Source organism: Gardnerella coleohominis, from assembly GCF_002896555.1.
GTDB classification, from domain to species: domain Bacteria; phylum Actinomycetota; class Actinomycetes; order Actinomycetales; family Bifidobacteriaceae; genus Bifidobacterium; species Bifidobacterium vaginale_F.
Genome location: NZ_MNLH01000004.1, coordinates 1 through 57671, shown reverse-complemented (window position 1 = coordinate 57671; position 57671 = coordinate 1). Strand labels below are relative to the sequence as shown.

Genomic DNA, 57671 nt, shown 5'->3' with positions numbered 1-57671 from the left:
TGCTATTGGCTTACGATTACCTGTTAAACCAACTTTTTCAGCAACAGCGGCCACAGTAGTAGGATTATCTCCAGAAATAACACGACAACGTACGCCTTGTTCACGGAACCACGAAAGAGTTTTATAAGCATCTTCACGCACTCGCTCACAACAGCGAATTATTGCAACTGGCTTAGCTTCTTTGCAAATAATAGGATTATCTGCAAAACTTTCAGAACCAAGACCCTTAAAATCAAGGCCCTCAGAAGCAGAAACCTCAGAAGCAGAAACCTCAGATTTATTGCAAATATGTGCTAATAGAAGCACACGCTCACCTTGTTGCGCATAGGAATTAACTCTTTGCAAAATTGACGAATAATCTTCGCTTGAATTATCGGATTTTTTAAACGCGCTTATTAAAACTTCCGGAGCACCCATATACCATGTGTCTAATTCGCCATTTGAACGCGAATAGCAAATCGCACTCCACTTTCGAGAAGACGAAAATGGCAGCCTTTTTACAATATTTTCGCGCGGCTTAATGCCACTTTCTTTCAAGCCTTCAATAATTGCTTTACCGGTAGCATTTGGATTTTCTTCATTCGACAAATCATAAAGAGCCTGATTAATATCCGCTTTAATCTCAGATTCAGTATTAGATTCAGAATCTGCTTGACTATTCAAATTAGATTCAAAACTACCAATACTTTCAACTCCAACAAACGCAATACCGCCATCTGTAATAGTTCCAGTCTTATCAAGATTTAAACAATCAACTCTGGCTAAGGTTTCTACAGATTCAAGCTCCTGAACTAAAGTTTTCTTACGCGCAAGACGCATTGCGGCAACAGCAAAATTAAGAGATGTAAGAAGCACTAATCCCTCAGGAATCATTCCAACAACTCCAGCTACAGCAGAAACAATTGCCCCACGCCACGCTCCAGTATGCCAAGCCTCAACAAATCCTCCAACCTTATACATCTGCGAGCACACTAGCAAAACACATAACGGCACAACTACGATAGTCATATATTTCAAAATCGTATTAATTCCACGACTTAAATCTGAAATTGTTTTCGTATAAACCTTAGCTTGAGCGGCTAATTTAGACGCATAACTATGCTCTCCTACAGCTGTTACTTTCGTTAAAGCAACACCCGAAACAGCAGTAGATCCAGAATATACAGAATCTCCAATAGCTTTACGAACAGTAGCAGATTCGCCAGTAAGCATAGATTCATCCATTTCAAGACCCCAAGAATCCAATACTTCAACATCTGCTGGCACCTGCTCACCTGCACGCACCCAAAGAATATCGCCTAAAACTATATCTTTGTGATCAATCTGTTTATTTTCACCATCTCGTCTAACTATTGCGCGAGCAGCAATAAGAATAGAAAGTTTATCTAAAGTATGTTTTGCTTTAAGCTCTGTGATAATTCCTATGCCGGTATTAACTAAAATAACACCGCCAAAAACAGCGTCTTTCCATGATCCGGTTATTAATACAACAACCATTGCAGTAAAAATAATCGCATTAAATAAAGTGAAAACATTAGCTCGTATAATATCTGCAACCGAACGAGAAGTTCTTTTAGCTGTAACATTCACATTGCCTTTAGATACAGCTTCTTCAACTTGTTCGCTTAACAATCCGCATTCTTTTACATACGGAAGATCTATATTAGACATTGAAGCTTCAGATTTATCACAATTTGTTTTTGAATGTTTGCGAATACTATCTACCATCTATAATCACTTCCCTTGAATGCGGAGTATCGTTAATTAACGCTTTTACTATATTTTGCAACGATTCGTATTTTGCTGATTTAGTTTTTAAAATAGATTTTTTATCTAAATAAGTTTTCGAATACGCTTTAGCAGCGTAAAGCGTGCTATCTTCAGGAGCTTTAATAGGATTTACAAGCAGTACTGGAATTCCTGCTCTACGAACATCTTGCAAAGCTTCTTCAAACGATTTTTCAGTCGTTTTTTTATCTGCTTCTTCAGTTTTGGATCCAGCTGATTTAGCTGATTCACTCGAATCAACAGAATCTTGCGAATCAACGTCAATTTCATCAATAATTATTAATGACATTTGACGATAAGTAGCTTCCTTAAGCGCATCATAAGCAGAACTAGAGGAATTCTTAATACCAAAAAGTGCAACATATGAAGCTTTCATACCATACTTTTTGCACTCATCTAAAATGTAATTATCAAGAGAAAAACGCGAAGATCCCAAAACGAAAATATTTATATCATTCAAATCGACGCCATCATGGACTATATCGTTAATACTTCCCGAATCCCCAACAGCTTTACCTTCAGGCTCACATGCCCCAAGAGATATAACCATAAAACTTACGATAAGTACAATAAAAAATTTATAAAAATCGCGCAGATTTATATTTAATAAACGCCTATTTAATAAACGCCTATTTAATAAACGCATATCAAACGTAGACTTATCTAGCGTAGACTTATCTAACATAGTTTTATCTAACGCATGCTTATTAAAAGAAAGCTTATTAAACGCAATCTTATCTATCGCATGCTTATCTAGCGCAAAAAGATTACGAAATAGAAGCTGAAGCTCTTTGAGAATCATTAGTGGATTCACCGCGATCTTCTGGAGGTATTTGGCATAACCATTCCCCCACAATTCCAACAATCATATCTAAAAAGCAAACAAAAGCAGCTATAGCACATTCGCGAACAACATTGCCGTATACAACAATATCAATATGCGAAATAGACATAAAAATCTGCCCAAGATACCAGCCCATTAGAATCGCAGAAGCCATACCAAGAGATTTTGAAAGCATAAGCGCAATAACAGAACGAGCGTGATTAGGCATTTTACGATCTTTAGGTTTAGCTGTTGCATATTGATGAGTTTGCAATGCTAGCACAAGCGTCACAATACCAATGAAAACAAGCACAACAAGAGCTATCCAAGGAGCGCCTGCAATTACAAGCGAACTTGACTCGGTTACAGAAACAGACATAGCTCCAAGAGCTAGTCCTGCAATGCAACCAAGTACGAAATACCACCAAGGCGTGCGATAAGCTTTCATCAGCAATTCCCCATAATCCAATGCTCTGAGTAAATACCAACGTTAGCAGAATCTTCAGTAAATGCAATTAGATATCCTAAAGGATTACCGTCAAGGAAAGCATCTTCTTCAATCTGCAACCACGGGCGCAAATCTGCTGCAGAAGGATGCAGTAATGCGATTGAAGCATCATTTGGATCTAAAATACTGGTATCAACAGATTGGGTGACCTTTGGCGGAGTGCTATACAATCTCATTCCAACAATAGTTGTTTTCAACTCTGGCTCATGAGCTTTAGCAACTTCTATAACTCGCTGAATAGTTTCATACTCATCAACATTAGAGCTAACAACGCATGCAGCAGTATATTCATCATTGCTACCTATAGTTGAAAGATACAAAGCAGAAATACCATCAATGCGCATGATAATTTTCTTACTTTGCTCAAAAGCAACCATAGTGTCATACATAGCTAATCGAGTTTTATTCTTAGCAAGACCCCTCATTACAACAATAGTTACTGTGCGCATAGGGAAATAATCAGAAACCCTAGGCTTATATTCCTTATCAGTACCATCGTCATCTATATCATCGTAATTTGTATTGCTATATCTAGGGAAGATTTCTTCAAAGCGCTCATCATTAATAGCATCATAAGATAAGAAGGATCCGTGCTGCACAAATCCCAGATTCTTCATTGAAGGCATATGATTGCGAATATCTCGATAGTCGATTTCATTTAATCCATTTTTACTATCGGAATCGTTGTTGTTTGCGTTGTTCTTGGCGCTATTTTCACTTTTGTTTTCGCTATTAATTTCGTCTTTATTACCAAAATTATTTCTAATATTTTGTGGAACATTGTGTGAAACGCCTTGCGAAACAGATGAATCTGCATTTTCATTAAATTCAAAATCAGACTTTAAATCAGAATCAGACTCTATTTCGCTACTGCCAAACTTGTAAGGCTTATAAGAATCAGACTTATATAATTCAGGCCAATATTTTTCGTCGTCGTCGTTATCGCCGTTATCGCCGTTATCGTCGTTATCGTTAGCGTCATTACTGTCTGCATAATCGGCGCTGTCTTTAGCTTTATCAGCATTATCAGCATTATCTGCATTATCATTTCTATTTTCAGAAACAGCGCTATTTTCAACTACATCGCCAGCGTCAGCTTCATCTTCGTAGTCAAAATCATCGTAATCCAAATCATAATCAGGATAAGCCGGATTAACCATCGACGTCATCTGCGGCTCAAGCGGATCGCCAAGATTATCTGCTTGCTTGCAAATAGTTACAGCAATATCGTCTAATTCAAAGCCCAAACCATTCGAAGCATTATTTTCATTGCCAGTACCATTTTCATTATCAGCACAGCAATCATTAGCTTGATTAAAAGATGCATGAACAGTTATTTCAGCTTCATTAACCTGCCAAGATCTCAAAGCTGACTCAACTAATTTACCGGCAATAAGTTCAAGAGTTATAGAAGGATTCTCAAGAATATGCGAATCCTTCTCACAAGACTTCAAATCGCGAGCAAGACGTTGAGTAACTTGCACTATATCAACTGTTTGAGCAACTTCACCTTTAACAGCCGCGTTAAGGAAAAGACGTAATACTACGTCAACTCCAGTAATACGATAGGGGCCAACAAGAGCTTTACCGCCTATAGGGCGAATTCCAGTAAATTTAATAGCATCCATGTTGACCCCCTCATATCAGCGTGAGAATCTATCAATCGATATCTTATGTTTATATTTTATACAACTAAAACAACTGAACGACAATATTAAGCAAAATACATTGCAAAATATTTACTAATCGCTCAAATTATTATTTGTATATTCTACACCTAAAACATCATTGATTATCAACATTGCTGGAATCAGAATCAGACCTAGAATCCGACTCCGACTCCGACTTAGTATCCTCTTCAGAATCAGAATTAGATTTACCAGCAACGTTACGCTTCAAAGATTCAGGAATTTCCACAGGTGGAATATCAGAATCTGGACGAAGATCGTTAGAAAGCCACAAATTACGTTCAGGAGCTTTTCGAATATTAGCGAAGATTTCCTTCAACTCTTTTTCGTTCAAAGTTTCCTTAACAAGTAATTGACGAACCAACTCATCCAATACGTCGCGATTATTATTAATAATCTCCCAAGCTTCAGTATGAGCAGTTTCAATAAGCTTATGAACTTCCTCATCGATTACTTCAGCAGTACGATTCGAGAACTTGCGAGGTTGCAAGGAATCAATAGAGCCAGAAGAATCATCATCTGAATCCATCCACTTCACAGCGCCAAGCTTAGATGAGAAGCCATATTCAACAACCATCTTACGGGCAATAGCCGTAGCCTTCTCAATATCGTTAGAAGCACCAGTTGTTGGATCATGGAATACAACTTCTTCAGCTGTACGACCACCCATAGCATAAGCCATTTGATCAAGCAATTCATTTCGTGATTCAGAATAGCGATCCGCAGTAGGCATAACAGCTGTGTAGCCAAGAGCACGACCACGAGGCAATATAGTTACCTTAGTAACAGGATCCGTATGATGCAAAGCAGCCGCAACAAGTGCGTGACCACCCTCATGATATGCAGTATTACGCAACTCATCCAAAGCCATACCCTTTGACCTTCTACGAGGTCCAGCCTGAACTCGATCAATAGCTTCATCTATAGCGCGATTATCAATAAGCTGAGCGCCTGAACGAGCACACAAAAGTGCAGCTTCATTAAGCACATTAGCCAAATCAGCACCAGTGAAACCAGGAGTACGAACAGCTACCATATGCAAATCGACATCTGGAACAAAAGGCTTACCTTGAGCGTGAACCTTCAAAATTGCTTCACGGCCTTCCAAATCAGGAGCTTCAACAGCAACTTGACGATCAAAACGGCCAGGGCGCAATAATGCAGGATCCAAAACATCAGGACGATTAGTTGCAGCGATGATAATCAAATTCGTATCGTTATCAAAACCATCCATCTCAACAAGCAACTGATTAAGAGTCTGCTCACGCTCATCATGGCCACCATTCATTCCACTACCACGGCGACGACCAACTGCATCAATCTCATCAATAAAGATAATTGCAGGAGCATTCTTCTTAGCTTCGTCAAAAAGCTCACGAACACGCGAAGCACCAAGGCCTACGAACATTTCCACGAAGTCAGAGCCAGCCATAGCATAGAACGGCACACCGGCTTCACCAGCAATAGCACGAGCCAATAAGGTCTTACCAGTTCCTGGAGGGCCATAAAGCAACACGCCTCTAGGGATTCGCGCACCCAAAGCCTTGTATCGGGAAGGATCTTTCAAGAAGTCTTTAATCTCTTCCACTTCTTCAACAGCAGATTGCTCGCCAGCAACATCAGTAAACTTAGTATTCGGAGTTTTACCTTCAATAAGCTTTCCGCGACCACGAGCGCCGCCCATTCCAAGAAGACTACCGCCACTACCCATGCGGCTAAACAGCAGCCAAATCATTCCAAGGAAAATAATTATTGGAAGCATAGAAGTGAACAAGTAAGAAAGAATACCCGACTGCTGAATGCTTACATTCCAACCGTTTACAGGAGCAACTTCCTTAACTTGCTTAACAATATCTTTAGATTGAGCAAAAACGTAATAGAACTGTACTTCTTTGCCATAATCACGATTCTGCTTATTGCGCTTATCAAACTTCTTGAAGTTATCATTCAAAGTAAGCTTAACTAATTGCTTATTATCAATAATCTCTACGTAATTTGCCTTATGAGACTTCAACAGCGCAATACCATCATTAGTATCAATATTCTGCGGACCTGTATGCACAAATATTTGGAATGCAGCAACAGCAAGAAGAACTAAAACGATAATCCAAGTCCAAGGCGACTTCCAGAACGGTCTACGACCTTCATCATTGCCGTTGTCGTTACGATTATTTTGATTTTCACCATTCTTATTACTTTTATTACCATTATCCTTACGTGGAGATCGTGGATTCACAAACGGATTTCCGTTATTACCCCCACCAAGAGGATTACCCATTGGACCACGTGGTGCCATAGGAGAAGCGCCCATAAATAAGGCTCCTTTCAGACTCCCTGATTGATACACATAAATTCAGACAAATAAATACTGATATAAAGCATAAATCACTAGCACAATAACATCAATCAAATTATTGGCAGTATTTTATAAAAGTAGCGTTGCAAAACAACCATAACAAGTATATTTACAACACTACTTTTAATCTCAAGACTCGTATACAGATGGCTTCAAAACTGCTATAGAATCTAAATTCCTGTAGTGCTCGTCATAATCCATTCCAAATCCGACTACGAAAGCATCTGGAATTTCAAAGCCAGTATAAGCGATATCAACTTCAACTTCGCGACGAGCTGGCTTAGTGAGTAAAGCAAACACTTTAACACTTTCAGCACCGCGTCTTTTAAGCTCTTTAATTAACCAATCCAAAGTACGGCCAGAATCTACAATATCTTCCACAATCAGAATATTTCTTCCACGAACATCAGTAGTTAAATCTTCGCGAACAGTAATCTGACCACTTGTTTTAGTACCAGAACCGTAGCTGGAAAGACTCATGAAATCCATTGGAGCATCAAGGCCTAATTCCTGCGAGAATACTGCAAGAGTATTAACAGCACCTTTAAGTACTGAAACAAGCAAAATATCGCGGTTCTTATAATCTTCAGTAACCTGAGCAGCAACCTCACGGATGCGCTTCATAAGGTCTTCATGACTAATTAATTCATAGTCAATATCATCTCGTATATCTGCAATCTGCATGTTAACTATAATTACATAAACGAATGACGGGCGTGTTTTTAACACTCGTACGACACGCCTGAACATGTTTAGGCAAAGAAATAGCTTTCTGACCATGCCAATTATTTATAAGATCGTCGATTGCGCTTACATGAGTCGAAGAAAATCGCAAATTCATAGTATTAAGCGCGCGTGCTATTACACGACGTCGAATAGAAATATGGCAATTTTTTAATTTTTTAACGTCTAAAATAACTTCTACATTTTTAGAAGAACAGTTGTCTGCAAAATCCACGCTCATAGTTTTAGAAGCGACATCATCCACTTGTGAATTAATATAATCTAAATCATCCTGAGCAATTTCAGCGCCACGCGTTAAAAGATTCACCATATCAGCATTGAAAAATCTGGAAATATACGGCATAAGCGTGTGTCGTATTCGCGAGCGCAAAGGATACTTTTTATTCAACTCTTGATCTGAAGGAACTAAATCACCATTAGTGGGATCATCCCACCATTTTATTGAGCAATCTTCACAAATACCTGTAGTATCATCGCGAGTGATTCGTAAAAGAGGGCGCGCGAATTTCACGCCATCTCGTACAATAAACGCACTCATACCTGCTATCGCTTCTAATCCTGCAGAATCACGAAGACCCATAATAACAGTTTCAGCTTGATCATGAGCTGTATGAGCTAATAGCACAACAGCAGCGTTAAGTGATTTTGCACGCGAAATAATAGCGGAATATCTTGCATCACGCGCAGAAGCTTCAACACCTGTTCCGCAATCTTTCACAGTAATTGATTCAATATAAATTAAATCTTTCGAAATACCTAATTTTTCACACTCTAAAGCAGCATTATTTGCGACTATATGTGAAGAGCTTTGCAGATTATGATCGACAATAACTACTGCACATCTCAATCCTCTACTAGCGCATACTTTTGATGCTAAAGCCACTAAAGCTAAGGAGTCTCTACCTCCTGAGCAAGCTATAAGCACTAAAGGGGCATCGAATAAAGGCTCATGAGTACCATGCTGGAGGAATTGATTTCCTTGCACATTTAAATGCAATTCGTCAAAACAACGGCTTAATTCGCCTATACCTGCACGCCAACGAGATGAATACACCATGTTTTTATTATAATTCAGGAAGATTTTTTATAAATTGACTTATTGAATTAAAAGCCAACCAATAATCTGTAGGATTATTAATAATAACAGCAAATGTAAGAGTCCCGCCTTTTTTGCGAGTTACATTACCCGACATTGATGTTACTTGTTCTAAAGCTCCTGTTTTAACTCTTAACATTCCAACAATAGAATCATCTTGTAAACGTTTGCGAGCAGAACCTATAAAACCTGGGATAGATAAACCTTGAGCAGCCGCAGGGCTTGAGCCTGAACGCAAATTATCTGCTTGAGCTTGCACAAGAGTAGTAACTAGCACAGTCGACTTAGGCGAAAGACCGGAACAATCAGACATATGCAATCCGTTTGTGCTTATTCCAAGTTCTCGCAACGATTCTTTAACTGCAATAGTTCCTCCCTCTGGAGAATTACTTTTCCCTCGAGCTAAAGCAATTAAACGCCCAAATTCTTCAGCAAGAGTATTGTCTGATCTTCTAAGCATATATCCTAGAATTTCACCTAAAGTTGCAGATGAAATATGAGCAATCGGACTGTATCCATTAGTAATCAAAGATTTTTCTTTACTTATATCTCCAGAAAAGTTTACTTGAACGCCTTGTTTAGATAGCAAGTTTGAAAAAGTTTTACCGACTTTTTCTGCAGGATTTTTATCTAAAATAGGATAATCATCTAAATCATCAGCATCAAAACCAGCTTTAACCCATTGAGCAAAATCACGCTGGCGAGCGCAATCTATAGCCATGGATGAAGTTGGCGCATAAAAACGACCTTCTGAATCATTTTCACTTACAAGACTTGGGAATCTCTTAGACCCAAAAAGCGAATCGTCAACAGAAAGAGATACTTCTGATATTCCGCGAGACTTTAAAACTTTGGCAGTTTTTTCTGCTAAAGTTTTTAGCCCAGCTCTACCATTTACATGCTTAATATCGTTTTCTTCAACGCCTAATAACATATCTCCATTGCCTTTTAAAACAATATGAGAATTATTGTTATTAGATAAATAAACAGTCGTATCTAAAGTAGAACCCATGTCTAACACATGCGTTGCAACATCTGCTGTTAAAGTTTTCATTGTAGAAGCTGGCTCTCTAGGAATATCAGGAGCATGAGAAGCAACAACTTTCCCTCTAGCATCCGCTATTACTACAGAAACGTCGTTACCAACGCCAGCAGTTTCTACAAGTTCTTTAATAAGTTTTTTAGCTTCATTTTGATTTATCGGACTACCGTCACTCGCGCCATTGGCGAAATAAGGAACAGACCTAACGCCCTGTGGGTTTTGAATAACAGTAGCATGTTTTTGCGCTGATACAGTAAGAGGACCTGGAAGAACATCGTACACGTCAAGCGCAATATAAGAGCATACTAAAGAAGCGCTTAATATTGCGGAAAGTATAACAGTTAACCAGCGTAATCTATAAGAAAATCTACGAGAATAACCATTGCTAATCATGCTACGCGTCCATAATCATATTAAAACGCTTTTATCACTTTGAGCCGAAAAGACCAGCTAATCCTTCTCCTAAGTTTGGCGGCAAATCAGGCATTTGAGATAAATCAGGGAAATTACCTTGACCTTTTGAGCCAAGCAAATCCTGTAAACCTGAAGGAAGACTCATCGTATTAGGCTGATCATATTCTTGACTGTTCTCGTTATAATCATTCTCATACGAATTTTCAGAACTCTTATAAGATCCAGATCCGTTAAGACGCGCGCGTAATGCTTGTTCTTCAGCTTCACGACGCATAGGATTTCCAGATTTTCCACCTTTTTTCTTTGAGTTCTTCTTGTCTTTACGCTTTGACTTGCTAGGGCCGCCAAAACCAGGCATACCGCCTGCTCCCGGCATTCCACCACCCATTCGTTTCATAAACTTTGAAGCTTGTTCAAAACGCTGCAATAACGTATTAACAGCACTAACGCTACATCCTGAACCAGCTGCAATACGAGCACGACGAGAACCGTCAATAATCTTAGGATTTCTGCGTTCAGCTGGAGTCATAGAACGAATAATAGCCTCGGCTTTATCGATTTGACTATCGTCAAACTGTTCTAATTCTTTACGATGCTGAGCCATACCTGGAATCATTCCAAGTAATTGCTTCATAGGCCCAAGCTTACGTACCTGCTGAAGCTGATCCAAAAAGTCATCAAACCCAAATGTACCTTCTGAAAGCTTAGATGCAGCTTTACGAGCTTCTTCAGCATCAAACTGTTTTTGAGCTTGTTCGATAAGCGTAAGAATATCGCCCATATCGAGGATTCTGGAAGCCATACGATCTGGGTGGAAGATTTCAAAATCTTTCAAACCTTCGCCGGTAGACGCAAACAAAATCGGCTTACCTGTAACGCTTGCAACAGATAATGCAGCACCGCCTCTAGCATCACCATCTAGCTTAGAAAGTACAACGCCAGTAAAATCAACGCCTTCATTGAATGCTTGAGCAGTACGAACAGCATCCTGTCCAATCATTGCGTCAATAACAAACAAGATTTCTTGAGGCTGTACAGCATCACGAATATCACGAGCTTGTTGCATTAACGCTTCGTCTACACCTAAACGACCTGCAGTATCGATAATAACAGTGTCATACATTTTTGCGCGCGCAAAATCAATTGCATCGCGAGCAACTTTTACAGGATCGCCAGTCGTACTTCCCGGAACAACTACTTCATCTCCACCAGTTTGCACGCCTTTTTCTGGAGCGTACACTTGCACACCAGCTCGTTGACCAACAACTTGCAACTGAGTAACAGCGTTAGGACGTTGTAAATCGGCAGCTACAAGCAAAGGAGTATGACCTGAATCTTTAAGCCAATATCCCAACTTTCCAGCAAGAGTAGTTTTACCAGCACCTTGCAAACCTGCAAGCATGATTACAGTTGGCGGATATTTTGCGAAGTTAAGAGGTCTATCGACACCAGCACCAAGCACCTGAGTTAATTCGTCATTTACGATTTTAACTACTTGTTGCGCTGGATTTAATGAGCGAGATACTTCTTCCCCAAGAGCACGCTCACGAACTCTACCTGTAAAAGATCTAACTACTTCAAGAGCCACATCAGCATCAAGTAAAGCACGACGAATTTCGCGAATCGTACCATCAATATCCGCATCAGAAAGCTTGCCTTTGCTGCGTAAATTCTTAAACGCAGAAGAAAGACGGTCTGTTAAAGAACTAAATACTGCCATAGTTTCTCTATTCTATCTATTGCGCTGGAATGAACATGCGCGGTTGTATATATTTGTTTATCACCTGTTTTAGAAAGAAATCTTACTTTTATTTATCTAACAAATGCCACGAATACCCGTTAGGAGTATCTTCTATTACTACTCCCGATGCAATCAAAGAATCACGGATAGCATCTGCAGTAGCAAAATCCTTAACGCTACGAGCCTTTGCTCTAGCTTCAAGTTGAGATTTTATAAGAGCAGATAACGCTTCATGCTCAGAACTATTGTTTTCGCAAGACTCATCTTTAGAAAGATTAGACGACCATTTCTGAGAATACGGATCTAATCCCAAAGTATCGAGCATAGCTCTAACGCTTATAACAGAATTTCGAAGATTATTAATTATTTCGCAATCAGCATCACTATTATTTGCATTTTCCTTAAGTGAAGCCTTGTTATGTGAAGCATCCTTAAGCAAAGCATCGTTAAGCAAAGCATTACCTTTACGAATCGCAACAAAAATAGCAGCTTGAGCGCCAGCAACATTAATATCATCATTCATAGCGCGAGTAAAATCTTCCGGCAATGAATCAGCATCAACAGAAATAACTTCATCTCTAGAAGGCTGCTCACCTAAAACACGACCAGCTCTTTCAAGGAAATTCATAATTCTATCGTATGCAGACTTAGCTTCAACTAAAGCTTGATCAGACCACTCTAACATTGCACGATATTGCACAGCACCCAAAGCATATCTAACAACCCAAGGGCTATTATTTGCTAAAACAGATGGCACAGAAAGTCCATTCCCCAAAGACTTAGACATTTTCTCGCCTTTGTCAGTCACCCAAGCAGAATGCATCCAAACATTCGCACTCTTCCAACCAGCTGCTGTTGTTTGTGCCATCTCATTTTCATGATGTGGAAAACGCAAATCTAATCCACCGCCATGAATATCGAAGTCATCTCCAAGATATCTATGACTCATTGCTGAGCATTCAATATGCCATCCTGGGCGACCAATTCCAAAAGGAGTTGACCATTTAGCATCATCTTGATCAAAATCACACGGAGCTTTCCAAAGAGCAAAATCACGCGGATCATGCTTATCTTCCGAAGCGTCAGCAGCATCAACTGGATTGTATTTATCTTCTGCAGAATTATCTACACTCGGACCTTTAGCGTCTGCAATTTGTGAAGCATCGTCACTTGTATTTTGCAAATCGTTCTGCTTTTGATGCGTAAGCTCTCCGTAATGCTGCCAACTTGGAACATCGAAGTAAACATTACCCGTAGGTTTTCCAGAATCATCTTTAATTACATACGCGTGACCAAGCTTAATCAAACGCTCAATAAGCTCAACCATATCTGTAATATGTCCTGTAGCTCTTGGCTCCACTGTAGGAGGCAACACACCTAAAGTATTGTATGCTTCAGTGAATTCTCTTTCGTAAATATAAGCTCGCTCCCACCATCTTTGACCAGCTTGCGTAGCTTTCTTCATAATTTTATCGTCAATATCCGTAACATTTCGCACGAAAGTGACTTTATATCCTAAACGAAGCATCCATCTACGAATAACATCAAAAGCTATTGCTGCACGAATATGGCCAATATGCGGAGAACTCTGAACTGTCGCACCGCAAACATACATTCCAACGTGCCCAGGTTTTATAGGCTTAAATTCAGAAATTGTATGCGATGCAGTGTTATAAAGTCGCATTCCAGAAGCGGCTTTTGTTAAAGATTTGTTCTCTGTATTGTTAAGCATAGTTGTCATTATAAGTGTCTCTTTATACTGGACTCGTAAAAAATCAAATAAGAAATAGTTAATCGCTCAATTATTTAATAGCTCAATTACTTAATCGCCTATTAAATCCACTAATCGCCTAATCGCTCAATTATTTAATCGCCTAATCGCTTAACCGAATATAAGTAATATAAGCTAAATGATCTGTACCATCAATAACAATCGACTTATGAAATTGTGGCTTAGCAAAACAATTATTTGATTTAAAAAGCACATGATCAAGAGTTATATTAGGCCATCTCAACCAAGCAGGCCACGTACGAAGACGCATTCCAAGTTCTATTGCAGTATCGCGCAATCCTGATTTTAATAATTTCCTAAAGCTTGGATGATCGAAAATTGAATTAAAATCTCCAGCAATAACAGTAAGAATCTTACTATTTTCGTCTTTTTCTATTTCGCAAATATTAGAAAGACTTAGTATTCCTTCGCTCCACGCTGCGCATCCTCTCATCGGAGATTTTGTGTGAGCCGAAGCAAAATTAACAGTAATATTATCTATTTTTGTTGTTATTAAAGGGATATTTGCCGCGTTAAATTTTATGGACTTACCTAAAGATTTTTGAGCAGAGCGTTTTGTAAAAATCGCATTAAATCCGCCGTTATCGTTAGCGCTTTTTTCTCCTATTTGATGAGTTGTAAAAAGCTTATCAATGTCACAATCAAATAATTTTTTTACTAAGGTTTCACTTACTTCTTGCAATAAAAGAGTGTCAACATTGTATTTTTTCGCAATATCTATGATTTGTTCTGCGTTTGCATGACCATAACGGCAATTTAAAGTCATAACGCGTATATTTGCATTAGATTTAGCTTCACGATTAACTGTAAATATTCTTTTAATCCCAGAAAATGCATAAGGAATATTAGAGCTAAAAGAAATAAGTAAAACGACTATACTTGCAAAAAACGCTTCTCTCATCGAAAGCAACGCAGAAACTAACGCAATAACAAGTATCGGCATATACGCAAACGGTAACAATCCTATTATGTACGGAAGCGGCTTATATTTATCTACTCCTGCAGGAATCCATCTCAACAATTGCCATATTGCTAATATTGCGACGATAATCCATACTACTAAGGATGACACGAAGTGTACGTCCATATTATGTTACTCCTGAACATATTATTCGATTGTTATTGAGTTCTATATAACAAAAGTCTTATAAATTCTAATAAAGTCTTATAAATCTTAATAAAATATTACGAAATCTTATAATCCCACAAAGCCAATAGGAGTACTCTTTATAAAATCTTAAAATTATTTAGACCTTAAAAATCTCAAAATCTCAAAATCTCAAAATCTTAAAGAGTACTCTTATTTATTTATTTATGGCTTTATGACTTGTTCACATTCCGAATGATCCCATTTTCCCTAATTGATCGTAAATTTTTTGACATTCAGGGCATACTGGATAATTGTCAGGATTTTGTTTAGGAATCCATACTTTTCCGCATAAGGCTACTACTGGTCGACCTGTAAGCATTGATTTTTGAACTTGCATTTTGTCAACGTAATGAGCAAAACGATCAGAATCTCCACCATCGTCTAAACGCGCATCTTCTTCTGTTTCCGGACGCTCAAGTATTGCAGTACCAGTGCTAGAACCAGAATCTGGAGCAGATTGTGAATCCGCTGAATCAAATATATTTGCATTCAAATTTTTTGAATTCACATCTAATGCTTTAGCCTCGCTAAACGATGCTAGATCGCATAAGCTAGTAGCGATATTCATACTATCCCCTTTACAAAATCATCGACAAATTTGCCAAATTATTGCCAAAATATTTGCCAAACTAATTGCCAAAATTACTTTTATTTATTTTTTATATCCTATATTTCTTCTATATCCTATATTCCTATTATTTTATGATATTTTCACACTCATTATTTTATTCGTGTTATTTTATTCGTTTTATCTTGAGACTATTCGTCAAGAACATCAATTTCAGTAGGAATAGCAGGATCTCCTCGCATTAAACTTTGAGCAGCTATAGGCAAACGATTTAAGGCAGTAGCACAATATTTTTGAGCATTCATAATCGCATCATGGCCCATATACTGTGTATCCGCCTCGCCATTAGTCATATAATCCACAAGCAGATTTTCCCAATTATCTTTAGGCTTAAAACCTGCAAGTGCTTCTTCAGATCCAGAAATAATATGTTCGCAATCAGCAACACCATCATTCGAAGTTGAAAAATCATATGACCTATAAGCAAGCTTTCTACCTGGAACAGTCGCCTTATTCTTAGACTTTTTGGCAACAGGATGCATAACTCCATCTGAACCTTCTCGTTCAGTTAACTTATAAACCATAGCGCAAGTTGGAGCTCCAGAACCAGTTACAAGCATTGTTCCAATTCCATAAGAGTCAACAGGAGCATTTTGCAATGAAGCCAAAGCGTATTCATCCAAATCATTTGTAACAGTAATTTTTGTATTCGTTGCTCCAAGAGAATCCAATTGCTCACGAACACGTTTAGCCATTACGCACAAATCGCCAGAATCAATACGTACTCCTCCTAAATCTGGGCCTGCAACTTCTACAGCAGTTTTTACAGCTTCCTCAACGTTATACGTATCAACAAGCAAAGTAGTACCCTTGCCAAGACTTGCAATTTGCGACTTAAAAGCATCACGCTCACTATCGTGTACAAGAGTAAAGCAATGCGCAGCTGTACCAATAGCTTTCAGATTGTAAAGTTGCGCTGCTAACAAGTTTGCAGTTCCTTTAAATCCGCCAATAATAGCAGCTCGCGATGCTGCAACAGCTGAAAACTCATTAGTGCGTCTGCCACCCATATCCATGCAAGGTCTTCCGGCAGAAACAGAAACCATACGAGCTGCTGCAGAAGCTACGGCGCAATCGTAATTTAAAATAGAAAGAAGCAATGTTTCTAATAAAGTGCATTCACCAAAAGTGCCTTCTACTTGCAAAATTGGTGAATTCGGGAAGAACATTTCGCCTTCGCGATACCCTAAAATATTGCCTTTAAATTTGTAATTTTCAAGCCAAGAAATCGTTTCTTTACTTACAATATGACGATCTGAAAGGAATTTTAAATCTTCATCTCTAAGACGGAAATTCTTCAGTTGCTCAAGAATGCGACCAGTTCCAGCAATTACACCATATCGTCTTCCTTCAGGAAGATGCCTAGTAAAAATCTCAAACACACATTTTCTATTAGCACTTCCATCGTGCAATGCAGCATCAAGCATCGTATATTCATACATGTCTGTCATAAGTGCCGATGAGAACTCAGTCATAATGTTCCTTTCAAAAAAACGAACGAATCGTTAACAACAGCGCAATACAAACATTGCTAGCACCTTGTATAACGAATAGGCACGTCATGTACTATTGAAAATATCATATCTCTATGCCTATGCACATGTATCACTTATTTTGATTATTTATCTCTCTATTTCTTTGGGATATAAGCAAAAAATATAAGTAATCGTCCAAGCCGATAGGCATAATAGAAAAGTTATTTGCGTATGTTGTAGCCCTCTTCACAACTGCGTGAGGAACATAGTGAATTCTCGCAAGGAGTGCCCCACACCCAAACGATTTTTCACGACTCTAGATACAAGGAGAGCCATCTTGGCAACCAAGATTCGTCTTAAGCGACTGGGTAAGAAGTTCTACGCCTACTACCGTATTGTGATTTCCGATTCACGCAATAAGCGTAACGGCAAGTCCATCGAAGAGATTGGCGTTTACGATCCAAACAAGCAGCCATCATTGATTCAGATTGATTCTGAGCGCGCACAGTACTGGCTTGGCGTTGGCGCACAGCCAAGCGAACCAGTATTGAAGCTTTTGAAGATCACCGGTGACTGGCAGAAGTTCAAGGGTCTTGACGGAGCAGAAGGCACATTGAAGACTTCTGAAGCCGGCCCAGACGCACAGGCCCGCGTTGAAGCTGTTGAAGCTGAAGCGCAGAAGTTGAAGGCTAAGAAGTCTGAAGCAGCAGCAAAAGCACAAGCTGCCGCAGAAGCTGCTGCAAATGAGGCTGAAGAAGCCCCAGCAGAAGCCGAAACTGAGGAAAAGGCTGAGTAATTATGTTGGCTCAAGCTGTCGAACATCTCATTAAAAACATCGTGGACTTCCCTGACGATGTGTCTGTACGTTCACTTGAAAACTCTCGCGGAGAATTATTGCGAGTTCGCGTGAACCCAGAAGACATTGGCCGTGTAATTGGCCGAGGCGGACGTACCGCTAATGCCATTCGTACAGTTGTTCAAGCATTAAGCGATCACAACGTTCGAGTGGACATTATGGATGTGCGTAAGTGATTTAATCATACGTAAGTGAGATTGAACGTGGCACAAAACCAACACGCTTATGGCAACCCTCAGCAAAGTCAAAATGACCTGCTGAGGGTTTGTCGTATCGGTAAAGCTCAAGGCCTTAAAGGCGAAGTAACAATACAAGTATTCACAGATGAGCCTTATGAGCGCTTTAAAATTGGTACGCATCTGTACTCTTCTGACGGATTACAAGAATTTGTAATCAAAAATGCTAGAACTTTCAAAAACAAGTGGATTCTATTATTTGAAGAATCACTTAATAGAAATGACGCTGAAGATCTTAACGGATTAGAGTTATATATTCCTGCAGAAGATAAAGAAAAGCTCGCATCCGAAAATGCATGGTATATAAAGGATTTAGTTGGACTTGAAGCGCGTTTATGCCAAGATAATCAGTTAGGATTACCATCACAAGTTATTGGAAAAGTTGTTGACGTGCTAGATGGAGCGCAATCTTTATTAAAAATTCGTCTTGCGAATCCTTTAGATGAAGATAATAAAACCGCATTAGTTCCTTTTGTTGAAGCACTGGTCCCAGAAGTCAATATTGCAAATGGATATTTGACTATTAATCCCCCGAATGGCTTAATTCCCGGACTTTCGCAGTGAAGTGCACTATTATGAACATCGATATTATTTCTGTATTCCCTGAATATTTCAATATGCTTGATTTAAGCTTGCTCGGAAAAGCACAAGACAAGGGTTTGCTGAATATACAAGCACATAATTTACGCAAATGGACGCACGATGTTCATCAATCGGTTGATGATACTCCAGTTGGCGGCGGAGCTGGAATGGTAATGAAGCCAGAAGTATGGGCTGAATGTTTAGACGAATTATTAGGTTTTAATTCTTCAGACGACGAAATTAAATCTTCAGACTACAATAACGAGTCTTGCAAAGAAAATAATCACCCTATATTGATATTCCCAAACCCTTCTGCGCAACTTTTTAACCAGAGTGACGCAACTGAGCTAAGCCGCGCGAATCATCTTATTTTTGGATGCGGCAGATATGAAGGCTACGACTCACGAATCCCAGATTATTACAGATCTAAAGGAATAGACGTTCGCGAATACTCTATTGGAGATTACGTACTTAACGGCGGAGAAGTTGCTGTAAGCGTAATGGTAGAGGCTATTACGCGCTTAATGCCTGGATTCATGGGAAATCCTGAATCAATCATAGAAGAGTCTTATACAGGCTCTGAAGCTCTTTTAGAGCATCGCCAATACACTCGCCCAACTACTTGGAGAGGTATTAGTGTTCCGGAAGTATTAACCTCTGGAAATCACGCTAAAGTCGATCGTTTTCGCAGAGATGAAGCTTTAGAACGCACTAGCGAGATTCGTCCGGATTTAATTGAAAAACTAGATTGTCATGCATTAGATAAAGCAGACAGGAAAACGCTTATTAATCTCGGTTGGGAAGTTTCAGGTAATAATCCGCGAAAGTTAAGCGATACGCAAAATTAATCCGCTTAAAATATAGTTTTAGGATCTTTTAGACTGTATAAACATAACAGCCGTTTCACCATAATGGCGATTGTCAAAAAGCTCCCATCCGTCAGGAATATTCGGAATACTACTTCTTGCGCTACGTTCTAAAACTATCAGCGTATCAGCTTCCGCGCTAGCAAGTTTATTGCCAATTATTTGCTGCAAAAGTAACTCACAATCGCTTGTTTCATAAGCATACGGCGGATCTATAAATATAAGATGAAAAGCATCGCCGGCATAGTCATTAACGAATTGTTCAGCACGCTTACGACTAACCAGCATAGAAAGTGAATTATCCCAAGACGAAGATTTTTGCAAAACTTTAGCAGTATGACCAATAAGAGCGGCAGCTTGGGAATTCGCTTCAACAGCTACTAATTCTTTAGCTCCGCGAGATAACGCTTCAATACCTAAAGCGCCAGTTCCTGCAAACAAATCAAGAACTCTAGAGTTTTCAATTACATCCCATGAATCAAGACGTGAAAATATAGCCTCTTTCGTGCGATCTGTTGTAGGCCTAGTACACGACTTAGCAGATGTTAACGGAATTGATTTGAATCGTCCAGAAATAACGCGCATATATATATCTTACTTCTTGTATCTTTTATTAACGTAAATTAACGCGACTAACGCAAATTAAATACTCATGTACTCAAATTAAATACTCATGTACGTAATATCGTGAATCTTACGCCCAGCTTCCAATCCTTTGCGCTCAAAATTCGTAAGAACACGACCATCAAATCTATTTGACTCGCAAAAATCAGCATGCGGAAGCAAATTAGCATCCTCAGCATTGCCTTTTCCAACGTGTTCAATTGGTAAGCTAACAGAAGTATTTCCTATATTTTTAAAATCTGAACGATTATCCATTACTTCATGCACATGTAAAGCATAATCTTCTATGTCTGTTGCAATTCTCCACAATCCGCCTTCTACTAAAGCATTATGAATATCTTTAGCTAGCTCCGATTGCACAATGCGACGCTTATGATGGCGCATTTTTGGCCAAGGATCTGGGAAGAAAGTCCAAACTTCGCGAAGTACATTAGAATCGCAAGCTTTAAGAAAATCTGGGGCATTAACTTGAGCAATTCTCAGATTTTTCAAGCCTTTATCTGAGTCTTGTTCAGATTCAGAAGAATCGCAATCTGCATTAACGCATTTAGAAGCAAGAAGCATAGTATGCGCTACACCTGGATCATAAACTTCTAAAGCCAAAAAATTTATATCAGGATTTTTAGCAGCAGCCGCAACTATATTTTCGCCTTGGCCTGATCCAATTTCTACAATAAGAGGATTTGTATTCCCCCAATTTCTAGAAATCCACTCAGTATTAACACGAATATCATCGCTTAAGCGCAATGATCCTTCTGAAGATGTAACTTGCAATAAATACTTGGAAGAATACGCATCTTTAGCGCGCTGTAAACGAGAATCCAATCTAGCTGATCGTCTAACAAAAGATAAAACGGCACGAGCCTTAGCTATCATGCTATTATTTTCAGATTGTGTATTTTCGTTATTCATAATTATCCCAACACGTATTCATGCGACTTAGACTGGCCATTTTTGTATTTTATTGTAGATTGTGAAATATGTAAAATATTTTGCCTTTATGATGTATACTAAAAGAGCAAAACATAACATATGTGAGCAAAAACGAACATTTTTTGTTCCAATTAATTTCTATCGATCAATGCTAGAAAGGTCTATCATGACTGTTCTCGTTACAGGAGGATGCGGATACATCGGCGCACATGTCGTACACGCACTTCATCAAGCCAAGCAAGAAGTCGTCGTCGTTGACGATTTAAGCTATGGCAAACCAACGCGTATTGAAGGCGCTCGTCTTTACGGAATGGACATTGCAGCTCCAGGTGCAAGCGAACGTCTTGCAGAAATTATGAAAAATGAGCATGTAGATGCAGTTATACATTTTGCCGCTAGGAAACAAGTTGGCGAATCAATGGAAAAGCCACTTTGGTACTATGAGCAAAATCTTAACGGAATGCTTAATGTTCTTGAAGGAATGCGCCATAGCGAAGCTAGGAAGCTCGTATTTTCATCTTCTGCAGCAACTTACGGAGAACCACCAGTAGAAGTGGTGCCTGAAGATGTTTCTCCTATGCTTCCTATCAACCCATACGGCCAGACCAAACTTATTGGAGAATGGATGGCTCGCGCTTGCGAAAAGCCTTATGGGATTCGCTTCTGCGCATTGCGCTACTTTAACGTGGCTGGATGCGGTCCAGTTGAGTTAGAAGACCCTGCTGTACTAAATCTTATTCCTATGCTCTTAGAACGCTTGCAGCGCGGCAAAGCACCTGCTATTTTCGGCGACGACTACCCAACTCCAGACGGAACTTGCATTCGCGATTATATTCACGTCTCAGATTTGGCTGACGCGCATATTGCAGCTTTGAACTATTTGGATCGCGACGAGCGTAAGTATGACGCTTTTAACGTTGGAACTGGCACTGGTACGTCAGTTAGGGAAATCGTTGAAGAAGTTCGACGCGTCACAAAGATACCGTTCAAAGAAGCTGTATTACCTCGCCGCGCTGGAGATCCTCCTCAATTAATTGGCAATCCAACTCGTATTAATGAGGAAATGGGCTGGCATGCACAATACAATGTTAAGGATATTGTTGAATCAGCATGGAAAGCTTGGCAAGCAAATCCAAAACATCATATTGATGTTGAATCTTGGAAGCAATCTGACTAGCTTATGAAATAAAGAAACGCGCGACAAAAACTGCCGCGCGTTTTTTGTTTATTTACTTGTGGCTCCGAGCGGGATCGATCCGCTGACCTAACGATTTTCAGTCGTTCGCTCTACCAACTGAGCTACAGAGCCAAGATGAATAAAAAACCCGGACTAACCGGGCTTCCACCATCGCGACCCCGGCCGGACTTGAACCGGTGACCTCCGCCGTGACAGGGCGGCGCTCTAACCAACTGAGCTACGGGGCCGTGGCACGTTCTCTTGAACGGCCGAGTCACTATCTTACAGGAAATAGCCTTAAATGCAAGTTATAAAATAACAATCGGCGTGTTGCCTTGATAACTAAGGGATTTCCGGCGTGTTGAAAATCGGCATAATTAAGCCAACTTCTAACCTAAAATCACAAATCCAATTCTGCGAAACACCGACAGATTTATAAAATTAGTCACCATTATCCGAATTGTACGAATTATCGTCATACGAATTATCTGAATTGTACGAATTGTCATCGTTATCCGAATTATAGGAATTATCGTCATTATCCGAATTGTACGAATTATCGTCGTTATCAGAGTTATACGAATTGTCATCGTTATCTGAATTGTACGAATTATCGTCGTTATCAGAATTATAGGAATTATCGTCGTATGAACGCGAATAATTATATGTACTATTTATCGAATCATCTATTTTCGAATTAATAGTGTTTACGAAGAACAAAATGCCAAAAACATACACAAATGACATTACAATGCTGACGATAATTGCAGCAATGGCTCTACCTTTACCGCGTTCGTGGTTTTTAGAAATCTGAACTAATCCAATAATACCTAAAATAAAACCTACAAGAGGAATAAAGAACGCTAGGATAATGCTCCAGAAAGCGAACATATTCACAGAATCATCGTCATTGTTGAGATTTTTATCCGCTTCAGGATCATCATATTTAAATTTCGGAAGCGCATATGAAGGAGTATTCCAGAATCTTCTATATTTCTCGTCTTGAAGGCTACCGCGACGGCGATACGGATTGCCCGGTCGATAAGCGCCATTCCTACCATTCATTCCGTAAGGTGGACGCGCATATTGCATATTCGGATTGCCGTACTGTTGATACGGGCGCCCATATGGCATACCTTGATTGCCTTGATTGCCATATTGTGTATTTTGAGCGCCATACTGTTGAGATGGATTACCGTATTGCTGAGTATTCTGAGCGTAATAATTATTGCTTTGCTGAGGCTGCGAGTATTGAGACTGTGAATATTGAGACTGCGCGTTTTGCTGCTGTGCGCTCTGAGAACGTGTATTCTGAGGCTGCGAGTATTGAGATTGTGAATATTGAGACTGCGAATATTGCTGCTGACTAAACTGATTATTCTGATTATTCTGATTTACCTGATTATAATTAGAGTTTTGATAATTTTGATACTGTTCGTTACTATTAGAACTTCCATATTGATTATTATCTGCAGCCATCGAAGCCTCCTTACAAACCTTTCTGTAACATTCTAATTCCGATTGTAGATATGTATAGTATGCCCGACTAAGGCCAGATGACTAGTTTTAAATAACAGATAGAAAATAAAAAAAAACGCCGCCCAAAACGAGCGGCGTAGAATTTGTACCCCCTAAGAGAGTCGAACTCTTGTTGTCAGATTGAAAGTCTGGTGTCCTAACCGTTAGACGAAGGGGGCTTTAACCAAACCATATGATATTAACACTTTGATTGCGCAAGAGCAAACCGGCGTGTCGCATCGTCTTGCTTTTTCACTCAAAGCGTAGCGTGAAAAAGCAAACCGATGCGAGAGCGCTGACTCAATGCTGAAAGCACAGTGCGCTTTCAGCGTCAGCGCGCCCGATTACGCTTTCTTTACTACCCTAAAGAAGCGTAATCCACAGACCAAAAAGGCTTCCGCTTCAAGCAAACCGATGCGAGAGCGCTTGCACAACGTGGAAAGTCCAGTGGACTTTCCAGCAAGCGCGCTTCCCCCAACTTTGTGTACTTATCTGGTACCTAAGTAAACAAAACCAAGAACACTTCCCCGATTTTGTTTACCAACACGCCCAATAAGTCCACAAAACCAAGAACAGGAATAGCAGAGATAACAATCAGTGCTTGTCGACGGCTTTGCCTCGACTCCTCCTACTCCATCTTCCACGACTTCTTCCGCGACCTTTCCGCTTATGCTGCTCAGGTTCCGGCATAGTCCAACCTTCTTGCAGCTCAGCATAATCGCCAACAAGTTCATCAATAATCATAGAACCCGAATTCACATCCTCGGCCTTTGCGTGAATTCCAGCTCTGCGAAGCATCATATGAGCAGCGCGCTTTTGATTAGGAAGCACAAGAGTTACTACGTCGCCTTCTTCACCTGCGCGAGCGGTACGACCAGAACGATGCAAGAAGGATTTAGGATCCTCAGGAGGCTCAGTTTGCACAACTAATGCAACGTCGCTAATATCTATACCTCGCGCAGCAACATCTGTAGCGACGAGCACGCGCACTAAGCCTTCAGAAAACACTTCCAAATGGCGATCGCGCTGACTTTGGGAAAGATTACCTTGCAAATCAACTGCAGGAATACCTTCCTGTACAAACTTTTTCGCCATATTCTTCGCCTGATATTTAGTGCGAGTGAAGAATATAGAACGCTTTTTGCCTGATGCTAGCTTTCGTAGAACTTCGTACTTGTCTCCTGCAGACACAGCGAAAATATGATGCGTCATAGTGTCTACTTGACTATCAGCATCATCCACAGCATGAATAACAGCATTTGGCAAGAATTGATTAACTATTGCGCTAACTTGCTTATCGAGAGTTGCAGAAAACAGCATGCGCTGGCCATCTGGTTTAACTTGCTCTAAAAGTCTTGTTACAGCTGGTAAGAATCCCATATCTGCCATTTCGTCTGCTTCGTCGAGCACGCTAACCATTACTTTTTCAAGCGTAAGCGCACCTTGTCGTATTAAATCTTCCAAACGACCTGGACAGGCGAGAACAATCTGTGCACCTTGCTTAAGTTGGGATATTTGACGTTGATATCGCACGCCACCATAAACAGTTACTGTTTTCATGCCATAGGCTGCAGCAAGTGGAGCGATTACGTCATCAATTTGATGGACAAGCTCACGAGTTGGAGCCAGAATCATTGCACGAGGTGCAGGAATATCATTGGATTCGCGCGATTTATGCTTTTTACCAGAATTGATTAGATCAACAAAATTCTCAGCTAAACGCGCAACAAGTGGAATAGAAAATGCTAATGTTTTACCACTTCCTGTACGACCGCGTCCTAGAATATTCGCGCCTTTTAGGGAATCCGGTAACGTGGCTTGCTGAATTGGGAAAGCCGTAGTTTTGCCATCTGCACGCAATACTTCCACAATAGGATTTGGAACGCCAAGTTGCGAAAAAGTGACATTTTCAGAATAGTTTTCACGAGATTCGATTGCAGAATCAGGTATTACTATTGAATTTTGCTTAGCTGAAGAACTGTCATATTTTTCAGCGAAATCTTGCTGTGCGTCGCGAATAGCCATTTCTTCGTATTGCAAAGCCTTCTCGCGAGACTTTTGACGAGCTTTATCCGCCTTGCGATTGCGCTCTCTGCGCGAATTAAACTCGTGATTGGAGCCATGACTGAACTCGCTATTGGAACCGTGATTAGAACCGTGATTCTTATGACTTGGCTGGTATTCAAAAGGATTGCGTTTTTTAGAGACTCTTTTCGACTTACGCTGCTCATTAGAATTACTAGTTGAACGAGAATTGTAAGAGTTACTTAATTTTGTATCACTATTTTTAACGCTACTATTTTTATTAGCGTTATTTGTTTTATTATTCATGCTGCTTTTATTATTCATGCTGTTTTTATTATTTGCAGCATTTTTAGTTTTTTTAGCACTGCGATGCATGGCATGCGCGTTATAGTGAGTGTGTGGCACAATAGCCTTTCATATCTTACTTTTATTTATATTTATTTATTTTATTTTTATTTATATTTCTATCTTATTTAACAGTGATGCACGTAATTATTACAAAATCGTGAACTAACTGAGCCTAGCATAAATTACTTTTTATTTCTATTAATAAACTTGGAATAAGCGTCATCGTCAATCACAACGTCTAAATCGCCAATCCATAAACATGGTTCATCTGCCTTGCAGAATCCATACTTAAAGAAGTAAAGACCATCGTCAACGCTTAACGAATAAACGCCACCCATATTAAATTTCTTTAAATTAAGCTTTTTAGCGCGCTGAATCAAATCCCAAATGCAAATATATCCTGGGCTAATCTTTCCACGCATAGTCTGAGTTGCTCCGTAAATGTACCACAAAGTGTCTTTATACGGAAAAGCAATCATGCTTGCAATAGGCTCCCCTTCGTACTCGCAAGTGCAAATCTCAATTTGTGGGAAAGCAGCCAGCAAGCGCTCAAAATATTCCTTAGGCCTATACGTAATACCATGCCTATTTGCCATAATTTCAGTAAGAGAATAAAAAGTATCTAAATCCTCTTGGCTTCTACTCCATCGTGTAGAAACACCTGCTTTAATGGCGGTTCTAATATGCCTTCTTGTCATTGAACTAAAGCCAGCCATCAAATCTTCTTCAGACTTTCCTTCAACAGTCAGCATAATCTCATAACGAGGATTTGAGAACGAATGAATATCTTCACCGTCGCTTCTAAAAGTAAAACCTTGATCCCTGTACTTTTTCACAAGATCTTGATCGTTTTGAACGCAAGGATCCATTCTAAGCAAAAACGCATTGTACTTTTCAAAAAGCGGTTTAGCTTCATCAATCAGCTTTTTAGTGGTTTCGATATCGTAAAAATCACAAACTGGCCCACGAGGAGCGTAAAGGAACATTTTATCGTCTATTGCTTTAATTCCTAAAACAGACATTGCAGCGCTGATTTTGTCATTTTCTTCAAGATAGACGTATTCATTAATCCAGTTATTTTTAACTTTTGCCCAGCTCATATCTTGCATTGCGTTAGAATATGGAGAATTCTTTATAAAATCCTCATATTCTTGAACCTTAGCAGAATCATTTTTATCAAGTATCGGCATTTGTACTCCTTTTAAGCTCAATACGTGATTTTACCGCGCATCGAATTGATTAAGCGCTAAGCGATGCGAATTATCCTCACACAGCTTAGCGCAAGATTATATTTTTAAGCTAACAATCTAACTAAGTTAACCGTACACTAAGTTAACCGTACACTAAGTTAAATTTAGCGCGTAAGCTTCCTATGCAAGCGATGCGGACGAGCAGCTTCCTCACCCAAGCGAGCGATCTTATTTTCTTCGTAAGCTTGGAAGTTACCTTCGAACCAGTACCATTTTGCAGGATTCTCGTCGTCGCCTTCCCACGCAAGAATATGCGTTGCAACGCGATCAAGGAACCAGCGATCGTGAGAAACCACAACAGCGCAGCCTGGGAAATCAAGTAAAGCATTTTCCAAGCTTTCCAAGGTTTCAACATCCAAATCGTTAGTAGGCTCATCGAGGAGAAGCAAGTTTCCACCCTGCTTAAGAGTCAAAGCCAAGTTCAAACGGTTACGTTCACCGCCGGAAAGCACGCCAGTAAGCTTCTGCTGATCCGAACCCTTAAAACCAAAGCTTGCAACATATGCGCGAGTAGGAATTTCAACGCCTGCAACCTCAATAAAATCAAGTCCGCCGGAAACAGCTTCCCACAAGTTTTTATTAGGATCCAATCCTGCACGATTCTGATCCACGTAAGAAATCTTCACAGTATCGCCAACAATAAGCTCTCCGCCAGAAAGAGGCTCCAAGCCTACAATCGTCTTGAAAAGCGTAGACTTACCAACGCCGTTTGGACCAATCACGCCAACAATACCGTTACGAGGCAAAGTAAACGACAAGTCGTCGATAAGCACGCGGTCGCCAAAAGCCTTGTGAATATGCTTTGCTTCCAAAACTTGCGAGCCCAAACGTGGACCTGCTGGAATTTGAATTTCAGAGAAGTCAAGCTTCTTGGAATTACGTGCCTCTTGCTCCATCTGATCGTAGCGTTCCAAACGAGCCTTGTTCTTAGCCTGACGAGCCTTCGGCGAGCTACGTACCCAATCAAGCTCGTTCTTCAAACGCTTAGCAAGCTTGGCATCCTTAGCACCCTGGATTTCCATACGCTTGGCTTTAGTTTCCAAATAAGTAGTGTAATTACCCTTGTATGGATAAAGCTGGCCGCGATCAACTTCACAAATCCACTCTGCTACGTTATCCATAAAGTAGCGATCGTGCGTAACTGCAATAACAGCGCCTTCATACTTGTGCAAGAACTGTTCAAGCCAAAGAATAGACTCTGCATCCAAGTGGTTTGTAGGCTCGTCAAGCAGCAGCAAATCTGGAGCTTCAAGAAGAAGCTTGCACAACGCCACTCGACGTCTTTCGCCACCAGAGCACACGGATACAGGAGAATCAGGATCTGGGCATTGCAAAGCATCCATTGCCTGCTCAAGCTGAGAATCCAAATCCCAACCGTTTGCAGCATCAATATCAGTCTGAAGCTTACCCATTTCTTCCATCAAAGCATCGAAATCAGCATCAGGATTGGCCATTTCTTCGCCGATTTGGTTAAAACGCGCTACTTTTTGCGCAATCTCACCAAACGCCATTTTAATGTTTTCGCCAACTGTTTTAGTTTCATCCAGTGGTGGCTCCTGTTGCAAAATTCCAACAGTGTAACCTGGAGTGATAGAAGCTTCACCGTTAGAAACGTTTTCCAAACCGGCCATAATTTTAAGCAGCGTAGATTTACCCATGCCATTAGGTCCAACCACGCCGATTTTCGCTCCTGGAAGGAAACTTAATGTAACATCATCAAGAATTACGCGATCGCCGTAAGACTTACGCGCTTTAATCATCTGATAGATAAACTCAGCCAAAGTAATATACCATCCTTAAAACGTTGGGATTCCAGCGTGCTGCATGCATAGACGAAAGCGTAACCTGAATTTAGCGCATTAACTTTGCAAGTGTTTGATTGCATAATGATACAAAATCCAAGCCAGAAAAAGTCAAGCTGGCAAATATCAAGCTAGCAAACACTACAAATTACGAGCAGATTACGCAAAAATAAAGTAAATCGCAAGCAAAAGCAGCAAAAGTACCGTTGGTTATTATCTCATGCTATCGATACATTAGCATTCAAAAATATCTACTGTATACAAGCAGGAGCCAGTAATAGGTATTTACGCAGTAATCGACGAGAATCTGCGCAAGTTTTCTACAATGCGAATCATGCGCTTATCCATTACTTTGCCGCCAAGAATTACGCCAACAACCAGCACAATTGCACCGTTTATTACAGACAGAATGCTTGCAATCCACAAAAGATTCATGTTAATAGCCACAAACGCAATAGCTGCAGCAATAGACGGAATCATGCATACTGCAGCAAGAAGCGTAAAACCTATTGGTGCAAGAGATCTAGCACCTGCGGAACCTTGCGGCCTAGAAAATGGCTTTTCAATTGATGCCACAGGGTACATTGCAATGCACGAAGAAACTGAGCCAATACCTATGGAAGCAAAAGCTACGCCAATTGGCAAAAGAGTCTGTAACATAACCGAACTTACACTTTGTTGAATATTTGCTACGAGGAAAAGGAAAACATAAAATCCTACTCCAAGAAGAGCAAAATACACAGCGCAAATCAAGGACCAAACTATTGCGTGCGCTAAGCGATCGCGAATGCCTTTTACGCCAATAATCGCGTGCATAGTAAAAGCTGTGCCATCGTAAGCAATATTGTTTCCAACAACCATGCCAATCATCAAAGCAGCATACATAAGCCAGCCAGATACGCCTAAACCATCTGCCAAACCCTTAAAGCCTACGGAACCAGTAACACTTGCAGTTGGAACTACCAGCATAAAAAGAGGCATAATAAGCAAAAATAGCTGGCGCATATCTCTTCTCATAACGCTAACAATTCGTGCAATAATCGCACCGACTGTGTTGTCTGGAACTGCTGCAAACAAGCCAATTCCCTTAGTTTTAACAACTGTTTTTTGCTCACCACGAAGCAACTTCGGCTCTAATTTTGCGCAAAACACGGAGATTGCAAAGCAAACGGCAATCGTTACAACGCAAATAAGGAAGCGAATAACAAGCGCAAGCCAATTGCCATTAATAGCATCAAGAGGCAAAGCCATAGCTGCACTTAATGGTGTAAAAGCAGATACAGCGCAGAAACTTGAGCTGATCACAATTTCATTTGGTGAACTACCATGCCCGTTCATTGATGCAACAAAAATCATGTACGCTATAAAAATAACAACGTAAAAAATGTTTCTCGAATGCTTGTTTATTAAAATAGTATCCAAAAGTTCAATAAGCATTTTACTTAAAGACACGATTGTTACAACGTAAAGCGGAGCCGCAATTGCACTTACTAAAACCGGCACAATTCCAAAGTTTCGGTACGCTAAAGACCATAAAGCAAGCGCGATTGTGCTGCTTATAGAAAGCGCTCCAAAAAGAGAGCCAAGAAGCATACCAGCTTGCTGCTTTACGTAAGGAATGCCGTAAAGCGCAAAACTGCGCGATTTTAGTGTTGTGTCGCTGCCAAACATAAACAGGTTTATAAACAGCGTAAAAATTGACGCAGCTGACGCAACCGTTATTGGAAGAGCTTGGAATTCCTGCCAATTTTTAGTATCTGGAAGCATCCCTGGATCAAGATACTTTCCCGCTTGAAAACCAGCAAAACCAAGAGCGCATATAATCGCAAGCCCAAAAACAATGACTATACCAAAGCCAATTTTTTGCCACATTGACTTTCGCATAACAGAAAAAGTAAGCGCCCAGCGAAGGCGAACCATTGTAAAAATCATAGACATTATGGCTCTCCTTTTTTAAGCGTTGAAATTGGTGGAATCGGTGCTAGGAGCGTTATCAGACTTGCCGCCGTTAAGCCAATCAATGCGCGCAGCCGCGTGACGTCCGCCAACAAGCTCCATAAAGCGATCTTCAAGATCTTTGCCTTGAGCCACCTCTTCAAGAGTGCCAGAAGCTGCAACATGACCTTCGTTAATAATTGCCACGTGCGAGCACATTTTTTCAACCAATTCCATAACGTGCGAAGAAATAATCACCGTTCCGCCAGTAGAAACATACTCGGCGAGAATATCCTTCAAATTTGCGCTAGAAACAGGGTCCACTGCCTCAAAAGGCTCGTCCAACACAAGCACGCGAGGACTGTGAATCATAGCTGTTGCAAGGCAAATCTTCTTAGTCATACCAGTTGAATAGTCCGAAACCATAGTGTTTGCGGCTTCTGTTAAGTCGAATGCAGAAAGCAAGTCGTTTGCACGACGAACAGCCTCAGCGCGGCTCATCTCGCGAAGCATGCCAGCATAAGTTAAAAGCTGAAGACCGGTGATAGTCCTGAAAATCTCATCTGCTTGAGGCATTAAACCGATTGCGCGTTTTGCGCTATTCACATCGCTCCAAACGTCGTTGCCAAAAATCGAAGCAGAGCCGGAATCCGGCATAAGCAAGCCAGTAAGCATCTTAATCGTAGTAGTTTTGCCGGCACCGTTCGGACCAACCAAGCCATAGAAAGAGCCTGCTGGAATATCTAAGGAAAGATTATCTACAGCAACTTTTTTACCAAAAGTCTTAACAAATCCGCGAATAGAAACAGCTGGAACTTCTTCGTTGCTATCACTCGCATCGCTCGAATAAGTGTTTGCGCCAAAAACTGGAACAGAATCTACCATAGAAACCTCACAACATACAGATAAGCGCACGCATTACGCCACATTATGCACAAGCGCGCGCTTATGAAAAAATCTATATTATCTTATCATATGCAAATTTTTTGCACAAACATTGCGAATCAGTGCCCAGTATGGTGAATTGGCTTCCACTCGCTCTTTGAAAATACTGCTTGGAAGGAAATAGGAACATACGAAAGCATAAAGATTGGGAAACTAAGCGCATATGCGAATAGCTCTTTGCCAGTAGCACCAAGTTTGCGGTGCTCAACAATCATTGTCAGAGAAACAAAGATCATCATTCCAATAACACTGCTTATTGTTGTAATAATGAAGTTACTTGCAGCTTCAATCTGGCTTGCCCAAGTCACGAATCCGAACATAGCAAATATAAATCCTAAAATAAGTCGAATAATCGCAAGAACCATAAATGGGCAGAGAACTAGAGAAAAATCAACCGATGAAAAATCACGCTCCTGAATACCATGCTTAATCAAAGCAGAACCGTAATAACGGAATACTTGCAAAAAGCCTTTACTCCAGCGTAAACGTTGCCTCCAGCTTTGGCTGAATGACACAGGCTGCTCGTCGTAAAGCACAGCCGAACCACAATACCCCACGCGATCTCCGTGCAAAATCGAATCCATAGTAAATTCGAGATCTTCTGTTAAAAGATGGAACTTCCAACCGCGATTCCTATGCATTATTTCGCGAGAGAACATGAATCCAGTTCCTCCAACGTGGCAGCTAGATCCAAAAAGCATCCTCGAGTTATTTGTAAATCGCGATTCGCGTATAAACCATAAAGCAGATCCAGACGATACCCAATTATCAGATAAATTAACGGAATTACGATAACTTGTAAGTATCTGGAAGCCTGCGTGGAATCCTTTATTCATCTCTTCGAAATAATGCTTATCAAGACGATTATCCGCGTCAAAAACGAAGTAAGCGTCGTATATTTTATCCTTCCCTTTTTCCATGATGTGATCAAGAAGGAAACTTAAAGCATATCCTTTTCCTATATTCTTTTTATCGAAACGCTCTAATACATTGCAACCAGCGTCACGGCCAACTTGAGCAGTTTTATCTGTGCAATTATCCGCTACAAGCCAAATATCTATAAAATCTTGATTGTACGTTTGTTCTTTAATCGAATTTATAAGATTTCCAATTACAGCTTCCTCGTTACGAGCAGATATTAATACAGCATAATGCTTATCCATAGGAGCATCTGGAAACTCAATTGGCTTAGCTATAAGTGACGCTACAGCGCATACGGCTTGATAAAGTACATTCGTTACGCCAATGATTATAACGAGTATGTCAAAAACATATAATAGTGTCATTTCTTCCACCCGCTCCGCGGATTGTTACGTGTGTTACTTTTACGTTTTGTACGCTTTATTGCTTTTTCAGAAGTCTTTTTTGTAAAATCTTCTTTTGTTTCATCTGATGAAATTCTATCAACATTCCTGACAGACGCACGCGAGCTTGTTTTATTTGAGTTTTTATATTCACGATTTATATTAGATGAATTTAGATTTTTCTTATTTAATTTCACTTCTTTATTTACAGCATTAAGCATTTCACGCGATATAACCATAGTTGAAAGTTCTTCAATATTGGAATTATTAACGCTATTAACGCTATTAACGCTATTTTCAGTAGTTTTACTATTTTCGCTACTTTTATTATTTTCGCTACTTTCACTACTTCTATTAGTAGGATTTTCTTTGTTATCAGTAGGATTTTCGCGAGAATTATTTACAACGCGAGAATTACATACAACGCGAGAATTATCTTTGCTATCTTCATACGAATTAACTTCATACGAATTAACTTTAAGCGAATTATCCTTAAGTGAATCGCTATCGAGCGAATCATTTTTATTGAATTCATAAGCTTGTTTGTACCAATAAAGCACTTCATCATTCATAGTTACGCGAGAACTACTTCCTTTAAGAACTCGCACAACGCTATCTCGAACAGGACGAACTATGCTATTGTCAATCGCTTCAGCTCCAGCAACCATAATTGACTTATGATCTGGCTTAGGATCTTCCATCAAAGGAGAATCAATTAAGTCATAACTCTTTGTATACACTTTAAAAATGGCTTGAAGACTTGCTGTAACAGGCAAAGCCAAAAAAGCTCCTAAAGCTCCAAATACTGCTCCTAAAATCAATACAGAAAGAAACGCAATAGCCGGATTCAAATCCATAGTTTTTTCTGAAATCTTAGGAGAAATAACCATATTTTCAATCTGCTGGTAAATCGTAACAAAAGCTAAAGTAGCTAATGCAGTGCCAAATCCATTTGAGCTCCAAGCGAATATAATAGGCAAAGCTCCGCCTAAATACGTACCAACAGTTGGCACAAATTGAGAAACAATTCCGCAGAATAACGAAAGAGGCAACCAATAAGGCACGTGCATGCAAATAAGGAATATTGCAGTTCCAACAGCATTAATTACGGCAAGAATAATTCTTGAAAAAAGAAAACTTGAAATTTGCTCTTGCACTACAGACCATATAAACACAAAACGACGCTGTGATTTAGGATTTAACCACCTGCAGAAACTACGACGCATTCTTGGACCAGCAGCAGAAATGTAATACGTAACCATAAGGATAGTAAGCAAATCAAGTAATCCAGAGAACAATCCCCAAGTTGTATTAAGAGCAAAACCTCCAAAATCAACTACCCAAGAAGTCTGTATATTTTTCAAAATTTCTATTACTAATTGCTCAATATTAGGTAGTTTTACGTGAGCAGTATGTTGCACTAATTTCGAGAACTGTTCATAAAGTTTAGGCAAACCAGTAATCATAGAAATAGCCTGCTGCACGAACATATTCCCAAAAAGTCCGAGCATAAGACCTACAGATACTATAAGTCCAAATAAAGTTACTCCGGAAGCAACACCCCTACGCCATCCATGTTTTATTAATCGCACTACAAGCGGTTCCATTGCGAGCGCAATAAACATCGAAACTATTACGTCGAATACTACGAAAGATATTTTTTCCCACGCAAACCACAGAAAAATAGCGATAAAAGCCATCATAACCACGTATAGCAATGCGCGGCCAAGCCAGTCAGGCGGTCGTCTATCATCACCTTTAACCGGGAATAAAGATGCTAAATCTATCTTGTCACTGCTTGAATTTTTTTCTTCACGGTCACTGACAGTATCTTCGGCGTAATATTTGGGATTACTCATAGGCTCTATTGTAATGTAAACTGCTATTTTGACCTAACTTATAAATGAATTATTGCAAATGCAAATCGCAAAAACAAATCACCAAAGCAAATCGCTAATATAACAGCAAAAACAACAGCAAAAACAACAGCAAATAAATTACAACTAAATAAATTTTCAGGAACACGAAACACAAAAGTAACGTGATAGTAGAGTTGTTGAAATCCAAAACAGCATATGCGCATCTAAACTATCTACTGAGTTTTAAGAAAGGAATGTGTCTCCATGACCACTTTGCAAACGAAAGAAGATGCCGCAGCCCTTATTGAAAAGGAAGGCATTGAATACGTATCCGTACGATTTACCGATTTGATTGGCGTTCAACAGCATTTCACTGTTCCAGCTGAAGAGTTCTTACACAGCGCTTTCACTGATGGAATGGCATTCGATGGTTCTTCTATGCAAGGCTTCCAGGCTATTAACGAATCAGATATGAAGCTTATCCCAGATGTTGATACTGCTTATATTGATCCATTCCGTAAGCATAAGACTTTAAACGTTGCTTTCTCTATTGTTGACCCTGTAACAGATGAGCCATATTCTAGGGATCCTCGTCAGGTTGCTATTAAAGCAGAGTCTTATTTGAAGTCCACTGGCATTGCAGATACAGCAAGTTTTGCCCCAGAAGCTGAGTTCTTCATTTTTGATAAGGTGCGTTTTGCTAACGATATGCAGCGCTCATTCTATGAGGTTGATTCTAACGAAGCTCCTTGGAATTCTGGAATCGACACTGAAGATGACGGCAGCAACAATATTGGTTTCAAGAATCGCGTAAAGCACGGCTACTTCCCTGTGCCACCAGTAGATCACAATCAGGATTTGCGCGATGACATGGTTTACAATTTGCAAAAGGTTGGCTTGATTCTTGAGCGTTCTCACCACGAAGTTGGCGGTGCAGGTCAGCAGGAAATCAACTACCGTTACAATACGCTTGTTCACGCTGGCGACGATTTGATGAAGTACAAGTATGTGGTTCATGAAACTGCTGCTTTAGCTGGTAAGGCTGCAACATTTATGCCAAAGCCAATTGCTGGAGATAACGGCACCGGCATGCACTGCCATCAGTCTCTTTGGAAAGATGGCAAGCCACTGTTCTATGCAGAAACTGGTTACGCTCAGCTTTCTGATATTGCACGTTGGTACATTGGCGGTTTGATTAAGCACGCTTCTTCTGTGCTTGCATTTACGAATCCTTCGCTTAACTCTTACCACCGCTTGGTTCCAGGCTACGAAGCTCCAGTCAACTTGGTTTACTCTGCTCGTAACCGTTCTGCAGCTATTCGTATTCCTCTTGCTGGTGATGCTCCTGCAGCTAAGCGCATTGAGTTCCGCGCACCGGATCCTTCTTGCAACCCATTCTTGGCGTTCTCTGCTCAGCTTATGGCAGGCTTGGATGGCATTATGAACCATATTGAGCCTCCAGCTCCTGTTGACAAGGATTTGTATGAGCTTCCTCCAGAGGAGCACGAGGGCATTAAGCAGGTTCCTTCTTCGCTTGGCGAAGCTTTGCAGGCTTTGGAAGAAGATCACGACTTCCTTATGCAAGGAGACGTTTTCACAAGCGATTTGATTGATACTTGGCTTGATTTGAAGCATGGCGAAATGGATATGGCTCGCTTGGCTCCAACTCCATTAGAGTATGAGCTTTACTTCCATATCTGATTTTTAAGCATTAATTATTAGTAAGGGGTTTGCGGACTGCTACAAAAGCAATTCACAAACCCCTTAATATTTTGCTATTTAATATTTAGATACTTAATATTTTGCTATTTAATATCTTTAATATCTAGTTGATACTTATATCTAGCTACTACTTAATAAACGAATCCTTTAAGCTTTCAAATGCAACATCCGCAACAACAGGCACAATCATAGGACGTCTGCGCAAAGTGCGCGCAATCCACGTGCCAAGTACTCTGCGCATAATCTGCTGAAGCTTATAAGTATCACGCTCGCCGTTCATCATTGCATCTTCTAATTGCTGAACAATTTGATGGCGAATCTTATCAAAATCAGACTCATCTTCAGCCATAGCGTTAACGAAAATCTTCGGACCAGTTACAACATCGCAGCTATCAGTATCAACTACAACAAAGCTCGAAACGAATCCTTCTGTGCCCAAAATCCTACGCTTTTCAAGCTCTTCATCTGTAAGCTCACCCACAGAATCGCCGTCAACATACACATAACCGCAAGGAACTGATCCAACTACAGCAGCGCGACCGTGATACAAATCAACAACATCACCGTCTTCAGCTAAAACAACATTTTGAGGATCAACACCAGTTTTAACAGCAATTAAGCCATTAGCAACAAGATGTCTGTGCTCGCCGTGAATTGGCATAGCGCATTTTGGCTTCACAATGTTGTACAAATACAGAAGCTCGCCTTCATTGCAATGTCCAGAAACATGAATAGCAGCATTATCTTTGTTTATAACTCGCGCACCCATTTGAACAAGCTTGTTAATAACCTTATAAACTTCATGCTCATTACCAGGGATAAGCGAGCTTGCAAGAATCACAGTATCGAATTCGTTAACAGTGATATCCTTGTGATTCCCATCTGCAATTCGCCCAAGCGCAGCCATAGGTTCGCCTTGAGAACCGGTGCACATATACACTAACTTATCGTCTTGTATATCTTTAGCTTGCTTTAAATCTACAACAGTATTTTCTGGAATATGCAAATACCCCAAATCAGCTGCAATAGACATATTGCGAATCATAGAACGGCCAACAAAAACAACTTTACGACCAAACTTATGAGCTGCATCCACTACTTGCTGTACGCGATGCACGTGGCTAGAGAAGCTTGCAACGATAATCTTTCGAGTTGCTTCAGAAAAAGCTCGATCCAAAGCAGGACCAATAGTGGTTTCAGGCTTCACAAAACCTGGAACTTCAGCATTAGTAGAATCAGCCATAAGCAAGTCAATACCCTGCTCACCTAAACGCCCAAACTCAACTAAATCAGTAATACGATGATCTAGCGGAAGCTGATCTAACTTAATATCTCCAGTATCAATAATCGTTCCAGCAGGAGTTTTAACACACACAGCAAGAGCGTCTGGTATAGAGTGCGTAACATTGATGAATTCCAAGTTGAAAGGCCCAACCTTAAGCTTTTCTCTGCCTTCTACTTGAATCATCTTAGGATCAATCTTATGTTCCTTACATTTAGCTTCAACAAAAGCCAAAGTGAGTTTGGATCCAATAAGAGGAATATCAGGACGCATCCTCAATAAATAAGGAACGCCACCAATATGGTCTTCGTGTCCGTGAGTTAAAACTAAAGCTTCAACTTTATCTAAACGATTTTGTATATAGTGGAAATCAGGCAGAATTAAATCCACACCAGGCTGTTCTTCTTCTGGGAATAAAACTCCGCAATCTATAAGAAGAATATGACCGTTATATTCAACTACATTCATGTTACGGCCAATTTCACCAAGTCCGCCTAATGGAACTATACGCATAGAACCTTTGCGATACTTTGGAGGAAGCACTAATTCGCCTTCACGCTGATCATTTACAACAGGTGGAAGAATATTAGCACGCGAAGTTTTAACGTTTTTACGAGATTCTGCTTTACCTGCTTTAGATTCCTCACGCTCTATTATTTCTTTATCTTTTTTCACTAACTTACTCGTACTTTTCTTAAATTATTATTAATTGGTTATATCTATACAAATACTTTTAAATACGCTTATCGTGAACGCAAGATTAGTATTATAACAACAATCAACGCAATTACAAAAAGAATTGCGAGTAAAACAACTGCCGCAAATATAGCTACACCCATGGCTCCTAATACATGCGTACCAGTTATTAATTGCAAAGCATTGTATAACATTATTTACTTTTCTTCGCTATCTGGATCTTCGTGGAATACTTCGGTTTCGTCTACATCAGACTCGAAAGATTCTGCAGACTCAGAAGATTCAGTTTCACCAGTTTCAGATCCTTCAGAAGCTTCAGATTCCTCAGAAGCAGCATCGGCAACTTCAGATTCACCTTCCACAGCTTCAGGATTACTATTGCTCATCTTCTTATTTCTGATAGTTTTAACAACGAAATTTATGATAGCAATTAAAATACCGATAACAGCTACAACAAGAGCGAAAATAAGAATACGCAAAATTGCAGCACCAGTTATAGGCAAAGAAGCTTGTGCTACTTTACTAGCTTCAACTAATTTTCCAGAAACAATTTCTTCAATTCCAAACATAACATTCCCCCTGCTTCTTAAAACAGTACATGTACTTTTGTTCTAATCATACAACTTGTATTCGCCTTTTACCAAGAATTATCACAATAAACCATCCTAAAACAGCAAACGGAATCGCTATAAGCGTTGCAACCCAAGGAACAGACATACCAACATGCACATTCCATGCGTCAATAACTGCACCTGCAGCCATAGATCCCAGGGAAGATCCGATAGCAGAAGCCGTAGGAAGCCAAGAAAGACCTTCAGTAAGAGAATATTCTGGAACTGTCGCTTTAACAATTAAATTAGCTGTAGCGAAAATTGGCGAAACACATAAACCTGAAAGTACTTCGAAAATACTTAACACGATTAAACGATCCAGATTAATACTCATAAGAACGTATCCAAGTGTAAGGAAAATAAGGAATACTATTAAATGAGACCAATTAGATCCGCGGAATTTATGCGAGCCAAAAATCATTGCGCCAACAAGAGAACCGCAAGCAAATAATGCTAACTGCATGCCGATATGATTTTCTAAACCTTGAGCTTTCAAAGCTGCAGTAACTGAAAGATCAAAAGCGCTAAAGCTCATGTTAAAAATCAAAAACATAATTAGCAAAGGTATAATACCTCGATAAAGCAGCACGTTTTTTGACTTTTTTCTAGGTTTAGACGTACGCAATTGCTTCAAAGTCAGCTTGTCAAGCAAACCAGCGTTATATTTTTTATCCCTAACGTCCCTAACAGCATCACGTACATCAATATCATTTGAAGAAGCAGATTCCACTTCAACAACTTCCATAACAGCAGGTTGAGTATTACGCAAAGAGAAGAACCAAGTGCCGCCAATTCCGCTAGCAAAAACTGGCACAAATAATTGCGATACTGGGTGAACAGATGTTGCTAACCATGCTGAAAGAATAGGTCCGAAAATAAATACTATTTCGTCAATTCCAGATTCGAGAGCATACGCAGTATTGAGCAAAGAATCGTCTTTTTCAGAACGCAAAGTATAAGCCCATCTAGTACGCACAAGCGCACCAAAAGCAAATTGCGTAACACCCATAATTATTGCGAGCGCAAACAATAAAGTTAAAGATACGTGGAAAAGCACAGCTGTAGCAAATGCAAGCATTGCAATTACTTGAATTGTTAGAGCTACAGTACCAATTTTCTTTTGGCCAAATCTATCAAAAAGCTTTGCATATAAAGGCGTTACCGCAGCTTGCGCCAACACATATGCGGCCGCCATTGCTCCAGCAACAGTCCAATTATTGTAAAGATTATTTATAGCAAGTACTATTCCCAAGCCCATCATAGACATTGGCAATCGAGCAAGAGCACCTGACAAGCAAAATGATTTAACCCCTCTATACGCAAAAAGACGCGCATATTTTGCTTTCGCTGCAGGTTTCTTATTCAATGTTGACGATGTCATACATTCAACTCCCAGTAGCAACAATAAGTAGATAAAAGATAACTTAATTTAAAGATAAATATCGATTTTAAGATAAATATCCTTAAATTATTTAAATCCCGTAATTTATTTACTGTTTATTGTTTGTTATTCGTTTGTTATTTACTATTCGTTTGTTATTTACTATTCGTTTGTTATTTAATCTTTCAACGCTTATGAGAATGAGAAGATTTAATTAACGGCTCACCTGAATAAATAAATAAATCACTTACCAAATTTTTAACGCATTCAGCTTCTTTAGGATGATCTTGATGCATCCATTCAGCGTCTCTTCTCAAGCCATAATAATCATAAAAACTCACATCGCAAGCAGTATCGGTATGCAAATAATAACGATTCACTCCGCGATGACGCAAATGGCTCATAGTCTTAGACCACAATCCTGCGCCAACTCCCTTTCCTCGAGAATCAGGCGATACTACGAAAAGCTCTAATTCAGCTTGAGTTAAATCGTTAATATGAGATCTAGCTTCCAACTTAATTTCGATCTCACGCATTGTTTCAGCTCCAGCTAAAGCGTTTAAATACCTATCATCTTTGGCATTCTTCATAAGAGATTCTTGCTTTTCCAACATATTTGAAACTTCTGGGAAAAGTAATTCATCACCAAAAACGCGAGTTAATAATAAGCCTAATAATTTATCATCATCATATGCCATAACGCTATACGTAGAAGGCGCTAAATAATGCAATACAAATCTGCGAGAAAGCTCCAACGACGCTTCCGATCCAACAACTTTAGCTATACCCCACGTACGCTCATATTCGTCTACTACAGCATCGATATCACCCAAACCCATCGGGCGAAATTCAACAGCCATTTTACATCCTCAACTTTTTAACACTATTAATGCTAAATATGCAATGCACAATACGCGTATCTCCTATGCATATGAAATATACACGGCATAGACATGAAATACACATGACATACGTAATGCACAAATACTTACAGGCTAATTATTTGTTATGAATACAATTTAATTATGCATAAAATTTTGACCAAAAGATAGACTTTCTTACACATTTTTATGCATATTTACATATTATTCATACATTTTGCTGATTACACATCTTATTTTATAACTATCGTCAGCTATATCTAAGAGTACCAAACACCCAATATGAATCATATATTTTCAATATTCACATAACGAAAAAGCCTATTCTAAGCCTAATTCAGAGCGAATCTGCTGCTCGTTTTTCATTGAAGCATGAATTTCTCGAGATTCTTCATTTTCCTCGCTCACGTAATAAAGCGTAGCGTCAATAGAATCAAGATTCACTCCAGTAACGGCTGAAAGCATTAAACGATACCAATCAAGCTGAACCAATTTTCTTTGAATTTCCAATGGCTCAACAGGTTTTTTGCCAGTTTTCCAATCCACTATCGTGAAACGCTTAGATGAATCTTTAGAGTCTAATCCTCCAATAAAAACAGCATCTAAAACGCCATTTAAAACACGCTTATCTTCACTACTAGAATCATTTGATCCGTTCGAATTATTTCCGTTCGCATTATTAGCCCCAATTGCAAACGAAATAGGCAATTCTGCAGCTAATGAAACTCGCTTAGACCATCTAGATTGCACTAATCTGCGCTTCCATAAAAGCAATAAATCTTCAGTGCTTTTACTTGCGATTGAAACACTATTATCGATTGAAACGCCATCATTTCTCGAAGCATCACCCAAAGAATTAGCCAAATTTTGCTGAGCAGAAGTAAGATTACCTCTTTGAGCTAAAGAACTTACTTCTAATTTAGACGAAATCCCTGAAAGTGCAGCAAGTTGACGATCAATTCTTGAATCATTTAATTCAAAAACATCATCAATTGAAAAATCATTCGATAAAACATTACTTTCAATCAAATTACCAGCATTAACAAAATCTTCAGCCCAAGCGTGAAATTGCGTGCCTAAATCTGAACTTAAAGTTGCAACAGAAGGTATAGGGCGTATCCAAGCCATTAAAGCTTTACGCATACTCCTATTGTTAATTTTAGAAACTTTACTATCTTCTACAGTATCTTTATAAGTATCGTGAAGCTTAGCACTACGTTGCATAGTAGTTATACTTGTTGTACCAGAATTAGCATAACTAGCGTAATTACGCGCTTTTTGAGCTGCGTCTTTCATAATATCTTCGCTAGATTTATAAGCTTTAGGCATTAAATCTGAATCGTTAACAAATATCCGCGCGCGCGAAGTCAAAGAGTCATCAACATCGCTATCGGCATTTTTAGAGTTAAGCGAATCAGATGAATTTGTATCCACATTCGTATCTTCATTTGCATCTTCATTCGCATCTTCACTTTGAGCACAAATATCGCCATTTTTCATAAAGCGAACAGATTCTTTCAAAGTGTTTTCTAAATCCTCACTCAAAGTAATAGGCCAAGGAAGTACAACATTTCCCAGAGAAGAAGGCTGATTCGTCTTTTCTTCTAAAGCTTGTGCCAATTCATGCGCATACTCGCCTAACGCGACTCCAAAAGTAACATTTTTATTACTTTCTTCAGACGAGCTTTCTTTATCCGAGCTTTCTTTATCAGATTTATTTTCAACAGAACTATCTTTAGAAAGACTATCTCCAGCCGAGCTTTCTCCAGCAGCTTTATTTTGAACAGAGCTTTCTCCAGCAGCTTTCATATAAACGCAATCAGCATTCATCTCACAAAGCGATTTCAATGCTTCTTTCATGAAAATAGACATTTTCATATCACGTTTTACGTCATCTGTAGCCATTTTAGCTGTGCGAGCGCAACTTAACATCGTAGCGAATTGAGCACGAGTCATAGCAACATAAAGCAAATGCCTTTCTTCCATATGCAATTGATTTCCGCGCTCTTCAGATTGAGTAAAAGCATTATTATTTTTCAAATTAAGACTATTAGAATATATTTCTTTAGTTTGCTCAGACAAAAATTGATCAGGATCAACTTCACTAGGCATAGTATCGCTTTCATACACGGATTCAGCGAAATCGCGCAAGGAATTATAACGATCCCTTTTCATCTCGTCATAAATTTTTTCTACGCAATCGTAAGACTTTAAAGCCTCTTTTGGATGCATGCTTTCTTGCAAACTAGCATCATGCGGGAAATGAGGTAAATTATGCGAATCAACTCTTAAAGGAATTGGAACACAAGATGCGTATTCGATTGGGACATTAGCAGTAATAGAAATTTCAGATTTATTCTTTACGCAATCATCTGAAGAGCTAGAATCAGACGAATCCCCAGAATCCCCAGAATCGCTAGAATCCGCCAAATCACTTTTACCACTGAGCTTATCTATATAATCACTGTCGTCGTCGGAATCTACAGAAAAACGAAGACTATCCCCCTGACTACTAGGGAATCTCGTTGCATTCAATCCAACAACCGCAACAGCTGGCCATTGCAAGCCTTTAGACTGATGAACTGTCATCATAATTACTTGAGCATCTTCTTCTTCCGAAGAATCAACAGAATCAAAGTCTTCAGTTGCATCAATCCAAGACATAAGACCTTTAAGAGAAGGACTCTGCCACTCACTCATTTCTTGAATATAAGTAGAAACAACTGAATTTAAGGAATCTAAAGCTCCATGCATAGCTTTTAATATTTTTTGACGATCAAGCGAATTATCATTAACGCATGCAGCAACGCCTGAATCAATATCTACATTTAAAGCCTCAACAGCAGCTCGCATAACGTCATTTAAAGAATCATTACACCTGCAACTAACGGTTTTTAATATTTCACTAACTCTTCTTACAGCTTCATAACCGTGTTTGCTTAATCTATTTTTTAATTCACGAGTATTCTCATCTAAATCAGACATAAGTATATCTGCTAAAAATACGCCGTTATCAACGTTTACAGCAGATGTAGATGAGCTTGTTTGCGAAGCAGAACCACTATTCACACCATTTCTTTGGCTTGTAACAGCTCTCATCATTTCTAATCCGCTAAGACCAGATGGTAACAGTCCTGCTTGCACATAAATATCATATTGATATTTTGCATTCGCTTCGTCAGCAATTGATGCAATAGTTTTTAAATCTTCTGCAGATAGAGCAAACCTTGCAGTAGCAAGTAATCTCATAAGATCTGACGAACGACTGTGATCATTAACAATATTTAATAACGCGAGCACATCTTTTACAGCTGGATCATTTTTTACAGAAGAACATCCAACAACGCTAACTTTTAGACCAGCTTCTCGTAAAGCATCTGCGTATAAAGGCATAGATAATTTGCTTCTAAATAATATTGCAACTCTAGGCTTTAAAGGATTGCGATTTTCATCCCCCGGCAAAGGCGTAAGATCAGGATTAGAAAACAGCTTAGCAAAACGAACTACTGCTTCGATTTCCTGATATTTAGTAGGCATTACTACAGCTGCAACTGTTCCAGAAGTAGCATTATCCATAGCTTTCAAAACTTCTACATCAACTTCACAATCTTCAACGCTACTTCTATTTTTAAACATAGATTCGCGCATCGGTTTTGTTAAATCATTAGCGAGATTGAGAATAAGACGAGCATTTCTTCTAGTAGTAGTAAGAGAACATTCGCTTAAATCGACATCTTTAGCACTATTGAAAGAATTCTTAAAAGATACAAAAGCCCCAGAACTTGCTCCTCGGAATCCATAAATAGCTTGGAAAGGATCACCGACAGCAGTAATGTAAGTATTTGTTTTACGCGCATTAGGATCACGCTTTATTTCGGAATCATCATAATCAGGATCATCATAATTAAACAGTTTATTTATAAGCATTGCTTGCGTAGTAGAAGTATCTTGATACTCATCTAACAAAACTTGCTTATACTGCTCTCTATATTGAATCGCAATTGAAGGAAACTTAGTCACTAATCTATAAGCAGCAATCGTAAAATCACTAAATTGCGCCATATTAGCTTTACGCTTAGCCTTGTCAAAGGCCAAAACCAAATCAAGCAAAATATTGCGCTTTTTAGCAGCCGTAACAAGATTCATAGACTCTTCAACGCAAGCATTATCCCAATACTGCTCAAAATTTTCACAATACCTTTTAAAAATCTTATTTTTCTCATCAACTGACTTATTTTTAGCTTTACTATACTTACGAATTGCAGGAGCAGAATCTTTATGTTCACCCAACGTTTTATTAGCAACAATTCCGTCCATAAATTCCAGAAAATCTTTATTCCAGCGTCGAATTTTACTAACAGCTTGAGGAACACTATCGCAAACATTATTCTCAGCATCGACGCCAATCATAGAGCAAGCTATATCTGAATAAAGACTTAGAACATCCTTGCATAAAGTCTTAAAACCATATAACGAAATAACACAATCATCAGAATACAAATTCCATGTGCCACTATGCTCGTCTATATAATCGCCGACAACTGATTTAACTAATTCGTACGCTCCAGCATCGCTTAAAGGCATAGCATTCTGACTGAATCCGATTAGAACACCATATTTGCGCACAATCGATTGGAAGAATGCATCATAAGTCATAACTTCAGGCTTCAAAAATATATTTGAAGACGATTTACTTACAGCAGCAGAAACGCGAGATAACAATTCGGCAGCAGCTTTATTCGTGAAAGTAAGACCGAGAATTGACTCCGGCGCAACACCTTGATTTATAAGCTCTATCACGCGCTGAGTCATAGTGAAAGTCTTACCGCTTCCAGCTCCAGCAACAACAAGAATGTGATTGTTCGCGGAAGATTTTATAACTTTTGCTTGTTCATCGCTAAAAACAATTTTTTGACTATTATTACCCGGCTGAAGCTGTGAGCCTTGCGATACCTGCGATACCTGCGAGCCTTGCAATCCCTGTGATACCTGCAAGCCTTGCAATCCCTGCAATCCCTGCAATTCATTATCTGATAATTGTGAACTCATTATATTTCCGCCTACTTAATATCACTTATCACTATTCGAAGAATTACGTACAATATTTAATTTCTGCGCTTCTTTAGCAGCAGTCCTAATCTCATATACAGCGTCGCTTTTACCAGCGCACGCAGGGCAAGTAGTGCCACATCTACAACGAAACACATGCTCATTCGTAGGTTCATGCTCAAATTTTTCAGCAAGCATTGCACTGGCAGCAAAAAATACGCGCGAAATCATCATAAGCGACCACTGAGCTTGAGGAGAAAGATTAATAAAATCACTCCAATAAGATTCATCTACGTCGCTTGGCCTAGAATTTTCATCAAGTACCGGCAAACCATAAAGACGATTCACATCACTAAAACCAGTACGTTTATTTATTTCTTCTGTATTTAATTTATCTCCCATAAACAACGCTGGTTGAGACATGTTTTCAGCCATATTGCGGCTTTCTGCAGGATAATTTTTATTCACTACATGGAATAGCATACTTTCAGAAATCCTGCGATTGTGCGCCAAACGCAACACATTTAACATGCTTGATTCAAGTGATTTATCAATACCTTCAGCATCCAAATTGGCTAAATTAGCTGAATTAACTGAATCGTCTGAATCACTTAAGTCATATGAATCATCTGAATTCTTTTCAACATCGCTAGGACGATTATTGAAGCACAAGAACTTTTGCACATCATTTTCATCGAAATATTCTTGCAAAACAGCTTTTGCAAACTCGCAATTTCTACTAAAGAAACGCAAAGCAAGCTGGTAACAAACTAATTGCAAATCAGAAAAAACTTCTTTTTCAGAAGGAACAATCCCAGTTTTATAATCTATTAATCGTATTGTTTCACTAGATATTTGAGATTTAATATCTTCAAATGAAGTACGTTTCTTAGAATTTTCAAGATCAGAATTTTCACGCCCAGAATCATTTGCAAGCTGAGAATCACTTGCAAGCTCAGAATCAGAAGCACTAGCGATACTATCCGCATCGCTTCTAACTTCCATACGATCCATTCGGCCTGAAATGCGAATAAGCATATTCTCATTGTTTTCTACAGGCCATCCACCTACAAGATATCCCATAATAGAACGAAGATTAGCGATTTTTTTAGACTCTTCAGAAGCCACATATGAGAACGATTTTCCATCCGAATCAATTTTCTTTTTAGGATTAAAATCGACTCCTAAAGTCTTGTAGTAAATACGAGCTATATCTTCAAACCCAAAAGTAGCACGCAATTGACATTCACTATAAGAACGCTTTAAAACGCCAAAATAAGGAGAATCAGAATGACTTTTAGACTTATACGCATCTTTAGAATTATCGTATCCAATAACTCTGCCTAATTCATCTTTCAGAATACTTCTTGAACTATAAACGCCTTTAGCAGATTCCACAAAATAATTCGCAATATCGTAAATAGCGCTATCAACTTTTCTTTGATTAACTAAAGCCATATAACGATTACGCACATTTTCATCTACTGAAGAATTACTAGCAAGTTCAATATAATGCTCGCGCATAGAATCAGCTATATGTTTAACAGCTTTCAGATAATCTTCCTCACTTATCTCGCCATTTCTAGCAATAATCTGAGGATAATTTTCTTCTAAATAACTCGTATCAAGGCCTTTATCTTTACACGCCCAGCAAGCAGTATTGTGTATTAAAGTACCAAAATTCGTACTCGTATTTGATTTCTGCGGACCGCTAAATTCGTTTTCTAATAGCGCACACACAGGGCAATTCCATAAAGCATCAACTTTAGAAGGCGAAAGACGAATAATATTAGACGATTTACTTTCGGCAGATTCTTTGCTTTCGGCAGAATCCTTATCGCTAGAATCTTTGCTTTCGGCAGAATCTTTGCTTCCTTCAGAATCCGCACTCTTATCTAAATCCGCACTCTTATCTACGAAATCCCAAGTTTCAAAATCTGCAGCATGAATATCGTGCTCACTTAATAACTTCAAAGCACAAACAGCGTCCGCGATTTTCTTCTTATCATTATTTTTAATCGCATTCATTAATTTCGCGCGCGCAAAGCATACCAAAGCTCTAGCATCTGTATCAATAGCAGCCAGCTCATGATCTATAGGTGTATAAATAGCAGAACCATCTTCTTCTCTTAAAAATTGAGCAGGCATATATCTAAACAGAAAATCAGACGGAACTAAATCATCACTTCTAACAGCACTGATGTATAACTGTTTAATCGCTCGAGTACAAGCCACAAAGAAACTACGTTGTTCATTAGTATAAACAGCCATTTTATCGTTAACAGACATGCCCAAACTATTTTTCCTAGATAAAGGCTGATTAAGCATACCAACAATACGCTTATTAAGAGTCATATCTACTAAAGATTCAGATCCAAACATTGTGTTACGCAAATCAACATTTGGCCAAATCCTCTGCTGCACTGCTGGAATCCACACTAAAGGCCAACGATTCCCAGCAGCTCCTGCAGGAGTAGCAAGTGTCACAGCATCCGGCAAAGGAGCAACTCTAGCAAGAGAATCAGCCTCAATTTCCATTCCTCGCACTTGTTCAATAAAAAGATTGATAGCACCTGTAAAATCGCCCGTCATAGGTCTATACGAAACAGCAGAAGACTTTTTTTGTTCAGACATATTAAAAGTTTTTACATACGCAAATAATCTCATAGCAATATCTAATCGCTCATTAGCAATTCGGCCAGAATCATTGTGATGCAAAGACATAATCTGCCATTTTTCTGCTACATTACAGATATTCCAAGCTTCACCAAGCACATACTTAGGCTCTGACATTTCAGAATTATTCTTAATGCTTTCAGCCAACTTATTTATCATGCGGCAAGCGCGAACAAGCGCAATAACATTCTTGCTCGAAGGACACATATCGTGCAATAAACTCAATAACGAAAGCGAAGTAATTTCACGATAAGCGCGCTTATTTATGCAATATTTGTTATTTGTTTTGTTATCTGCTTCAAGCTCTGTTTCGTCATTCGCTTCAAGATTTGCATTCTTATTCTTAGTCGTGTTTAAGCTTTCGCAAAGCTCACATAAAAGTAACCAATAGCACGCATCTAAATTACAATTAGAATATTTAGAATCATCTTTTAGATTATTCCCCATAGGATTTTCTTCAATAAGACTGTTATCAATCGTGTAATTTTCAAAATTCGAAGTATTTATATCGCTTTTTTCTTGCGTCTTAGCGAAAGAATGCATTTTATCGCAAAGCTTTTGCCATTGATCGACTATTACGCGCAAAGGAGAAGAATCATACTCACTATTATCCCCATGATTCACGTTTACAACTGCTTGAAGAGAAGAAATAGAACGCATTAAAATCTCAACACTATTAATATTCATAGGTGTTTCACGAATATAATTAGACGCAGAAATTTCTACTCTGTCAAAATCTGAATTCGAATACTTTGAATACTTTGAATTCGAACTATCTAAACTATTCGAACTATCTAAACTATTAGAATTCCCCAAACTATCTGAATTCGAATACAAATCGCGATTATCGCTTTGCACAAGAGGACTATTCATAATAGATACAAAACGAGAACGCACATAAGAAGCTACTTCTCGCATAGTAAGAGTGCCAACAGAGATATCATGCGAAATATCGTCTAAACCTCGAAGGCTTAATTGCGCTAATTCAATCATTGCAAAAAGGCTTTGTACAAAAGGCTCATCGCGAAGAGTTTTCTTAACAGACGAATACCTAACAGGCACGCCATCTCTAGATAATTTTTCACCAAAAGCTCTAACCGTTGCATTATCGTGAGCAATAATCGCAATATCACTCCACTTACAATTAGAATCCAAATGAGCGCGCTTTATTTGCCAAATAATAGTATCTAATTCTTCTCTAGCAGAACGATACACAGCTCCATAAGCATTAGCGGTGCCTTCACTTTCGCGCGCATAACTTTCATGCGCATAACTTTCATGCGCTGTATACTTCCACAAACGCTTAGATAAAGGCATATCAGTCGATATAAGAGAAGCTATAGAATTATCAATATTTCGCGATAATTCCTTAAGAGATATTGGATTATTGCGAATTTGATTAGAAACAAAAGTCGAATTATCTAAATCTGAAGAGTCACAATCAGCAGAATCATAAGCGTCAGACGAATCGCAATCGCAAACATCTTCAATAGAAACAGCAGCAGCGCGCATAAAACCATGACGTGCAGCTTCAATCACATAATCCGGATAAGCACCTCTAAATGATTGCACTGATTCATCTGGATTAGCAGTTAAAACTATGCGAACACCAACTTCAGATAGAGAATTCAGAAAATCTAAGCCGCCTAAAGTAACATCCTGAAAATCGTCAACAACAAGCATAACTGGAATATTCGCTAAACCATCTTGCAAATCTGCCAATTCTTTAACAGCTTTAGACGCAGCAATCATCAAACCAGAAGAATCATAACGAGCCGAATTATTATAATCTTTGCGAAGTCTATCTTGATATTCCTTACGCAAACGAAAAGCTAAACTCCACTGCGTGCGCAATCTTTCTATATAATCCGCACTATATAAATTCGCATAATCTTTAGTTAATTCTTCTAAAACACGAGATTCATCGTCACTAGAAACTATTGATAACTCATCCAAGCGAGCAATCATATCTCGTAATTCATGCACAAAAGCAGAGTTAATTAAAGACTGATCCTGATTATTTTCATTATCTAAACGAGTATTTGAAGCATTATTAGAATCTTTATTAAAATTCTTAGAAAAATCTTTAGAATCTCTAGAATCTTCATCTTTAGCATCTCTAACATCTCTAGCATCTTTAGAAAGACTGTCTGAATTTACAACAACGCAATTCCACTGATAGTTATTAAAATATTGCGCAAAAAGTTTGCAAGTTTCGCAACTTCCATTATCTCCCCTAACAACTTCCAACATATGCGTATGAATCACACTGCGCAATAAAGAATCCTGCTCAGCTCCATTAAGTAAACGCGGCTTTTGCGTATGCTTCAAATTAGATAAAGCAGAAAGAATGCGAAAAGCTAAAGCAGATAAAGTTCCAACAGGCCTGGATTGCAAAGACGCACCCAATTTATTAATTATTTCATTTGAATAGCGAGCTGCAGAATTACGATTTTGCACAACAACAGTTACAGGGCCATAAGCACGATTTTGAGAAAAATCTTTATAATATGACATGCCATCAAGAGCAGCTTTAATAGCAAATCGCGTTTTACCCGTATTTGGAGCGCCAAAAACAAGAAGCGTATTAGTCGGTTTTTCGTAAGTCTGCACTGAAGAATTATCCGGAGTAGATGAATCTGAAAAGCTATGCGAGCGCAAAGTACCATCAAATAATGCTTGCAAGTAATTCATATACCACTCCTTTGTTTAAGACTATTGATTATTATACGATTCACTACACTTAAGTACTCTTCGCTACTCTAAAGTACTCTTAAGTACCCTTAAGTACTCTTAACTACTCGTAACTACTCTAAAGCGCCAAAAATAGCCAAAAACTAATAAATCACTAAACAAACTACCCTAAACTACCCTAAACTACCCTTAACAACCCTTAACAACCCTTAACAACCCTTAACAACCCTTAATAACCCTTAACTACCCTTAACATCACAATTCAAAACTCAAAATATTTAGCTTAATAAAGCTTAATTGCATACTTCATACAAAAAACACAATCCTTTTTTGAAGAATCATATACTGCGCAAAAAGATTTTTTATAGTTAAATCATTACTGTTGGTGATTTAAACTCGCTTAACAAACACAAATCATGCTCGAACTAATGCGAAAATAAGAGATACGGAAAGAATATGTCTGAAAATTTACAAAACGTTGAGGAAAATACTTCAAACACTTCAAACACAAAACAAAACACGCAAACTCTTACAACCCACGACTACACTGTTCGCACAGTCATACGCATAATCGCTATTGTCGCTTCAATTTACGGAATGGCAGCCTCATGGGAAGGCTTGCCATCACTTTCATACTTCACAAATCTTTCTAACCTTATGATTTGCGTAGCTCTTGCAGGCTCACTAATTTGGGATACGCTAAACGTAATCAATCGAAACAAAGAAAATTCTAATTGGATTGATACAAAAACTAACGCTTGGTATATTTTCAAATTCATGATGACAATTTCTATTGCCGTCACATTCACACTCTACTTATGCTTCCTCGCTCCAACGAACAAACTAGGATTCATCGGAGCATACATGAATAACGGCGCAAGCAGCCTTTGCGTTCATTTCATAACGCCACTTTTAGCTATAGCTGACTTCGTTCTTTACGATTACTTGTTTAAATCAAAGCGTTCACACATACTTTTCGCAACGGTTCCACCATTGGCGTACGTGGCATTTTCAGTATTATTAAGCGAATTCGCAAACGTAAGATGGGGAGAACATGCTATGAAAGCTCCTTATAATTTCTTAAATTATGGAGCTAAAGCAGGATGGTTTGGATTTGCACCAGATACTTTTAACGCAACAACTCTTGGCGTGGGAGTCGCGTACTTACTCGTTATTTTCACGCTTATCTTTATTGGTGTAGGACAATTATTCCTAACACTTAAAGATATTCGCGCGCGCAAAATGAAGTAACGCGTATAGCGAGAAAAGTTACGAACAAAATAGCGTTATATATATGCCATACGTAGCTTAATAAAATAAAATCCAAATAACGTCATAACGCGCATATATAGTCAAATATGGGTTCGGGGTGCGCAAAAGCGCTGAGATTATACCCGTTGAACCTGATCTAGTTAGTACTAGCGAAGGGAAAATCATGACTACTATGTCGTGCCATCAAAATAGTGAATTCTCAAACAATGCTCGTCGCAAGCAATTCGTTCAAGACGTGCGCGAATGTATTGAAACTTTGCGAGCAAAGAATCCTCTAACACACTGTGTAACAAATAATGTTGTTCAAGAAATAACAGCAAATGTTCTTCTTGCAGCAGGAGCATCTCCAGCAATGGTTATAGACGCCAACGAAGCTGAAGTATTTGCTCAAATCGCTTCTGGAGTATTAATAAATCTTGGAACATACAGACCAGTAGACAAAGAATCTATGGATGCTGCAATACGCGGAGCTGTAAAAGCGCATACACCGTGGGTTCTTGACCCTGTTGCAGTTGGCGGATTACCACCTCGCACCGAATACGCGCGAGAAATTGTTAAAAATCAACCTGCTGTAATCCGTGCAAACGCTTCAGAAATCTTAGGTTTAGCTGGAGAAGAAAGCGGAGGCAAAGGCGTAGACGCTGGAGACTCGGTTGATTCGGCAGTTGCAGCAGCTAAGAAGCTAGTTAAACTTTATGGATCCGTAGTAGCTATTTCTGGCGAAAAAGACGCTATTTATGGCCACGGATGCTCAGCTCGCGTTTCAGGCGGAAACGAGATAATGACAAAAGTAGTCGGCACTGGCTGCTCTCTTGGTGCATTAGTAGCAGCATACGTTGGAGCAAATCGAAATAAGCCTTTTGCTGCAACAGTTGCCGCACACGTACATGCTGCCGCAGCAGGAACCTGGGCAGCACAACGTTCAACTTCCCCAGGATCATTTAGAACATTATGGATGGATGCGCTTATGGATTTAAGCGCAGACGAAATGATACAACTAACAAATATTGAATTCGAACTCGACCCCGTTGACTGGTCTTTATATTTCATAACAGACCCAAAGATGAGCGATAGAGCTGAAGAAGATATTGCAGTTGATTGCGTTAAAGGCGGTGCGAGCGTAGTCCAATTGCGCGACAAATATGCAGATAGCGAAACTTTTAATAATAAAGCTCAAAGTTTACGTGAAAAAATGCTTGCTAACGGTTGCGGAGACGTACCTATTTTCGTTAATGATCGTTTAGAATGCGCTAAAAACTTAGGATTCAACTTACATGTTGGACAAACAGATACTCCTTATATTGAAGCGCGTAAATCTATTCCTGCAGAATGGATGGTTGGACTTTCTATCGAAAACTTAGACCAGTTAAATTACGTTTATGAAGAATGCGCTAAAGAAAATGTAGCACTGCCTGATGTTATTGGAATAGGTCCAATTTGGCCTACTGCCACTAAACCAGACGCTGCTCCTGCTTTAGGCATTGAAGGTCTAGAAAAGATTGCTAAACAAGCTAAAGAATTCGGCATTAGCGCGCTCGGAATCGGCGGCGTTAACGAAAACACTGTATTCCCTATTAAGAATACTTCCGTAAATGGCTTATGCGTGGTATCTGCTCTTATGCTCGCAGAAAACCCTTGCGAAGAAGCACATAAATTACGCGATACTATCACGAAAGAATAAAATTAATGAATAATGAATCTGTCCAGACAAACAATCAGTCAACTCAAACTCAATCGGTTAGTCAAGTGTACGAAGCGAATCTAAGGCCATCTTCCCTACCTTCTTTAGAAGAGCCAATTATTCCACGAGTGCTAAGCATTGCAGGCACTGATCCAACAGGCGGAGCCGGAATTCAAGCTGATTTGAAATCAATCATGGCATCTCACGGATACGCAATGTGCATAACAACGAATTTAGTTGCTCAAAATACTTGCGGCGTGCGCGAAGTTTACACTCCTCCAACTGAGTTTTTGCAAGCGCAACTTGAAGCAGTATTTGACGACGTAACTATTGACGCTGTTAAAATCGGCATGCTTGGAGACGAATCATATATTAAACTAGTTAAAAACTGGCTTAAAAATCATCCAGTTCCTGTTATCGTGTTAGATCCTGTTATGGTAGCAACTTCAGGAGATAGATTGCTTGAAAAATCTGCAGAAGACGCAATGCGCGAATTTGCAGCTTGTGCGGATGTTATTACTCCAAATGTACCTGAACTCGCAGTATTATGCGATAAACAGCCTGCATCTAATTTCGAAGAAGCTTATGCACAAGCAAGCGAATGGGCTGCAAAAAACAATACGATTGTTATTGTTAAAGGCGGTCATTTAACAGACAAAGACGCCGGAAATACTGTTGTATTCCCAGATGGGCACAAAACACACGTTCCTTGCCCAAGAGTTGACACAACAACAACACATGGAACCGGATGCTCACTATCGTCTTCGCTCGCAACCCGAATAGGATTAGCCTTACGCGAAGGAAAAAATCTACAAGATTACAATACTGTAGCTAACGCTTTAGCATGGTCATCAAGATGGCTGAACGAGGCTATTTCACGCGGTAAAGATTTGCATGTTGGAAAAGGACACGGTCCAGTAAATCATGCAGCTCGTAATTATCGTTTGGAATTAGATTCTTCGGCAACGCCTTGGGAACATATGAAAGCGCACGATTTAGACGGATTGACTCCGCAAAGCGTAATCGTAAAAGCCCACAGCAAGCCGAGAAAGCCAACTGTAGAGCCTTGCGGTCCTTGGACTCAAGCCTTATGGGATGCTACTGCAGATGTTGATAACAACATTATGAACATGCCATTCATTAAGGCTTTGGGTGATGGAACGCTTGATCCTGACTTATTCGCTTTCTACATAAATCAAGATTCTGAATACTTGAAGCGTTATTCTCGCGCGTTGGCTGCTGTTGGAGCTAAAACGCCAGATAACGAAGCTAGAGTTCATTGGGTTTCTGGCTCAGCAGTATGCATAGAAGCAGAATCGCAATTGCATAGAAATTGGCTTGGAAGCAGACATATAAGCATGGATTCGGCTTGCTCGCCAGTGACATTAGCTTACGTAAATCACTTACTTGCTTCTACTATGATTGACGACTACGTGATCGGCGCTGCATCAGTATTACCATGCTATTGGCTGTATGAAGAAGTAGGACAGGCCTTAGTTAAGAACAATACTCCTGAAAATCCTTATCATGATTGGATTGCAATGTATTCTTCTCATGATTTTGAATCAGGCGTGAGGATGGCAGTCGAATGCGTTGAGCGCGCTTTTGAGGAAGCTGGCCCGAAGGCTCGCGTTCTTGCCGCTCAAGCGTATATGACTTCATGCATTTACGAGTATAACTTCTTCAATCAGGCTCATCGCGCGTTGAGGTAGATTTTGCTGACACCCATCTGCTTGGTTTTGTGTACTTAGGAGGTGCGTAAGTCCACAAAAGTAAGAGTGGGTTCTTGGTTTTGTGGACTTATCAGTGCTCTAAGTAAACAAAGTCGGGGAAGTATTCTTGGTTTTGTTTACTTATCAGTGCTCTAAGTAAACAAAGTCGGGGAAGTATTCTTGGTTTTGTTTACTTAGGTAGCGTGTTGGTAAACAAAAGCAAGAAGGGTTGCTTGGTTTTGTTTACTTATCAGTGTGATATGTACCCCTTTTTCTGGACTGCTAGTCAAAGGAGTAACGCATGTCAAAATGTAAATATAGTTACGAGTTTAAAAAGAAGTGTGTTGAACTATATCGTCAAAATCTGGAATTACCAACACCTGACGCTGTTAGTAGGAATAATTTTCGTCATACTGTCGCGTATTGGACGCGTTTAGTAGAAGCTAACGGGTTTGAAGTGCTTAAACCACGTTTTAAAAAACATAGGTATTGGGATCCCGTGCAAGAGC

At 39.4% G+C, this 57671-nt stretch carries 38 protein-coding genes, 3 tRNA genes, 1 pseudogene and 1 riboswitch (1 of these 43 running past the window's edge); of the genes and pseudogenes, 10 read left to right on the top strand and 32 right to left on the bottom strand.

Translation table 11 applies throughout. The features are described 5' to 3' along the window. The 13 genes from BFS05_RS04880 to BFS05_RS04820 form a co-directional block, all read right to left on the bottom strand. Positions 1-1671, bottom strand: the 5' portion of a protein-coding gene (locus BFS05_RS04880) for an HAD-IC family P-type ATPase (RefSeq protein WP_258004262.1). The gene continues 945 nt to the left of window position 1, outside the view; the window shows 1671 of its 2616 coding nt (coding positions 1-1671); its start codon is at positions 1669-1671; the stop codon falls past the left edge of the window. Positions 1672-1717: 46 nt separating this feature from the next. Beyond that, positions 1718-2590, bottom strand: a complete 873-nt coding sequence (locus BFS05_RS04875) for a hypothetical protein (protein ID WP_103084869.1) — start codon at positions 2588-2590, stop codon at positions 1718-1720. Then, positions 2556-3059: a DUF3180 domain-containing protein gene (locus BFS05_RS04870; RefSeq protein WP_103084868.1), complete on the bottom strand. Its 504-nt coding sequence runs from the start codon at positions 3057-3059 to the stop codon at positions 2556-2558. Before BFS05_RS04870 ends, BFS05_RS04875 begins: the two co-directional genes overlap by 35 nt. Next, positions 3059-4747 carry a hypothetical protein gene (locus BFS05_RS04865; RefSeq protein ID WP_103084867.1) on the bottom strand — a complete coding sequence of 563 codons (1689 nt, stop codon included), beginning with the start codon at positions 4745-4747 and terminating at the stop codon, positions 3059-3061. Before BFS05_RS04865 ends, BFS05_RS04870 begins: the two co-directional genes overlap by 1 nt. 157 nt (positions 4748-4904) lie before the next feature. Continuing rightward, positions 4905-7118 carry an ATP-dependent zinc metalloprotease FtsH gene (gene ftsH / locus BFS05_RS04860; RefSeq protein WP_103084866.1) on the bottom strand — a complete coding sequence of 738 codons (2214 nt, stop codon included), beginning with the start codon at positions 7116-7118 and terminating at the stop codon, positions 4905-4907. Between the two features lie 174 nt (positions 7119-7292). Then, complete coding sequence (hpt, locus tag BFS05_RS04855; protein ID WP_103084905.1) at positions 7293-7847, bottom strand: hypoxanthine phosphoribosyltransferase; 555 nt, start codon at positions 7845-7847, stop codon at positions 7293-7295. A 1-nt stretch (position 7848) separates the two neighbouring features. Beyond that, positions 7849-8964, bottom strand: a complete 1116-nt coding sequence (tilS, locus tag BFS05_RS04850) for a tRNA lysidine(34) synthetase TilS (protein WP_103084865.1) — start codon at positions 8962-8964, stop codon at positions 7849-7851. Between the two features lie 7 nt (positions 8965-8971). Then, a complete protein-coding gene (locus BFS05_RS04845) occupies positions 8972-10438 on the bottom strand; it encodes a D-alanyl-D-alanine carboxypeptidase/D-alanyl-D-alanine-endopeptidase (RefSeq protein WP_103084864.1) in 1467 nt (488 codons plus the stop codon). A 34-nt stretch (positions 10439-10472) separates the two neighbouring features. Then, positions 10473-12179 carry a signal recognition particle protein gene (gene ffh / locus BFS05_RS04840; RefSeq protein ID WP_103084863.1) on the bottom strand — a complete coding sequence of 569 codons (1707 nt, stop codon included), beginning with the start codon at positions 12177-12179 and terminating at the stop codon, positions 10473-10475. An 88-nt stretch (positions 12180-12267) separates the two neighbouring features. Further along, positions 12268-13932 carry a cysteine--tRNA ligase gene (cysS, locus tag BFS05_RS04835; protein WP_103084904.1) on the bottom strand — a complete coding sequence of 555 codons (1665 nt, stop codon included), beginning with the start codon at positions 13930-13932 and terminating at the stop codon, positions 12268-12270. A gap of 142 nt (positions 13933-14074) precedes the next feature. Then, positions 14075-15079: an endonuclease/exonuclease/phosphatase family protein gene (locus tag BFS05_RS04830; protein WP_103084862.1), complete on the bottom strand. Its 1005-nt coding sequence runs from the start codon at positions 15077-15079 to the stop codon at positions 14075-14077. Positions 15080-15323: 244 nt separating this feature from the next. Further along, positions 15324-15710: a DUF3039 domain-containing protein gene (locus tag BFS05_RS04825; protein ID WP_103084861.1), complete on the bottom strand. Its 387-nt coding sequence runs from the start codon at positions 15708-15710 to the stop codon at positions 15324-15326. A 191-nt stretch (positions 15711-15901) separates the two neighbouring features. Beyond that, the gene (locus BFS05_RS04820) at positions 15902-17245 is read right to left on the bottom strand and encodes a nicotinate phosphoribosyltransferase (protein WP_103084860.1); all 1344 of its coding nucleotides are present in this window, start codon (positions 17243-17245) and stop codon (positions 15902-15904) included. A gap of 337 nt (positions 17246-17582) precedes the next feature. On the opposite strand from BFS05_RS04820, the gene rpsP reads away from it, so the two are divergent. From rpsP to trmD, 4 genes are read left to right on the top strand one after another with little or no spacing between them, the layout of a single operon-like run. Further along, positions 17583-18041, top strand: a complete 459-nt coding sequence (rpsP, locus tag BFS05_RS04815; RefSeq protein WP_103084859.1) for a 30S ribosomal protein S16 — start codon at positions 17583-17585, stop codon at positions 18039-18041. Positions 18042-18043: 2 nt separating this feature from the next. Beyond that, entirely contained in the window at positions 18044-18277 is a 234-nt protein-coding gene (locus BFS05_RS04810; RefSeq protein ID WP_103084858.1) for an RNA-binding protein, read from the top strand. 27 nt (positions 18278-18304) lie between these two features. After that, positions 18305-18901 (top strand): ribosome maturation factor RimM, encoded by a 597-nt coding sequence (gene rimM / locus BFS05_RS04805; protein ID WP_180978609.1) that lies wholly within the window; start codon positions 18305-18307, stop codon positions 18899-18901. Between the two features lie 11 nt (positions 18902-18912). Beyond that, positions 18913-19767 carry a tRNA (guanosine(37)-N1)-methyltransferase TrmD gene (trmD, locus tag BFS05_RS04800; RefSeq protein WP_103084857.1) on the top strand — a complete coding sequence of 285 codons (855 nt, stop codon included), beginning with the start codon at positions 18913-18915 and terminating at the stop codon, positions 19765-19767. An 18-nt stretch (positions 19768-19785) separates the two neighbouring features. Here trmD and rsmD read toward each other — a convergent pair whose 3' ends face one another. Beyond that, a complete protein-coding gene (gene rsmD / locus BFS05_RS04795; protein WP_103084856.1) occupies positions 19786-20370 on the bottom strand; it encodes a 16S rRNA (guanine(966)-N(2))-methyltransferase RsmD in 585 nt (194 codons plus the stop codon). A gap of 78 nt (positions 20371-20448) precedes the next feature. Beyond that, positions 20449-21321, bottom strand: a complete 873-nt coding sequence (gene trmB / locus BFS05_RS04790; protein WP_103084855.1) for a tRNA (guanosine(46)-N7)-methyltransferase TrmB — start codon at positions 21319-21321, stop codon at positions 20449-20451. Between the two features lie 187 nt (positions 21322-21508). On the opposite strand from trmB, the gene galE reads away from it, so the two are divergent. Then, positions 21509-22519, top strand: a complete 1011-nt coding sequence (gene galE / locus BFS05_RS04785; protein WP_103084854.1) for a UDP-glucose 4-epimerase GalE — start codon at positions 21509-21511, stop codon at positions 22517-22519. A 59-nt stretch (positions 22520-22578) separates the two neighbouring features. On the opposite strand, the gene BFS05_RS04780 is transcribed toward galE, so the two are convergent. From BFS05_RS04780 to BFS05_RS04730, 11 genes are all read right to left on the bottom strand, one after another. Beyond that, positions 22579-22651: transfer RNA gene (locus BFS05_RS04780), tRNA-Phe, on the bottom strand. Positions 22652-22693: 42 nt separating this feature from the next. Continuing rightward, positions 22694-22767, bottom strand: a tRNA-Asp gene (locus BFS05_RS04775). Between the two features lie 193 nt (positions 22768-22960). Then, positions 22961-23998: a DUF4190 domain-containing protein gene (locus BFS05_RS04770; protein ID WP_103084853.1), complete on the bottom strand. Its 1038-nt coding sequence runs from the start codon at positions 23996-23998 to the stop codon at positions 22961-22963. Between the two features lie 146 nt (positions 23999-24144). Further along, positions 24145-24216, bottom strand: a tRNA-Glu gene (locus BFS05_RS04765). Between the two features lie 415 nt (positions 24217-24631). Beyond that, positions 24632-26467, bottom strand: a complete 1836-nt coding sequence (locus tag BFS05_RS04760) for a DEAD/DEAH box helicase (RefSeq protein WP_103084852.1) — start codon at positions 26465-26467, stop codon at positions 24632-24634. A gap of 125 nt (positions 26468-26592) precedes the next feature. After that, positions 26593-27600 (bottom strand): lipid II:glycine glycyltransferase FemX, encoded by a 1008-nt coding sequence (locus BFS05_RS04755; RefSeq protein ID WP_103084851.1) that lies wholly within the window; start codon positions 27598-27600, stop codon positions 26593-26595. A 164-nt stretch (positions 27601-27764) separates the two neighbouring features. Next, on the bottom strand, positions 27765-29441 hold the full coding sequence (ettA, locus tag BFS05_RS04750) for an energy-dependent translational throttle protein EttA (protein ID WP_103084850.1): 1677 nt from the start codon (positions 29439-29441) through the stop codon (positions 27765-27767). Between the two features lie 306 nt (positions 29442-29747). Further along, on the bottom strand, positions 29748-31400 hold the full coding sequence (locus BFS05_RS04745; protein WP_180978608.1) for a hypothetical protein: 1653 nt from the start codon (positions 31398-31400) through the stop codon (positions 29748-29750). A 15-nt stretch (positions 31401-31415) separates the two neighbouring features. Further along, positions 31416-32282: an ABC transporter ATP-binding protein gene (locus BFS05_RS04740; protein ID WP_103084849.1), complete on the bottom strand. Its 867-nt coding sequence runs from the start codon at positions 32280-32282 to the stop codon at positions 31416-31418. Between the two features lie 119 nt (positions 32283-32401). Beyond that, on the bottom strand, positions 32402-33628 hold the full coding sequence (locus BFS05_RS04735) for a glycosyltransferase family 2 protein (protein ID WP_103084848.1): 1227 nt from the start codon (positions 33626-33628) through the stop codon (positions 32402-32404). Then, on the bottom strand, positions 33625-35505 hold the full coding sequence (locus BFS05_RS04730; protein ID WP_103084847.1) for an AI-2E family transporter: 1881 nt from the start codon (positions 35503-35505) through the stop codon (positions 33625-33627). The genes BFS05_RS04735 and BFS05_RS04730 overlap by 4 nt, the downstream gene beginning before the upstream one ends. 264 nt (positions 35506-35769) lie before the next feature. On the opposite strand from BFS05_RS04730, the gene glnA reads away from it, so the two are divergent. Then, positions 35770-37206: a type I glutamate--ammonia ligase gene (gene glnA, locus BFS05_RS04725; protein ID WP_103084846.1), complete on the top strand. Its 1437-nt coding sequence runs from the start codon at positions 35770-35772 to the stop codon at positions 37204-37206. Positions 37207-37354: 148 nt separating this feature from the next. Here glnA and BFS05_RS04720 read toward each other — a convergent pair whose 3' ends face one another. The 6 genes from BFS05_RS04720 to BFS05_RS04695 all read right to left on the bottom strand — a co-directional run bounded on the left by BFS05_RS04720 (position 37355) and on the right by BFS05_RS04695 (position 52497). Continuing rightward, entirely contained in the window at positions 37355-39184 is a 1830-nt protein-coding gene (locus BFS05_RS04720; RefSeq protein ID WP_258004258.1) for a ribonuclease J, read from the bottom strand. A gap of 218 nt (positions 39185-39402) precedes the next feature. Then, the gene (locus tag BFS05_RS04715) at positions 39403-39774 is read right to left on the bottom strand and encodes a hypothetical protein (RefSeq protein ID WP_103084845.1); all 372 of its coding nucleotides are present in this window, start codon (positions 39772-39774) and stop codon (positions 39403-39405) included. A gap of 46 nt (positions 39775-39820) precedes the next feature. After that, the gene (locus BFS05_RS04710) at positions 39821-41197 is read right to left on the bottom strand and encodes an MFS transporter (RefSeq protein ID WP_103084844.1); all 1377 of its coding nucleotides are present in this window, start codon (positions 41195-41197) and stop codon (positions 39821-39823) included. 185 nt (positions 41198-41382) lie between these two features. Then, on the bottom strand, positions 41383-42057 hold the full coding sequence (locus tag BFS05_RS04705) for a GNAT family N-acetyltransferase (RefSeq protein ID WP_103084843.1): 675 nt from the start codon (positions 42055-42057) through the stop codon (positions 41383-41385). A gap of 342 nt (positions 42058-42399) precedes the next feature. Further along, the gene (locus tag BFS05_RS04700; RefSeq protein ID WP_103084842.1) at positions 42400-47127 is read right to left on the bottom strand and encodes an ATP-dependent DNA helicase; all 4728 of its coding nucleotides are present in this window, start codon (positions 47125-47127) and stop codon (positions 42400-42402) included. Between the two features lie 21 nt (positions 47128-47148). After that, a complete protein-coding gene (locus BFS05_RS04695; RefSeq protein ID WP_103084841.1) occupies positions 47149-52497 on the bottom strand; it encodes a 3'-5' exonuclease in 5349 nt (1782 codons plus the stop codon). A 456-nt stretch (positions 52498-52953) separates the two neighbouring features. Here BFS05_RS04695 and BFS05_RS04690 point away from each other — a divergent pair, with 456 nt between their 5' ends. From BFS05_RS04690 to BFS05_RS04675, 4 genes and pseudogenes are all read left to right on the top strand, one after another. Continuing rightward, entirely contained in the window at positions 52954-53748 is a 795-nt protein-coding gene (locus tag BFS05_RS04690) for a hypothetical protein (RefSeq protein WP_258004257.1), read from the top strand. Positions 53749-53852: 104 nt separating this feature from the next. Then, positions 53853-53944: riboswitch (TPP riboswitch) on the top strand. Continuing rightward, positions 53933-55450: a hydroxyethylthiazole kinase gene (thiM, locus tag BFS05_RS04685; protein ID WP_103084840.1), complete on the top strand. Its 1518-nt coding sequence runs from the start codon at positions 53933-53935 to the stop codon at positions 55448-55450. (Overlaps the previous riboswitch by 12 nt.) A gap of 5 nt (positions 55451-55455) precedes the next feature. Next, a complete protein-coding gene (locus BFS05_RS04680) occupies positions 55456-57162 on the top strand; it encodes a bifunctional hydroxymethylpyrimidine kinase/phosphomethylpyrimidine kinase (protein WP_103084839.1) in 1707 nt (568 codons plus the stop codon). Between the two features lie 301 nt (positions 57163-57463). Next, a pseudogene (locus tag BFS05_RS04675) lies at positions 57464-57671 on the top strand (helix-turn-helix domain-containing protein); the annotation flags it as partial.

Excerpts from the sequence above, each read along its gene's own strand:
- hpt (WP_103084905.1), bottom strand. The coding sequence starts at position 7,847 with ATGCAGATTGCAGATATACGAGATGATATTGACTATGAATTAATTAGT.
- galE (WP_103084854.1), top strand. The coding sequence starts at position 21,509 with ATGACTGTTCTCGTTACAGGAGGATGCGGATACATCGGCGCACATGTC.
- BFS05_RS04735 (WP_103084848.1), bottom strand. The coding sequence starts at position 33,628 with ATGACACTATTATATGTTTTTGACATACTCGTTATAATCATTGGCGTA.
- BFS05_RS04870 (WP_103084868.1), bottom strand. The coding sequence starts at position 3,059 with ATGAAAGCTTATCGCACGCCTTGGTGGTATTTCGTACTTGGTTGCATT.
- BFS05_RS04740 (WP_103084849.1), bottom strand. The coding sequence starts at position 32,282 with ATGGTAGATTCTGTTCCAGTTTTTGGCGCAAACACTTATTCGAGCGAT.
- BFS05_RS04755 (WP_103084851.1), bottom strand. The coding sequence starts at position 27,600 with ATGCCGATACTTGATAAAAATGATTCTGCTAAGGTTCAAGAATATGAG.
- trmD (WP_103084857.1), top strand. The coding sequence starts at position 18,913 with ATGAACATCGATATTATTTCTGTATTCCCTGAATATTTCAATATGCTT.
- BFS05_RS04770 (WP_103084853.1), bottom strand. The coding sequence starts at position 23,998 with ATGGCTGCAGATAATAATCAATATGGAAGTTCTAATAGTAACGAACAG.
- BFS05_RS04690 (WP_258004257.1), top strand. The coding sequence starts at position 52,954 with ATGTCTGAAAATTTACAAAACGTTGAGGAAAATACTTCAAACACTTCA.
- cysS (WP_103084904.1), bottom strand. The coding sequence starts at position 13,932 with ATGCTTAACAATACAGAGAACAAATCTTTAACAAAAGCCGCTTCTGGA.
- BFS05_RS04810 (WP_103084858.1), top strand. The coding sequence starts at position 18,044 with ATGTTGGCTCAAGCTGTCGAACATCTCATTAAAAACATCGTGGACTTC.
- ftsH (WP_103084866.1), bottom strand. The coding sequence starts at position 7,118 with ATGGGCGCTTCTCCTATGGCACCACGTGGTCCAATGGGTAATCCTCTT.
- trmB (WP_103084855.1), bottom strand. The coding sequence starts at position 21,321 with ATGAATAACGAAAATACACAATCTGAAAATAATAGCATGATAGCTAAG.
- rsmD (WP_103084856.1), bottom strand. The coding sequence starts at position 20,370 with ATGCGCGTTATTTCTGGACGATTCAAATCAATTCCGTTAACATCTGCT.
- BFS05_RS04680 (WP_103084839.1), top strand. The coding sequence starts at position 55,456 with ATGAATAATGAATCTGTCCAGACAAACAATCAGTCAACTCAAACTCAA.
- BFS05_RS04715 (WP_103084845.1), bottom strand. The coding sequence starts at position 39,774 with ATGTTTGGAATTGAAGAAATTGTTTCTGGAAAATTAGTTGAAGCTAGT.
- ffh (WP_103084863.1), bottom strand. The coding sequence starts at position 12,179 with ATGGCAGTATTTAGTTCTTTAACAGACCGTCTTTCTTCTGCGTTTAAG.
- BFS05_RS04845 (WP_103084864.1), bottom strand. The coding sequence starts at position 10,438 with ATGATTAGCAATGGTTATTCTCGTAGATTTTCTTATAGATTACGCTGG.
- BFS05_RS04745 (WP_180978608.1), bottom strand. The coding sequence starts at position 31,400 with ATGTCTATGATTTTTACAATGGTTCGCCTTCGCTGGGCGCTTACTTTT.
- thiM (WP_103084840.1), top strand. The coding sequence starts at position 53,933 with ATGACTACTATGTCGTGCCATCAAAATAGTGAATTCTCAAACAATGCT.
- BFS05_RS04710 (WP_103084844.1), bottom strand. The coding sequence starts at position 41,197 with ATGACATCGTCAACATTGAATAAGAAACCTGCAGCGAAAGCAAAATAT.
- BFS05_RS04830 (WP_103084862.1), bottom strand. The coding sequence starts at position 15,079 with ATGGACGTACACTTCGTGTCATCCTTAGTAGTATGGATTATCGTCGCA.
- glnA (WP_103084846.1), top strand. The coding sequence starts at position 35,770 with ATGACCACTTTGCAAACGAAAGAAGATGCCGCAGCCCTTATTGAAAAG.
- tilS (WP_103084865.1), bottom strand. The coding sequence starts at position 8,964 with ATGGTGTATTCATCTCGTTGGCGTGCAGGTATAGGCGAATTAAGCCGT.
- BFS05_RS04695 (WP_103084841.1), bottom strand. The coding sequence starts at position 52,497 with ATGAATTACTTGCAAGCATTATTTGATGGTACTTTGCGCTCGCATAGC.
- BFS05_RS04865 (WP_103084867.1), bottom strand. The coding sequence starts at position 4,747 with ATGGATGCTATTAAATTTACTGGAATTCGCCCTATAGGCGGTAAAGCT.
- BFS05_RS04875 (WP_103084869.1), bottom strand. The coding sequence starts at position 2,590 with ATGATTCTCAAAGAGCTTCAGCTTCTATTTCGTAATCTTTTTGCGCTA.
- BFS05_RS04700 (WP_103084842.1), bottom strand. The coding sequence starts at position 47,127 with ATGAGTTCACAATTATCAGATAATGAATTGCAGGGATTGCAGGGATTG.
- BFS05_RS04730 (WP_103084847.1), bottom strand. The coding sequence starts at position 35,505 with ATGAGTAATCCCAAATATTACGCCGAAGATACTGTCAGTGACCGTGAA.
- BFS05_RS04705 (WP_103084843.1), bottom strand. The coding sequence starts at position 42,057 with ATGGCTGTTGAATTTCGCCCGATGGGTTTGGGTGATATCGATGCTGTA.
- BFS05_RS04825 (WP_103084861.1), bottom strand. The coding sequence starts at position 15,710 with ATGAATATCGCTACTAGCTTATGCGATCTAGCATCGTTTAGCGAGGCT.
- BFS05_RS04820 (WP_103084860.1), bottom strand. The coding sequence starts at position 17,245 with ATGACTGAGTTCTCATCGGCACTTATGACAGACATGTATGAATATACG.